57 protein-coding genes and 4 tRNA genes (1 of these 61 only partly in view) are annotated in these 55,173 nt (G+C 71.5%); 16 read left to right on the forward strand and 45 right to left on the reverse strand.

Annotated elements, in window-relative coordinates:
• Nucleotides 1–70 precede the first annotated feature (70 nt).
• The 26 genes from JT721_RS12410 to JT721_RS12535 form a co-directional block, all read right to left on the reverse strand.
• A complete protein-coding gene (locus JT721_RS12410) occupies nucleotides 71–2,299 on the reverse strand; it encodes a bifunctional (p)ppGpp synthetase/guanosine-3',5'-bis(diphosphate) 3'-pyrophosphohydrolase (protein ID WP_205473513.1) in 2,229 nt (742 codons plus the stop codon).
• Nucleotides 2,300–2,421: 122 nt separating this feature from the next.
• Nucleotides 2,422–2,985, reverse strand: coding sequence for an adenine phosphoribosyltransferase (locus JT721_RS12415; protein ID WP_205473459.1), 564 nt, complete (start codon nucleotides 2,983–2,985; stop codon nucleotides 2,422–2,424).
• Nucleotides 2,982–4,226: a protein translocase subunit SecF gene (gene secF, locus JT721_RS12420; RefSeq protein ID WP_205473460.1), complete on the reverse strand. Its 1,245-nt coding sequence runs from the start codon at nucleotides 4,224–4,226 to the stop codon at nucleotides 2,982–2,984. Before secF ends, JT721_RS12415 begins: the two co-directional genes overlap by 4 nt.
• The gene (gene secD, locus JT721_RS12425) at nucleotides 4,226–6,091 is read right to left on the reverse strand and encodes a protein translocase subunit SecD (protein ID WP_205473461.1); all 1,866 of its coding nucleotides are present in this window, start codon (nucleotides 6,089–6,091) and stop codon (nucleotides 4,226–4,228) included. Before secD ends, secF begins: the two co-directional genes overlap by 1 nt.
• A gap of 4 nt (nucleotides 6,092–6,095) precedes the next feature.
• Nucleotides 6,096–6,407, reverse strand: a complete 312-nt coding sequence (gene yajC / locus JT721_RS12430) for a preprotein translocase subunit YajC (protein ID WP_205473462.1) — start codon at nucleotides 6,405–6,407, stop codon at nucleotides 6,096–6,098.
• Between the two features lie 195 nt (nucleotides 6,408–6,602).
• On the reverse strand, nucleotides 6,603–7,649 hold the full coding sequence (gene ruvB / locus JT721_RS12435) for a Holliday junction branch migration DNA helicase RuvB (RefSeq protein WP_374220886.1): 1,047 nt from the start codon (nucleotides 7,647–7,649) through the stop codon (nucleotides 6,603–6,605).
• Between the two features lie 40 nt (nucleotides 7,650–7,689).
• Complete coding sequence (gene ruvA / locus JT721_RS12440) at nucleotides 7,690–8,286, reverse strand: Holliday junction branch migration protein RuvA (RefSeq protein WP_205473464.1); 597 nt, start codon at nucleotides 8,284–8,286, stop codon at nucleotides 7,690–7,692.
• On the reverse strand, nucleotides 8,283–8,807 hold the full coding sequence (gene ruvC, locus JT721_RS12445) for a crossover junction endodeoxyribonuclease RuvC (protein ID WP_205473465.1): 525 nt from the start codon (nucleotides 8,805–8,807) through the stop codon (nucleotides 8,283–8,285). Before ruvC ends, ruvA begins: the two co-directional genes overlap by 4 nt.
• Nucleotides 8,808–8,921: 114 nt before the next feature.
• Nucleotides 8,922–9,686 (reverse strand): YebC/PmpR family DNA-binding transcriptional regulator, encoded by a 765-nt coding sequence (locus tag JT721_RS12450; RefSeq protein WP_205473466.1) that lies wholly within the window; start codon nucleotides 9,684–9,686, stop codon nucleotides 8,922–8,924.
• Between the two features lie 137 nt (nucleotides 9,687–9,823).
• Nucleotides 9,824–10,417, reverse strand: a complete 594-nt coding sequence (gene pdxT, locus JT721_RS12455; protein ID WP_205473467.1) for a pyridoxal 5'-phosphate synthase glutaminase subunit PdxT — start codon at nucleotides 10,415–10,417, stop codon at nucleotides 9,824–9,826.
• A 72-nt stretch (nucleotides 10,418–10,489) separates the two neighbouring features.
• Nucleotides 10,490–11,185, reverse strand: coding sequence for a hypothetical protein (locus tag JT721_RS12460; protein ID WP_205473468.1), 696 nt, complete (start codon nucleotides 11,183–11,185; stop codon nucleotides 10,490–10,492).
• Nucleotides 11,182–12,183, reverse strand: coding sequence for a signal peptidase I (locus JT721_RS12465; protein ID WP_205473469.1), 1,002 nt, complete (start codon nucleotides 12,181–12,183; stop codon nucleotides 11,182–11,184). The genes JT721_RS12460 and JT721_RS12465 overlap by 4 nt, the downstream gene beginning before the upstream one ends.
• Nucleotides 12,184–12,187: 4 nt before the next feature.
• Entirely contained in the window at nucleotides 12,188–12,853 is a 666-nt protein-coding gene (locus tag JT721_RS12470) for a TasA family protein (protein ID WP_205473470.1), read from the reverse strand.
• Nucleotides 12,850–13,605 (reverse strand): hypothetical protein, encoded by a 756-nt coding sequence (locus JT721_RS12475; protein ID WP_205473471.1) that lies wholly within the window; start codon nucleotides 13,603–13,605, stop codon nucleotides 12,850–12,852. The genes JT721_RS12470 and JT721_RS12475 overlap by 4 nt, the downstream gene beginning before the upstream one ends.
• Complete coding sequence (locus tag JT721_RS12480; protein ID WP_240340671.1) at nucleotides 13,602–14,195, reverse strand: signal peptidase I; 594 nt, start codon at nucleotides 14,193–14,195, stop codon at nucleotides 13,602–13,604. The genes JT721_RS12475 and JT721_RS12480 overlap by 4 nt, the downstream gene beginning before the upstream one ends.
• 16 nt (nucleotides 14,196–14,211) lie before the next feature.
• Nucleotides 14,212–14,796 (reverse strand): alternate-type signal peptide domain-containing protein, encoded by a 585-nt coding sequence (locus JT721_RS12485; protein WP_205473472.1) that lies wholly within the window; start codon nucleotides 14,794–14,796, stop codon nucleotides 14,212–14,214.
• 210 nt (nucleotides 14,797–15,006) lie between these two features.
• Complete coding sequence (gene pdxS / locus JT721_RS12490; RefSeq protein WP_205473473.1) at nucleotides 15,007–15,909, reverse strand: pyridoxal 5'-phosphate synthase lyase subunit PdxS; 903 nt, start codon at nucleotides 15,907–15,909, stop codon at nucleotides 15,007–15,009.
• Nucleotides 15,910–15,976: 67 nt separating this feature from the next.
• Complete coding sequence (gene pgsA, locus JT721_RS12495) at nucleotides 15,977–16,600, reverse strand: phosphatidylinositol phosphate synthase (protein ID WP_205473474.1); 624 nt, start codon at nucleotides 16,598–16,600, stop codon at nucleotides 15,977–15,979.
• 137 nt (nucleotides 16,601–16,737) lie between these two features.
• Nucleotides 16,738–17,298 carry an HIT domain-containing protein gene (locus JT721_RS12500; RefSeq protein WP_205473475.1) on the reverse strand — a complete coding sequence of 187 codons (561 nt, stop codon included), beginning with the start codon at nucleotides 17,296–17,298 and terminating at the stop codon, nucleotides 16,738–16,740.
• Complete coding sequence (locus JT721_RS12505) at nucleotides 17,295–17,969, reverse strand: TetR/AcrR family transcriptional regulator (RefSeq protein ID WP_307828028.1); 675 nt, start codon at nucleotides 17,967–17,969, stop codon at nucleotides 17,295–17,297. Before JT721_RS12505 ends, JT721_RS12500 begins: the two co-directional genes overlap by 4 nt.
• A gap of 42 nt (nucleotides 17,970–18,011) precedes the next feature.
• Entirely contained in the window at nucleotides 18,012–19,703 is a 1,692-nt protein-coding gene (locus JT721_RS12510) for an FAD-dependent oxidoreductase (protein ID WP_205473477.1), read from the reverse strand.
• Complete coding sequence (locus JT721_RS12515) at nucleotides 19,703–20,674, reverse strand: diiron oxygenase (protein ID WP_205473478.1); 972 nt, start codon at nucleotides 20,672–20,674, stop codon at nucleotides 19,703–19,705. Before JT721_RS12515 ends, JT721_RS12510 begins: the two co-directional genes overlap by 1 nt.
• Nucleotides 20,675–21,365: 691 nt before the next feature.
• Entirely contained in the window at nucleotides 21,366–22,334 is a 969-nt protein-coding gene (locus JT721_RS12520) for a hypothetical protein (protein WP_205473479.1), read from the reverse strand.
• 1 nt (nucleotide 22,335) lies between these two features.
• Nucleotides 22,336–24,318: a threonine--tRNA ligase gene (gene thrS / locus JT721_RS12525; protein ID WP_205473480.1), complete on the reverse strand. Its 1,983-nt coding sequence runs from the start codon at nucleotides 24,316–24,318 to the stop codon at nucleotides 22,336–22,338.
• 221 nt (nucleotides 24,319–24,539) lie between these two features.
• A tRNA-Val gene (locus JT721_RS12530) sits at nucleotides 24,540–24,611 on the reverse strand.
• Nucleotides 24,612–24,670: 59 nt separating this feature from the next.
• Nucleotides 24,671–25,501 carry an aminotransferase class IV gene (locus JT721_RS12535; RefSeq protein ID WP_205473481.1) on the reverse strand — a complete coding sequence of 277 codons (831 nt, stop codon included), beginning with the start codon at nucleotides 25,499–25,501 and terminating at the stop codon, nucleotides 24,671–24,673.
• Between the two features lie 116 nt (nucleotides 25,502–25,617).
• On the opposite strand from JT721_RS12535, the gene JT721_RS12540 reads away from it, so the two are divergent.
• From JT721_RS12540 to JT721_RS12550, 3 genes are all read left to right on the forward strand, one after another.
• Nucleotides 25,618–25,690, forward strand: a tRNA-Gly gene (locus tag JT721_RS12540).
• A 34-nt stretch (nucleotides 25,691–25,724) separates the two neighbouring features.
• Nucleotides 25,725–25,795, forward strand: a tRNA-Cys gene (locus JT721_RS12545).
• Between the two features lie 23 nt (nucleotides 25,796–25,818).
• Nucleotides 25,819–25,893: transfer RNA gene (locus JT721_RS12550), tRNA-Val, on the forward strand.
• 109 nt (nucleotides 25,894–26,002) lie between these two features.
• Here the strand turns inward: JT721_RS12550 and JT721_RS12555 are convergent.
• On the reverse strand, nucleotides 26,003–26,413 hold the full coding sequence (locus JT721_RS12555; RefSeq protein ID WP_205473482.1) for a DUF2750 domain-containing protein: 411 nt from the start codon (nucleotides 26,411–26,413) through the stop codon (nucleotides 26,003–26,005).
• A complete protein-coding gene (locus JT721_RS12560) occupies nucleotides 26,410–26,607 on the reverse strand; it encodes a helix-turn-helix domain-containing protein (protein ID WP_205473483.1) in 198 nt (65 codons plus the stop codon). Before JT721_RS12560 ends, JT721_RS12555 begins: the two co-directional genes overlap by 4 nt.
• 111 nt (nucleotides 26,608–26,718) lie before the next feature.
• Between JT721_RS12560 and JT721_RS12565 the strand changes: the two genes are divergently transcribed.
• Nucleotides 26,719–27,504 (forward strand): hypothetical protein, encoded by a 786-nt coding sequence (locus tag JT721_RS12565; RefSeq protein ID WP_205473484.1) that lies wholly within the window; start codon nucleotides 26,719–26,721, stop codon nucleotides 27,502–27,504.
• A gap of 169 nt (nucleotides 27,505–27,673) precedes the next feature.
• On the opposite strand, the gene JT721_RS12570 is transcribed toward JT721_RS12565, so the two are convergent.
• Both JT721_RS12570 and JT721_RS12575 read right to left on the reverse strand, forming a co-directional pair.
• A complete protein-coding gene (locus tag JT721_RS12570; RefSeq protein ID WP_205473485.1) occupies nucleotides 27,674–27,898 on the reverse strand; it encodes a hypothetical protein in 225 nt (74 codons plus the stop codon).
• A gap of 101 nt (nucleotides 27,899–27,999) precedes the next feature.
• Nucleotides 28,000–28,827: a hypothetical protein gene (locus tag JT721_RS12575; protein WP_205473486.1), complete on the reverse strand. Its 828-nt coding sequence runs from the start codon at nucleotides 28,825–28,827 to the stop codon at nucleotides 28,000–28,002.
• A gap of 206 nt (nucleotides 28,828–29,033) precedes the next feature.
• Between JT721_RS12575 and mobF the strand changes: the two genes are divergently transcribed.
• Together mobF and JT721_RS12585 are read left to right on the forward strand one after the other, a co-directional pair.
• Nucleotides 29,034–31,601 carry a MobF family relaxase gene (gene mobF, locus JT721_RS12580; RefSeq protein ID WP_205473487.1) on the forward strand — a complete coding sequence of 856 codons (2,568 nt, stop codon included), beginning with the start codon at nucleotides 29,034–29,036 and terminating at the stop codon, nucleotides 31,599–31,601.
• Entirely contained in the window at nucleotides 31,588–32,613 is a 1,026-nt protein-coding gene (locus tag JT721_RS12585) for a helicase C-terminal domain-containing protein (RefSeq protein ID WP_205473488.1), read from the forward strand. Before mobF ends, JT721_RS12585 begins: the two co-directional genes overlap by 14 nt.
• A 71-nt stretch (nucleotides 32,614–32,684) precedes the next feature.
• On the opposite strand, the gene JT721_RS12590 is transcribed toward JT721_RS12585, so the two are convergent.
• A complete protein-coding gene (locus JT721_RS12590) occupies nucleotides 32,685–33,095 on the reverse strand; it encodes a DUF6188 family protein (RefSeq protein ID WP_205473489.1) in 411 nt (136 codons plus the stop codon).
• Between the two features lie 118 nt (nucleotides 33,096–33,213).
• On the opposite strand from JT721_RS12590, the gene JT721_RS12595 reads away from it, so the two are divergent.
• Nucleotides 33,214–33,483, forward strand: a complete 270-nt coding sequence (locus tag JT721_RS12595; RefSeq protein ID WP_205473490.1) for a hypothetical protein — start codon at nucleotides 33,214–33,216, stop codon at nucleotides 33,481–33,483.
• A 40-nt stretch (nucleotides 33,484–33,523) separates the two neighbouring features.
• On the opposite strand, the gene JT721_RS12600 is transcribed toward JT721_RS12595, so the two are convergent.
• Entirely contained in the window at nucleotides 33,524–34,438 is a 915-nt protein-coding gene (locus JT721_RS12600; protein WP_205473491.1) for a hypothetical protein, read from the reverse strand.
• A gap of 183 nt (nucleotides 34,439–34,621) precedes the next feature.
• On the opposite strand from JT721_RS12600, the gene JT721_RS12605 reads away from it, so the two are divergent.
• Both JT721_RS12605 and JT721_RS12610 read left to right on the forward strand, forming a co-directional pair.
• On the forward strand, nucleotides 34,622–35,191 hold the full coding sequence (locus JT721_RS12605; RefSeq protein WP_205473492.1) for a helix-turn-helix domain-containing protein: 570 nt from the start codon (nucleotides 34,622–34,624) through the stop codon (nucleotides 35,189–35,191).
• Between the two features lie 14 nt (nucleotides 35,192–35,205).
• Nucleotides 35,206–35,925 carry a hypothetical protein gene (locus tag JT721_RS12610; protein WP_205473493.1) on the forward strand — a complete coding sequence of 240 codons (720 nt, stop codon included), beginning with the start codon at nucleotides 35,206–35,208 and terminating at the stop codon, nucleotides 35,923–35,925.
• A gap of 34 nt (nucleotides 35,926–35,959) precedes the next feature.
• Here the strand turns inward: JT721_RS12610 and JT721_RS12615 are convergent, their stop codons facing one another.
• From JT721_RS12615 to JT721_RS12630, 4 genes are all read right to left on the reverse strand, one after another.
• Complete coding sequence (locus JT721_RS12615; RefSeq protein WP_205473494.1) at nucleotides 35,960–36,307, reverse strand: helix-turn-helix domain-containing protein; 348 nt, start codon at nucleotides 36,305–36,307, stop codon at nucleotides 35,960–35,962.
• A 57-nt stretch (nucleotides 36,308–36,364) separates the two neighbouring features.
• Nucleotides 36,365–36,835: a hypothetical protein gene (locus JT721_RS12620; RefSeq protein WP_205473495.1), complete on the reverse strand. Its 471-nt coding sequence runs from the start codon at nucleotides 36,833–36,835 to the stop codon at nucleotides 36,365–36,367.
• On the reverse strand, nucleotides 36,832–38,004 hold the full coding sequence (locus JT721_RS12625) for a site-specific integrase (RefSeq protein WP_205473496.1): 1,173 nt from the start codon (nucleotides 38,002–38,004) through the stop codon (nucleotides 36,832–36,834). Before JT721_RS12625 ends, JT721_RS12620 begins: the two co-directional genes overlap by 4 nt.
• A 211-nt stretch (nucleotides 38,005–38,215) precedes the next feature.
• The gene (locus JT721_RS12630; protein ID WP_205473497.1) at nucleotides 38,216–38,683 is read right to left on the reverse strand and encodes a hypothetical protein; all 468 of its coding nucleotides are present in this window, start codon (nucleotides 38,681–38,683) and stop codon (nucleotides 38,216–38,218) included.
• A 158-nt stretch (nucleotides 38,684–38,841) separates the two neighbouring features.
• Here JT721_RS12630 and JT721_RS12635 point away from each other — a divergent pair, with 158 nt between their 5' ends.
• On the forward strand, nucleotides 38,842–39,159 hold the full coding sequence (locus JT721_RS12635) for an STAS domain-containing protein (protein ID WP_205473498.1): 318 nt from the start codon (nucleotides 38,842–38,844) through the stop codon (nucleotides 39,157–39,159).
• Between the two features lie 105 nt (nucleotides 39,160–39,264).
• Here the strand turns inward: JT721_RS12635 and JT721_RS12640 are convergent, their stop codons facing one another.
• The 4 genes from JT721_RS12640 to JT721_RS12655 form a co-directional block, all read right to left on the reverse strand.
• On the reverse strand, nucleotides 39,265–39,951 hold the full coding sequence (locus JT721_RS12640; RefSeq protein WP_205473499.1) for a thermonuclease family protein: 687 nt from the start codon (nucleotides 39,949–39,951) through the stop codon (nucleotides 39,265–39,267).
• A 114-nt stretch (nucleotides 39,952–40,065) separates the two neighbouring features.
• Nucleotides 40,066–40,467 (reverse strand): low affinity iron permease family protein, encoded by a 402-nt coding sequence (locus JT721_RS12645; RefSeq protein ID WP_205473500.1) that lies wholly within the window; start codon nucleotides 40,465–40,467, stop codon nucleotides 40,066–40,068.
• A gap of 27 nt (nucleotides 40,468–40,494) precedes the next feature.
• A complete protein-coding gene (locus JT721_RS12650) occupies nucleotides 40,495–41,331 on the reverse strand; it encodes a glycosyltransferase family 2 protein (RefSeq protein WP_240340666.1) in 837 nt (278 codons plus the stop codon).
• Nucleotides 41,332–41,543: 212 nt separating this feature from the next.
• On the reverse strand, nucleotides 41,544–43,112 hold the full coding sequence (locus JT721_RS12655) for a metallophosphoesterase (RefSeq protein ID WP_205473501.1): 1,569 nt from the start codon (nucleotides 43,110–43,112) through the stop codon (nucleotides 41,544–41,546).
• A gap of 136 nt (nucleotides 43,113–43,248) precedes the next feature.
• On the opposite strand from JT721_RS12655, the gene JT721_RS12660 reads away from it, so the two are divergent.
• A complete protein-coding gene (locus tag JT721_RS12660; protein ID WP_205473502.1) occupies nucleotides 43,249–43,524 on the forward strand; it encodes a DUF3263 domain-containing protein in 276 nt (91 codons plus the stop codon).
• A 201-nt stretch (nucleotides 43,525–43,725) separates the two neighbouring features.
• Here the strand turns inward: JT721_RS12660 and JT721_RS12665 are convergent, their stop codons facing one another.
• From JT721_RS12665 to JT721_RS12680, 4 genes are all read right to left on the reverse strand, one after another.
• Nucleotides 43,726–43,998: a hypothetical protein gene (locus JT721_RS12665; RefSeq protein WP_205473503.1), complete on the reverse strand. Its 273-nt coding sequence runs from the start codon at nucleotides 43,996–43,998 to the stop codon at nucleotides 43,726–43,728.
• A gap of 98 nt (nucleotides 43,999–44,096) precedes the next feature.
• Nucleotides 44,097–45,200 (reverse strand): potassium channel family protein, encoded by a 1,104-nt coding sequence (locus JT721_RS12670; protein WP_307828029.1) that lies wholly within the window; start codon nucleotides 45,198–45,200, stop codon nucleotides 44,097–44,099.
• Nucleotides 45,201–45,209: 9 nt separating this feature from the next.
• Nucleotides 45,210–46,118 carry a YihY/virulence factor BrkB family protein gene (locus JT721_RS12675; RefSeq protein WP_205473504.1) on the reverse strand — a complete coding sequence of 303 codons (909 nt, stop codon included), beginning with the start codon at nucleotides 46,116–46,118 and terminating at the stop codon, nucleotides 45,210–45,212.
• A gap of 747 nt (nucleotides 46,119–46,865) precedes the next feature.
• Nucleotides 46,866–48,227 carry a cation:dicarboxylate symporter family transporter gene (locus JT721_RS12680; protein ID WP_205473505.1) on the reverse strand — a complete coding sequence of 454 codons (1,362 nt, stop codon included), beginning with the start codon at nucleotides 48,225–48,227 and terminating at the stop codon, nucleotides 46,866–46,868.
• Between the two features lie 108 nt (nucleotides 48,228–48,335).
• Here JT721_RS12680 and JT721_RS12685 point away from each other — a divergent pair, with 108 nt between their 5' ends.
• Together JT721_RS12685 and JT721_RS12690 are read left to right on the forward strand one after the other, a co-directional pair.
• Entirely contained in the window at nucleotides 48,336–49,970 is a 1,635-nt protein-coding gene (locus JT721_RS12685; protein ID WP_205473506.1) for a sensor histidine kinase, read from the forward strand.
• On the forward strand, nucleotides 49,967–50,647 hold the full coding sequence (locus JT721_RS12690; RefSeq protein WP_205473507.1) for a response regulator: 681 nt from the start codon (nucleotides 49,967–49,969) through the stop codon (nucleotides 50,645–50,647). Before JT721_RS12685 ends, JT721_RS12690 begins: the two co-directional genes overlap by 4 nt.
• Nucleotides 50,648–51,039: 392 nt before the next feature.
• Here the strand turns inward: JT721_RS12690 and JT721_RS12695 are convergent, their stop codons facing one another.
• Nucleotides 51,040–52,497, reverse strand: coding sequence for a glycine hydroxymethyltransferase (locus JT721_RS12695; RefSeq protein WP_205473508.1), 1,458 nt, complete (start codon nucleotides 52,495–52,497; stop codon nucleotides 51,040–51,042).
• 400 nt (nucleotides 52,498–52,897) lie between these two features.
• Here JT721_RS12695 and JT721_RS12700 point away from each other — a divergent pair, with 400 nt between their 5' ends.
• The 3 genes in view from JT721_RS12700 to JT721_RS12710 are tightly spaced (each overlapping or abutting the next) and all read left to right on the forward strand, a layout consistent with a single transcriptional unit that may run on beyond the window.
• Entirely contained in the window at nucleotides 52,898–54,631 is a 1,734-nt protein-coding gene (locus tag JT721_RS12700; RefSeq protein ID WP_205473509.1) for a nitrite/sulfite reductase, read from the forward strand.
• Nucleotides 54,628–54,822: a hypothetical protein gene (locus JT721_RS12705; RefSeq protein WP_205473510.1), complete on the forward strand. Its 195-nt coding sequence runs from the start codon at nucleotides 54,628–54,630 to the stop codon at nucleotides 54,820–54,822. The genes JT721_RS12700 and JT721_RS12705 overlap by 4 nt, the downstream gene beginning before the upstream one ends.
• Nucleotides 54,819–55,173, forward strand: the beginning of a protein-coding gene (locus tag JT721_RS12710; protein ID WP_205473511.1) for a phosphoadenylyl-sulfate reductase. It continues 392 nt past the right edge of the window; the window shows 355 of its 747 coding nt (coding positions 1–355); the start codon lies at nucleotides 54,819–54,821; its stop codon lies beyond the right edge, outside the window. Before JT721_RS12705 ends, JT721_RS12710 begins: the two co-directional genes overlap by 4 nt.

Here is a 55,173-nt window from a genome sequence, read left to right on the forward strand (position 1 = left end):
ACCCCTTGGTCGTCCCCCTGGGTCGCGTGGGGGTCTCTCCGCCCCGCCACACCCCCCGACTCGGCGGGGATCAGCTGGTGACGCGGTAGGCGTCGAAGACGCCGGGGACGCTGCGGACGGCCTTGAGGACGGTGTCGAGGTGCTTGCTCTCGGCCATCTCGAAGCTGAACCGGCTCTTGGCGACCCGGTCGCGGGAGGTGGAGAGCTGGGCGCTGAGGATGTTCACGTGGGTGTCGGAGAGCGCCATGGTGATGTCGGAGAGGAGCCGGGCCCGGTCGAGGGCCTCGACCTGGATGTTGACCAGGAACGACGACGAACCGGTCGGGGCCCACTCGACCTCGAGCAGCTTCTCCGGCTGGTTCTTCAGCTCCGCGGCGTTGGTGCAGTCGGTGCGGTGCACCGAGACGCCGCCGCCCTTGGTCACGAAGCCCAGGATCTCGTCGGGCGGCACCGGCGTGCAGCACTTCGCCAGCTTGACCCACACGTCGGGCGCACCCTTGACGATCACGCCCGCGTCGCCGCCCGACGGCGCCTTGGGCCGGCCGCGGCGGGTGATGGTGACCGCCTCGGCCAGGTCCTCCTGGGCGCCCATGTCGCCGCCGTGCACCTCGATCACCCGGCGGACGACGGCCTGCGCGCTCAGGTTGCCCTCGCCGACGGCGGCGTAGAGCGCGGACACGTCGGCGATCTTGAAGTGCTCGGCGGCCAGGGTGAGCGACTCGTGCGACATCAGCCGCTTGAGCGGCAGCCCCTCCTTGCGCATCAGCCGGGCGATCTGCTCCTTGCCCTGCTCGATCGCCTCCTCGCGGCGCTCCTTGGTGAACCACTGACGGATCTTGGAGCGGGCCCGCGGCGACTTGACGAAGCCCAGCCAGTCGCGCGACGGACCGGCGTTCTGGGCCTTGGAGGTGAAGACCTCCACAACGTCGCCGTTCTCGAGCGTCGACTCCAGCGGCACCAGCCGCCCGTTGACCCGGGCGCCGATCGTGTGGTGGCCGACCTCGGTGTGCACGGCGTAGGCGAAGTCGACGGGGGTCGCGCCGGCGGGCAGCGCGATCACGTCGCCGCGCGGCGTGAACACGTAGGTCTCGGCGCGGTTGATCTCGAAGCGCAGCGACTCCAGGAACTCGCCCGGGTCCTCGACGTCGCTCTGCCAGTCGAGCAGCTGGCGCACCCAGGTCATGTCGTCGAGGTCGCCGCGGCGCTCGGTGTCGACGCCGGCCCGGCCGTCCTCCTTGTACTTCCAGTGCGCCGCGACGCCGTACTCGGCGCGGCGGTGCATGGCGAAGGTCCGGATCTGCATCTCCACCGGTTTGCCCTGCGGCCCGATCACCGTGGTGTGCAGCGACTGGTAGAGGTTGAACTTCGGCATCGCGACGTAGTCCTTGAACCGGCCGAGCACCGGGTTCCAGCGCGAGTGCAGCACGCCGAGGACGGAGTAGCAGTCGCGGTCCTCGGCCACGAGGATCCGGATGCCGACCAGGTCGTAGATGTCGCTGAACTCGCGGCCGCCGACGATCATCTTCTGGTAGATGGAGTAGTAGTGCTTGGGCCGGCCGGTGACGGTCGCCTTGACCTTGGCCTCGCGCAGGTCGCCCTCGACCTGGCTGATCACCTCGGCGAGGAACTGGTCGCGCGAGGGCGCGCGCTCGGCCACCATCCGCACGATCTCGTCGTAGATCTTGGGGTGCAGGGTCGCGAACGCGAGGTCCTCGAGCTCCCACTTGATGGTGTTCATGCCGAGCCGGTGGGCCAGCGGCGCGTAGATGTCGAGCGTCTCGCGCGCGACCCGCTCCTGGGTCTCGGGCTTGACGTAGCGCAGGGTGCGCATGTTGTGGAGCCGGTCGGCGAGCTTGATCACCAGCACCCGGATGTCGCGCGACATCGCGACGATCATCTTGCGGATGGTCTCGGCCTGCGCCGAGTCGCCGTACTTGACCTTGTCGAGCTTGGTCACGCCGTCGACGAGCCGGGCCACCTCGTCGCCGAAGTCGGTGCGCACCTGGTCGAGGGTGTACGGCGTGTCCTCGACCGTGTCGTGCAGCAGCGCCGCCACCAGCGTCGGCTCGGTCATGCCGATGTCGGCGAGGATCGTGGTCACCGCGAGCGGGTGGGTGATGTAGGGGTCGCCGCTCTTGCGCAGCTGGGTGGCGTGCAGCTTCTCAGCGGTCGTGTAGGCGCGCTCGATCAGGCCCAGGTCGGCCTTCGGGTGGTTGGCGCGTACGACGCGGAACAGCGGCTCGAGCACTGGGTTGCCGCTCTGCGGCCGGGTGCCGACCCGGGCCAGCCGGGCGCGCATCCCGCGGGCCGACGGGGGCCCCTCGCCGCGGTCACCGGGGCGGGGCGCCGCGCGCTCCTGCCGGGGCGGGGCGGCGCGGTCCTCGGTCACCCGACCAGTCTAGGCGTCGACCCGCGAGCGGATCAGATGGTCTGGAGCGAGACGACCGGGAGGTCGCCGAGCGCCGCCCGGCCGTCGAGGAAGCCCAGCTCGAGCAGCACGCTGAACGCGACGACCTCTCCCCCGCACTGCTCCACCAGCTCGCGGGTCGCCCGCACGGTGCCGCCGGTGGCGAGCACGTCGTCGACCAGGAGCACCCGGTCGCCGGGGGCGATGGCGTCGGTGTGCAGCTCGAGGGTGGCGCTGCCGTACTCGAGGTCGTAGGACACCGCGTGCGTGGCCCGGGGCAGCTTGCCGGCCTTGCGCACCGGCACGAAGCCGGTGCCGAGCGCGAGCGCGACCGGCGCGGCCAGGATGAAGCCGCGCGCCTCCATGCCGATCACCTTGTCGACGACCACGCGCCCGTCGGCGTCGCGGCCCGCCTCGGCCAGCGCGGCCACGACTGCGGTGAAGCCGTCGTGGTCGGCCAGCAGCGGGGTGATGTCCTTGAACACGATCCCGGGCTCCGGGTAGTCGGGAACGTCGACGACCAGGCGCTGGAGCGCCTCGACGGCGGCGGTCCGCGGCTCCCCGGAGCCCTGGGTCACTTCTTGCCCCGCTTGGAGCGCGGCTGGCGGGTCGGCTGCTGGCGGCCCGACGACTGCGACTGGCGCACCGGCCGGGTCTGCTCGGGCACCACCCGGCCGCGGCCCAGCGCCTCCGACGCCCGCTGCGGCGCCACCCGCGGCTGGTCGAGCGGCTCGTCGTCGCCGAGGAGGTCGTCGTCGTCGTCGGCACCGTCGGGGTCGGAGCCCACCGGGAGGTCCTCGGTGAACGCCGGCACCGCGGCGTAGCGGTCGGCCGCGGCGCGGGCCCGGGCCTTGGCACGGCGCTCGGCGAGCACCACCTCGGTCTCGTTGGCCTTGAGGTGCACCAGCACCCGCGGGGCCAGGAAGATCGAGGAGTAGACGCCGACCGCCATGCCGACGAACTGCGAGAGCGCCAGGTCCTGCAGCGAGCTCGCGCCCAGCAGCACCGCGCTGGTGAACAGGATCGCGCCGATCGGGATCAGCGCCACGATGCCGGTGTTGATCGAGCGCACCAGCGTCTGGTTGACCGCGAGGTTGGCGGCCTCGGCGTAGGTCTGTCGGTTCTCGCGCATGGCCGAGGTGTTCTCCTTGACCTTGTCGAACACCACGACCGTGTCGTAGAGCGAGAAGCCGAGGATCGCGAGCAGGCCGGTGACCGCAGACGGGGTGACCTGGAAGCCCGAGAGCGAGTAGACGCCCACGGTGATGATCACGTCGTGCGCCAGCGCCACGAAGCTGGCCACCGACATCTTCCACTCGCGGAAGTACAGCGCGATGAAGATGAGCACCAGCACCAGGAAGACGATCACGCCGAGGATGGCCCGCTCGGCCACCTGCTCACCCCAGCTGGCGCTGATCTCGTCCTGGGAGATCTCGCCGGTGGTGGGGACGGTCGCCTCGATCGCCTCCACGAGCTGGTCGCTCTCGTCCTGGGTGAGCTCCTCGACCTGCACCAGCAGGCTGTCGTCGCCGGCGGTCGTCACGGTCGGCGCCTCGGCGTTCTCGATGCCGACGTCCGCGACCGCCTCGCGCAGCTCGTCGGCGCGCTCCTGGGTGGCGTCGGCGGCGGCCACCGGCACGCGGTACTGCGTGCCGCCGGTGAACTCGATGCCGAAGTTGAGCCCCTTGATCACGAGGATGCCGATCGCGGCGGCGACCAGCACCGTCGAGACGAGGTACCACAGCACCCGCCCGTGGACGAAGTCGATCGACTTGCGGCCTCCGTAGAGGTCGTTGCCGAGACGTGAGAACTTGCCCATCAGGCGCGACCTCCCTGCGGAACGGTGGGAGCGGCGTCCATGCCGAGCGTCCCCTTGCTGAGGCCCGAGAGCCGGTGCCCGCTGTTGAAGAAGTGGAACTGGCCGAGCCACGAGACCATCGGCTTGGTGAACCAGAACAGGATCGCGAGGTCGACGATCGTGCTCAGGCCCAGCGCGAAGCCGAAGCCCTTCACCGCGCCGGTGGCGAAGATGTAGAGCACCGCCGCCGAGAGCAGCGAGACGACCTGGGCCGCGAGGCGGGTGACCTTGGCCCGCTTCCAGCCGGTCTCGACCGCGACCCGCATCGACTTGCCCTCACGCATCTCATCTCGGATGCGCTCGAAGAAGATGATGAAGGAGTCGGCGGTGACACCGACCGCGATGATCAGGCCGGCGATGCCGGGCAGGGTGAGCGTGAAGCCCGCGGTCTTGCTGAGCAGCAGCACCAGGGCGTACGTCGCCGCGGCGGCGACGAGCAGCGAGGCGACCACGACCAGGCCGAGGCCGCGGTAGTAGAGCATGCAGTAGATCAGCACCAGGCCGAGGCCGAAGCCGCCCGCGACCAGACCGGCGCTGAGCTGGTCACCGGCCAGCGAGGGGCCGATGGTCTCGGTCGAGGGGTCCTCGAACGCGACCGGCAGGGCGCCGAACTTCAGGCTGGTCGCCAGGCTCTCGGCGGAGGCCTGGGTGAAGTCACCGGAGATCTGGGCCTCGCCGTTGGTGATCAGGCCCTCCATGGTGGGCGCCGAGAGCACCTGGCCGTCGAGGACGATCGCGAACAGGTCCTCGGTGCCGAACAGCTTCTCGGAGATCTCGGCGAACTTCTCGGTGCCGGGGCCGTCGAACTTGAGGGTCACGACGTACTGCACCGACTGCTGCGGGATCTCGGCCGCGGCGTCCTTGAGCGCCGTGCCCTCGATCATCGAGGCCGACATGAGGTACTTGGCACCGGTCTCGGTGTCGCAGCTGATCAGCGGCTTGGCCGGGTCGTCCTCGACGTTCGCGGGGGTGCCGGGCGGGGGGCACTCGAACGCGTTGTAGGCGTCGATGGCCTCCTGGTTGGGGGCCTTGTACCACTCCAGCGGCTTGCCGACGTTGGGTCCGCCCTCGGGGGCCGGGATCACCTGGGCGCCCTCGGTGCCGCCGGCGGCCGGGCCCTCGGAGGCGTCGGGGGTCGGGGCGTCGCTGGGTGCGTCACTGGGCGCGTCCGTAGGCGCGTCGGTAGCGCTGGGCGCGTCGCTCGGGGTCTCGCCCTGGGCGTACGACGTCGCCGCGCGGTTGGCGCTGCCCTCCGGCGCGCCGTCGCCGGCACCTTCGCCGGCACCCTCGCCGGCACCGTCACCCTGGCCGGCGTCCTGGCCCTGGCCGTTCCCCTGGCCGCCGCCCTGGCCCTCGGGGGCCGGGTCGGCCGGAGCCGTGACGCCCGCGCCGGGCTCGGGCTGGCCGGTGCCGGGGTCGCCGGGCACGCCGGTGCCGGTGCCGGCGCCGGTGCTGCAGACGCCGCCGAACGGCGAGCACGCCACCAGCCGGAACCGCAGCTGGGCCTGGCGCTGCACGGTCTCCACCAGGTCGCGCCGGGTCTCGCCGGGGATCTCGACCACGATGATGCGACCGCTCTCGGTCACCACCTCGGCCTCGGTGACACCCGAGCCGTTGACGCGCTGGTCGACGATCTGGCGGGCCTCCTCCATGCTCTCGTCGGTCGGGTCACCCTTCGCGATCAGGGTGATCCGGGTGCCGCCCTGGAGGTCCAGGCCGAGCTCGGGGGTCCACTGCTTGCCCAGGGCCACGGCCCCGTAGGCGATCGCCAGCCCGAGGAAGAACACCACCAGGGTGCGACCGGGCCGGGCGGTCTTGCGTGCCATCTTCTCAGCTCTCCTCAGGCTCGCCCTGGTGACCAGGGTCGGGCTCGGTGGTGGTGCGGTCGGTCAGGATGGAGCCGATCGCCCCACGGGCGACCTTGATGCTGACCCCGTCGGCGATCTCGACGCGGAGGAAGTCGTCATGGGTCTCGCGGAGGGTGCCGGCGATGCCCGACGTCAGCATCACCTCGTCCCCGACTGACAACGCCGACTGCATGCGCTGGAGTTCCCGCTGTCGCCTCATCTGCGGCCGGATGACCAGCAACCAGAAGAGGAGGACGATGCCGACGAGCGGCAGGATCTGGGCGAACTGTTGCACGACAAACGACCTCTTGGATGCCTCTGGGGAGTGCGGGACGGGGATGCCCCGGGATGGCCACACCGTCGTGGGGGGCCGACCGACGGGTCAGTGTAGCCCCGGCGCTCCCCCGCCGTCGCATCCGCCCGCGATCGTCCGGACGGTCCCTCCGACGACGCCGTCCGCGGCGCCCACGAGGCCCGCCACGACGCCCGCTCACTCCTCGAACAGGGTGGCCTCGCCGGGGCCCGGGGCGCCCGGCAGCGAGCCCGCGGGGGCGCTCAGGCCGAGGTGGGCCCACGCCGCGGCGGTGGCGACCCGGCCCCGCGGCGTGCGCGCGAGGAAGCCGCTGCGCACCAGGAACGGCTCGGCGACCTCCTCGACGGTCTCGCGCTCCTCCCCCACCGCGACCGCCAGCGTGGAGATGCCGACCGGGCCGCCGCCGAACCGGCGGCAGAGCACGTCGAGCACCGCGGCGTCGAGCCGATCGAGCCCCAGCTCGTCGACCTCGTAGAGCTCGAGGGCGGCGCGGGCGACCCCGAGGGTGACGACGCCGTCGGCGCGCACCTGGGCGAAGTCGCGCACCCGGCGCAGCAGCCGGTTGGCGATCCGGGGGGTGCCCCGCGACCGCGAGGCGATCTCGGCGGCGCCGTCGTCGGTGAGCTCGACGCCGAGCAGGCCGGCCGAGCGCCGGACGATGAGGTCGAGCTCGCCGGGCTCGTAGAACTCCAGGTGGCCGGTGAACCCGAACCGGTCGCGCAGCGGGCCGGGGAGCAGCCCGGCGCGGGTGGTGGCGCCGACCAGCGTGAACGGCGGGATCTCGAGCGGGATGGCGGTGGCGCCGGGGCCCTTGCCGATGACGACGTCGACCCGGAAGTCCTCCATCGCCATGTAGAGCATCTCCTCGGCCGGGCGCGACATCCGGTGGATCTCGTCGACGAAGAGGACGTCGCCCTCGTTCATGCCCGACAGGATGGCGGCGAGGTCGCCGGCGTGGGTGATGGCCGGGCCGCTGGTCAGCCGCAGCGGGGTGGACATCTCGTGGGCGATGATCATCGCCAGGGTGGTCTTGCCGAGACCGGGAGGCCCCGAGAGCAGCACGTGGTCGGGCGCGCGGCCGCGCTGGCGGGCCGCCTCGAGCACCAGGCCGAGCTGGGCCCGCACCCGGCCCTGCCCCACCACCTCGTCGAGCGAGCGCGGGCGCAGCGCGGCCTCGACGGCGCGCTCGTCGCCCTCGGCCTCGGCGGCCGTGAGCGAGCCCAGGTGTCGTTCCTCGGCCGCGGCCAGGTCGTCCTCGTGCACGTCAGGCCCGGCTCAGCGTCTGCAGCGCCGCGCGCAGCAGCAACGGCACGTCGGGGGCGTCGCCTGCCTGGTCGGAGACCGCCTCAACCGCCTTCTCGGCGTCACGGGCGGACCAGCCGAGCCCGACCAGGCCCTGGTGCACCTGGTCTCGCCACGGCGCCGCGGCCGCGACCGTGCCGACGGGCCGCGCACCGGTCGGGGCGCCGATCCGGTCCTTGAGCTCGAGGATGATCCGCTGCGCGCCCTTCTGGCCGATGCCCGGCACCTTGGTCAGCGTCTTGACGTCGTCGGAGGCGATCGCGCGGCGCAGGTCGTCGGGGGCCAGCACGGCGGTGATCGCCTGGGCCACCTTCGGCCCGACGCCGGAGGCGGTCTGCACGAGCTCGAAGACCTGCTTCTCGTCCTCGTCGGCGAAGCCGAACAGGGTCAGCGAGTCCTCGCGCACCACCATGCTGGTCGGCAGGGTCGCGGTGTGGCCGGGGCGCAGCGTGGCCAGGGTGCCGGGCGTGCACATCACCTCGAGCCCGACGCCGCCGACCTCGACGACGGCGCTCGACAGGGTCACGGCGGCCACCTGGCCGCGGACGAAGGCGATCAACGGATCCTCCTGCCGGCCGCGGCGAGCGCGGCGTCGATCCTGGCCTGGGCACCGCCCCGCCAGATGTGGGTGATGGCGAGCGCCAGCGCGTCGGAGGCGTCGGCCGGGCGGGGCATCGCGTCGAGGCGCAGGATGCGGGTCACCATCGCACCGACCTGCGCCTTGTCGGCCCGGCCGTTGCCCGACACCGCGGCCTTGACCTCGCTCGGGGTGTGCAGCGCGAGCGGCAGGCCGCGCCGGGCAGCGCAGACCATGGCGATACCGCTGGCCTGGGCGGTCCCCATCACGGTACTGACGTCGCTGCGGGCGAAGACCCGCTCGACCGCGACGGCGTCGGGCCGGTGCTCGTCGAGCCAGGCGTCGACGCCCTTCTCGATCGTCACCAGCCGCTCGGCCACCGGCAGCGACGACGACGTGCGCAGCACGTTGACGTCGACCAGCGTGAGGGGACGCCCCACGTCCCCGTCGACCACGCCCATACCGCAGCGGGTCAGCCCGGGGTCGATCCCCAGCACGCGCATCGGTGGCCTCTCGTCGTCCGAACAGGTGTTCGGAGACCACGCTAGCCGCCGGTCCGCGCCACCGGCGGACCGACACGCCCGGCCCGGGCGACCCCGACGACCCGGACGACCGGCTCAGGCGTCGAGCTCGGCCATGACCTCGTCGGCGACGTCGAAGTTGGCGAAGATGTTCTGCACGTCGTCGAGGTCCTCGAGGACGTCGACGAGCCGGAACAGCTTGGCCGCGGCCTCCTTGTCGAGCGCCACCTTGTTGTCGGGCACGAACGACGCCTCGGCGGAGTCGTAGTCGATGCCGGCCGCCTGTAGGGCGGTGCGGACGCCGACCAGGTCGCCGGGCTCCGAGACGACCTCGAACGCCCCGCCGAGGTCGTTGACCTCGTCGGCGCCGGCCTCGAGCGTCGCCTCCAGCACGTCGTCCTCGGAGACCTCGCGGCCCTCCTGCTCGGCGGGCACGATCACCACGCCCTTGCGGTTGAACAGGAACGACACCGACCCCGGGTCGGCCAGCGAGCCGCCGTTGCGGGTCATCGCGGTGCGGACCTCCATCGCGGCCCGGTTGCGGTTGTCGGTGAGGCACTCGATGAGCATCGCGACGCCGCTGGGGCCGTAGCCCTCGTACATGATCGTCTGGTAGTCGGCGCCGCCGGTCTCGAGGCCCGCCCCGCGTTTGACCGCGCGGTCGATGTTGTCGTTGGGGACCGAGGACTTCTTGGCCTTCTGGATGGCGTCGTAGAGCGTGGGGTTGCCCGCCGGGTCGCCGCCGCCCATCCGGGCCGCGACCTCGACGTTCTTGATCAGCTTGGCGAACATCTTGCCGCGCTTGGCGTCGATGACCGCCTTCTTGTGCTTGGTGGTCGCCCACTTGGAGTGGCCGGACATGGCGCCCCTCTTCTCCTGCCGGCCGTCTCCACGCGGCGCGCGGCGGCTCGGTCGTCTGCGTTCGTCTTCGAGGTCCTCGGCCGCACCGGCGTGCCGGGCGGCCGTCCGATCCTACCGACCCCGGGGCGGCGGGTGGCTCAGCCGCCCACCAGGTCCAGGAACAGCCGGTGCAGCCGGCTGTCGTCGCCCACCTCGGGGTGGAACGACGTCGCGAGCAGCCGGCCCTGGCGCACGGCGACCGGGTGCTCGCCGTCGTCGGTGGCCACCCGGGCCAGCACCTCGACGCCCGCACCGACCTGCTCGACCCAGGGCGCCCGGATGAAGACCCCGTGCACCGGCTCGTCGAGGCCGCGCACCGCCACCGGTCCCTCGAAGGAGTCGACCTGGCGGCCGAAGGCGTTGCGGCGCACGGTGATGTCGAGCCCGCCGAGCGTCTCCTGGCCGGCGGCGCCGTCGACGATGCGGTCGGCGAGCAGGATCATGCCGGCGCAGGTGCCGAACGCCGGGAGCCCGGTGGCCAGCCGCTCCCGCAGCGGCTCGAGGAGCCCGAAGGCGCGCGCCAGCTTGACCATCGTGGTCGACTCGCCGCCGGGCAGCACCAGCGCGTCGACGGCGGCGAGCTCGTCGGGCCGGCGCACGGTGGTGGCCCGCGCGCCGAGCGCGGTCAGCGCGGCGACGTGCTCGCGGACGTCGCCCTGCAGCGCGAGGACGCCGATCGTGGGTGGGGGCACGAGGCAACGCTAGAACTCCTCACCACCGCCCCGTGCGCCGGTCCCATCGCCGTCCGGTCCGCGCCGTCTCGCTCAGACCAGGTAGGAGTCGGACCCGTCGACGGGGCGGTGCCGCCAGCGGCGGGTGGTCCACCAGGTGACGGCCAGCAGCAGCAGCGCGGCCGTGAGGAAGACGGGGATCAGCTCGAGGTTGGCGTTGTCGCGGCCGACCGGCTCGCCCACCCGGCGGGTGTCGGGGGCGACCAGCTCGGCGGTGAAGGTCAGCTGGTCGACCGGCACCACCGCGGGAGCGCTCTGCGGTCCGAGCCACCCCCGCAGGGTGACCTCGGCCGTGGCCGACGGCGCCAGGTCGCGCACCGGCACCACGACCACGTCGTCCTGCGCGGTGAACACCGTCCACTCCCCGCGCCCGGCGCGGGCCGCGAGCGACAGCTGACCCTCCGCGAGGGGTGTGGGTGCGGCGGTGCGCGCGATCACCACGTCGACGTCCGTGGTGCTGGTGCCGGTGTTGCGCACCCACCAGGTCACCGAGCGCTCGTCGCCGGCCCACCACTCCAGGTCGGGCGAGAGCAGCGGCTCGGGCTCCAGCGAGGTGCCCCACGACACCCGGTCGCGGCTGAGCTCGGCCGAGCCCACGTCGGCGTTGGCCCGGGCGTCGGTCGCCGGCCAGGCCAGCACCGCGACCAGCACCGCGACCAGTCCCACCGCCACCCCCGCTGCCGCCAGCGCGGCGGCCCGCGGTGGTCGGACGGCGAGCAGGGTGGTCACGCAGGACAACTGTAGGTAGTCACCACCACGGTGACCGCCCGGATCCGGGCCGGGCCGGTCTCGGCGCTGACCCAGCTGGTGCCGTAGCGGGTCGCCACGGTCACCGAGAAGGTGGTGTCGCCCAGCAGGAACCCCGGTGGCGGCTGGGCGGTCCGCTCCGCCGGCCCGGGGTAGGTGTACCCCACGACGGTGCCGTTGACGATCCAGGTCAGCCGGTAGCCGGTGGGCGCCGGCACCTGGCTGGTGGGCGGCGTCCACTCGATCCTGGCCGCACCGGCCGCCGGGCTGAAGCACCGGATGGTCGCCGGGGGGCGGAGCGTCTGCGCCGAGAACGCACCGGTCGTGACCGTGGCCTGGTCGGTGAACCGGGCGAGTGTCGCGTCGACCCTCGCGCCGAGCAGCGTGGCGCCGAGCGCCCCGACCAGCACCACCGTTCCGCCGACCAGCAGGGGCCGACGCCGCCGGGCGGCCGCGTGACGGGGCGGGCCCCGACGCAGCCGGGGCCGTCGCGGACGGCGGTCGCGGGTCCCGGCCGGTGCACCCCAGCCGACCACGACCAGCATCAGCGAGAGGCAGGCGGCGGCCAGCAGCCCGGGCGGGGTCAGCGCGTGGGCGACGACGTAGCCGCCCCACGGCACCGAGGCCCAGACCCGCTCGACCTCGGTGACGCGGTAGACCTCGTCGTCCGGCGCGGAGTTGGCGTCGCCCTGCAGCACCAGCGTGGCCTCGTCGCCGCGCAGGGTGCTCGAGACGACCCTGTGGGTCACCCGGTCGCCGGTCGAGGAGAGCACCGAGACGACGTCTCCGGCGCGCAGGTCGGCCGCCGGCACGGTGCGCGCCAGCGCGAGCGCGCCGGTCTCGATCTCCGGCGACATCGAGCCGGACCGGAAGACCAGGAAGCTGAAGCCCAACCAGGCCACCGCGACGCCCGCGAGCACCGCGAGGAGGCCGAGGGCCGCCCCGGCCCACAGCACCAGCTCACGCAGTCGTCGTCTCATCGGGTCAGGGTGCCCCGACCTGCTTGGCGTTGAAGGTCAGGCTGCCGTTGACGGTCTTGCCCTGCGCGTTGTTGTCGGCGGCGGCCGGCAGTGCCACGACGACGCAGACGTTCTCGGAGGCGCCCTGGGCGAGGGTGCGGCCGGTCGACGTCAGCGGCGCGAGCACCGGCGCGGCGGGCGGCGTCGTGGGCGCCGGCAGCACCTGCGTCGTGCCGAGTGCGGCGCCGGAGCAGGTGCCGGAGCGGTTGCCGGCGGCCGCGGTACCGGAGTTGGCGGCGGTGCCGGAGAAGAGGTGGAAGGTGAAGTGCGGCTGACCGCTGCCGGTGGCGGTGCCCCCGGCGGTCCACACCAGCGGCACGCTCCCGGCGTTGCCGACCGGGAAGCTGGCCGCGATGCTCTCGCCCGGCACCATCGCGCTCAACGTGAACGACGGCAGCGAGGTGGTGCCGCCCTCGCCGGTGAGCAGGTTGTTGAGCGTGATGTCGAGGGTGCCCGAGGAGAACGACCCCGTGGTGATGGTCGCCGAGTCGGTCCAGAACGCGAAGGTGCCCTTCACGCTGAGGCCGGCCGACAGCGCCGCGACGACCCCCAGCGAGAGCAGGGCGCGGGCGCGGCCCGAGCGGCGGGGTCGCTCGGCTCGTCGACGGGCGGGGGGGCGGTGCTTGGTCATCTGCGGGACTCCGAAGGGGTGGGGACGGCCGGGGAGGTGGCCGGGGTGGGGTCTGGGGAGGGATGTTGCTCGGCGGCGCCGCCGTCACGTCGGCGGCGTCCGGCCAGGACCAGCGCGGCTCCGAGCAGGGCCAGGGCGACGGCGAGCGGGGGCAGCCAGCGCGGGACGACGCTTCCGGTGTCGGGCAGCAGGCCATCGAGTCCGGCGAGGTCCGGGCCGGCACCGGGGCCGTCGGGCCCGCCGGGGCCGTCCGGGCCGTCGCCGCCCGACATCGACTGGGTCAGGGTCACCCGCAGGTCGAGGTCGCTGCCCAGCAGCATCGTCGCGTTGGGTGCCTCCCAGTCGAGGTCGGCGCGGAGCTCGACCGGCACCACCGTGCCCGCCTCGACCTCGTCGGCCTGGACGAGCAGGTGGGTGCCTGCGCTGCTGACGTCGGTCCAGCTCCCGCCGGAGGCGCGGGCCGAGATCGTCAGCCACCCGGTCTCGATCAGCGCGTCGCGGGCCACCTTCTCCACCGAGACGGTGAGGTCGGCGGCCTGCTCGGCCTGGTTGCGCACGAGGAACCGGGCGCTGCGCACGTCGCCCGGCACCCAGCGGACCGCGGGGTCGAAGAGCGGCTGGCGCAGCGAGCCGCTCCAGGTCCGGCCGTCGAGGCTGAGCCCGAGCTGTTCGCCCTCCGCGCGTGCCGTCCCGGCCGGGACGACGACGACCGCGGACAGCAGGGCGACCAGGGCCCCGAGCGCCCGGATCACCGCGGCACCGCCGTACGCCGGCGCCGGACGTCGTGCCCGGCCCGAGCGAACATCAGCACCGCGTAGCCCAGCAACCCGAGGCCGACGACGTAGACCGCCACCCCGCGCTGGTGGGAGGTGAGCCAGTGGGTGGGGCGGCCGACCCACGGCAGGGCGTACCACAGCTCGCCGCGGACCTGCTCGGAACGGACCCAGCCGCGGTCCGGTGCGCTGTTGGCGTCGCCCCGGGTGCGCCAGGACAGCTCGCCGGACAGGTCGCTGCGGACCTCGACGACCCGGTGGGTCACCGTCTGCGGCTGCCCCGAGCGCAGCTGGTAGGTGATGACCGAGCCGATGCCGATCTCGCCGGGCTCGACCGGCCGCGACACCACGAGGGTGCCGGGCGGCAGGTCGGGCCGCATCGAGCCCGTGAGGACGGTGTACGGCGTCGCGCCGGCCACGCGCGGGACGAGCACGGCAGCGGTCAGCACGGCCAGGCACCCGAGGATGACCAGCCACATGACCACGCTGCCGCACCACCGCAGCCACTCCGGCAGCACGCGCGAGCGCGGCTGCGGGAGGGCGCGGTGGTGCCGCTCGGCCTCCACCATCGTCACGAGCGGGACCTCAGGCGTTCGGGTTGAGCCCGGTCGTGGTCTGGGTCAGCGTCACCGTGAGGTCGTCCAGGGTCGCGGTGATGTTCTGCGTGTCGTTGACGTTGATCTCGTCGGCCGAACCCTCGGCGTTGCCGAACGGGAAGGTGACGGTGATCGACGCGGTCAGGGTGTCGCCGTTGTTGTCCTCGGTGATCACCGAGGCCCCGGTCAGGGGCGCGCCGTCGACGGCGTAGCTCGCGCCGACGGTCAGCTCGAGCGACTCGGCGGTGTTGCCGGTGACGTCCGCGACCTCGACCTCGTCGGGGACGGTCGGCGTGGCGGTGAGGTGGTCGCCCTCGGCCGCGATCGTGAACGTGCAGTCCTTGGTGATCGCGTCGCCCGGGACGATCTCGCCGACCTCCTCGCCAGCGTCCGTGCCGTTGGCGTAGGTCCACTCGGTGTCGCAGGTGCCGGCGGTCAGGCTCAGCAGGCCGGCGTCGACGGAGCCGCCGTTGACCGTGGCGTCGTCGCTCCAGAAGGCGAGGGTGCCGGCTCCGCCGAGCATCAGGACGGCGGCCGCGCCGGCGGCCAGGGCGCCCTTGGTGGTCTTGCGCATGGGTGTTTCTCCCGTTCGTGGTGAGGTAGATGTGTCCGCCCCATGGAACGACGGCACTCACTCCACAACACCCGATTGCAAAGAAACCAACCCCGGTCACGACAGTTATGACCGGCCGACGATCGGCGTAGTCCGAACGGGCTATCTGGACCAGTCCGTTCGGCTGAATCTCGGAGCCCTCTCAGGGCCCTCGACGTGCGAGCCGAGCGGCTACCAGCCGCGCTCGGCCAGCCGGTGCGGCTGGGGCAGCTCCTCGACGTTGATGCCGACCATCGCCTCGCCGAGGCCGCGCGAGACCTTGGCGACGACGTCGGGGTCGTCGTGGAAGGTGGTGGCCCGGACGATCGCCTCGGCGCGCTGGGCGGGGTTGCCGGACTTGAAGATGCCGGAGCCGACGAAGACGCCCTCGGCGCCGAGCTGCATCATCATGGCGGCGTCGGCGGGGGTCGCGATGCCGCCCGCGGTGAACAGCACGACGGGCAGCTTGCCGTCGGTCGCCACCTCGCGCACGAGCTCGTAGGGCGCCTGGAGCTCCTTCGCCGCGACGTAGAGCTCGTCCGCGGTGAGCGCCGCCAGCCGCCGGATCTCGCGGCGGATGGTGCGCATGTGGGTCACGGCGTTGGAGACGTCGCCGGTGCCGGCCTCGCCCTTGGAGCGGATCATCGCCGCGCCCTCGGTGATCCGGCGCAGCGCCTCGCCGAGGTTGGTGGCGCCGCAGACGAACGGCACGGTGAACGCCCACTTGTCGATGTGGTTGGCGTAGTCGGCCGGGGTCAGGACCTCGGACTCGTCGACGTAGTCGACGCCGAGCGACTGCAGCACCTGGGCCTCGGCGAAGTGCCCGATCCGGGCCTTGGCCATCACCGGGATCGAGACGGCCTCGATGATCCCGTCGATCATGTCGGGGTCGCTCATCCGGGAGACCCCGCCCTGGGCCCGGATGTCGGCGGGCACCCGCTCCAGCGCCATCACGGCCACCGCGCCGGCGTCCTCGGCGATCTTGGCCTGGTCGGGGGTGACGACGTCCATGATCACGCCGCCCTTGAGCATCTCGGCCATGCCGCGCTTGACGCGGGAGGTGCCGGTGACGGGGTTCTCCTGGGTGTCGGCCATGGCCGCATCGTACGACCGGGTGAACCCGTCGGGGTGACCGGCCGCCGTCGGCGAGACCCGGGCCGGGTCAGGCCGGCTCGGCCGCCTCCGCGACTGCCTGCCGGTGCACCTTGCGCACCCGGTGGACGACGGTGGCGGTGTTGGCGAGGGCCAGCGCCCAGAGGGTGACGTGCATGAGGATCGGCAGGTCGAAGATCGCGCCCAGCCCGGTCATCACCAGGATCGAGACCAGCCGGTCGGCGCGCTCGGCGATGCCGCCCCGCGCGTCCATGCCCAGCGACTCGGCGCGGGCCCGGGCGTAGGAGGTGACCGCGCCCATCACCAGGCAGTAGAGGGTGAGGCAGAGGTAGAGGTAGGAGTCGCCGGGGCCGGCGAAGTAGAGCGCGAGGCCGCCGAAGATCGCCCCGTCGCCGATCCGGTCGAGCGTGGAGTCCCAGAACGCCCCGAACTTCGAGGTGCGCCCCGAGAGCCGCGCCATCTGCCCGTCGACGAGGTCGCTGAAGACGAACGCGGTGATGAACAGGACGCCGACGAGCAGGTGGCCGCGCGGGAAGAACGCCAGCGCCCCGACGCACACCCCGACCGTGCCGACGAACGTCACGGTGTCGGGGCTGATGCCGAGCCTGAGGAACAGCTTGACGAACGGCGCGAGCACGACGTTCTGCCAGAAGCCCTTGAACCTGTCCAACATGGTGGCAGCAGGCTACCGGCCGGTGGGGGTGGACCCTCGGCTGGGACGGTAGTCCGTGACGTTCGGGCCCCGGGGGCGCGGTGGTCCGTGACGTTGGGGCCCTCTGGATCGCAGGATCGGGGCCGAAACGTCACGGACTACCGCGGCGCTCGGCCCGGCCAGGCCCCCGCGAGCAGGTCGCGGGTGTCGCCGAGCAGCTCGGGCAGGGTCTTGGTGCGCCCGATCACCGGCATGAAGTTCTGGTCGCCCGGCCAGCGGGGTACGACGTGCTGGTGCAGGTGGGCGGCGATACCGGCGCCCGCGACGTCGCCCTGGTTCATGCCGATGTTGAACCCCTGGGCGTTGGAGACCTGGCGCACCACCCGCATCGCCGTGCGGGTGAGGTCGGCGATCTCGGCCGCCTCCGCGTCGGTGGTCTCGGTGTAGTCGGCGATGTGGCGGTAGGGGCAGACCATCACGTGGCCGGGTGCGTAGGGGTAGAGGTTCATCACCACGAACGACAGGTCGCCGCGGTGGACCACCAGGCCGTCGGTGTCGGCGAGCCGCGGGATCCGGCAGAACGGGCACTCCCCCGACGACGCGTCGGCCGGCTTGTTCTCGCCGCGGATGTAGGCCAGCCGGTGCGGGGTCCAGAGCCGCTCGAGCGCGTCGGGCTCGCCGATCCCGTCCTGGTCGACGCGGGAGGGGTCGTGGGTCATGCGCCCGCCAGCGCCGAGGCGAGCAGGTCCTCGACCGGCTGCTCGCGGTCGAGCCGGAGCCCCAGGGTGCGGGCGTGGCCCTGGATGATGAACCACACCGAGTCGGTCACCAGCCCCACCAGCACCTCGGCCCGGGGCTCGCGCTCCGGCCGGGCCAGCCAGCGTCGTACGGCGCCGAACACGGCGCCGACCAGGCCGTGCACCAGCGGGTCGATCGCGGCGCGGTGGTCGCGGCCGAGCTCGAGGCCTAGCCCGTCGACGGCGGTGGTGATGATCTCGACGACCGTGTCGGAGATCCGCTCCAGCCCGAGCCGCAGCGGCCCGGTGCCGTCGGCGCCGTCGGCCTCGGCGAGCCGGTGCAGCGCGGGGTGGGCCACCGCCCACTCGACGTAGGTGCCGACGATCCTCTCGACGATGTCGGGCACGGTGCCGTCGAGGGTGACGTGGGGCAGCAGGGCGCCGGCGACCCCGTCGAGGACGTCCTGCTGGACGGCGCGGTCGAGGTCGGCGCGGTCGGTGAAGTGGCGGTAGACGACCGTGCGGCCGACGCCGGCGCGCTCGGCGATCTGCTGCACGTGGACCTCGGCGCCGGGCTCGTTCTCCTCGATCACCGCGATCGCGGCGTCGATGATCTGCTGACGGCGCTCCTGGTTGTGGCGGTCCCAGCGCACCTGACGTCCGTCAGGCCGCTGCTGGCCACCGGTCCCCATCGTTCAGCTCCGACTCCGGACCCTCCGGGCCCTGCTCGTCCGTGCGCTACGCCGCGAAGCGTACCCGCGCGCGGCCCGCGCCTCCTCGACCACCCGCAGCATCTCGGCGACGTCGACGATCTTGGTGCGCTGCCGCCCGGCGGCCGCGCCGCGGCGCCGCTCCTCGGCGTCGAGGGCCGCCCACCCGGCGGCGTCGACCACCCGGACGCCGCGCTCGCGCAGGGTCGCGTCGAGCTGGTCGCGGGTACGCAGCGGTCGCGGCGCGAGCCCGGCGTCGAGGTCGTCGAGCAGGGTCTGCACCGTCTCCTGGGCGCACGACTTGTTGGTGCCGATGAAGCCGGTCGGGCCGCGCTTGATCCAGCCGGCGACGTAGACCCCCGGCCGCACCCGGCCCCGCTCGGAGGGCACGGTGCCGGTGGCGGCGTCGTAGGGCAGGTCGGCGACGGGGCGCCCGTGGTAGCCCACAGAGCGCAGCACCAGTCCGGCCTCGAGCACCTCGGTCTCGCCGGTGGCGACCGCGCGCGGTACGCCGGCGGCGTCCTCCTCCAGCACCGTGCGGGCCACCTCGAGCCCCGTGACCCGTCCGGCGTCGCCCAGCACCCGCAGCGGCGCGGCCTGGAACCGCAGCCGGACCGTGCGCAGCTCGGGGTCCACCGGCCGGGTGGCCAGCTCGGCGAGCAGGCGGCTGCGGGGGTCGTCGCCGTCGAGGCCCGCTCCCCCGTCGTCGACGACGACGTTGACGCCCGGCACACCGAGCAGGCCCACCAGCTCGGGCACCGAGAACGCCGCCTGGGCCGGACCGCGGCGGCCGACGACCACGACCTCGCGCACCTGGCTGCGCGCCAGCTGGGCCCACGGCAGGCGGGCCAGGTCGGTGGGCTCGAGGGTGGCGGGGTCGACGGCCAGGATCCGGGCGACGTCGAGCGCGACGTTGCCGTTGCCGACCACCACGACCCGCTCGGTGTCGAGGTCGACGGCGAGGTCCTGCTTGTCGGGGTGGCCGTTGTACCAGCCGACGACGTCGGTGGCCGACAGGACGCCGGGCAGCTCCTCGCCGGGGATGCCGAGCACCCGGTCGTCGGCGGCGCCGACCGTGTAGACGACGGAGTCGTAGTGGGCGGCGAGCTCGTCGTGGGTGAGGTCGCGACCGACGTCGACGTGGAGCAGGTAGTCGAAGCCGGGCTGGCGCTCGATCGCGGCGAACAGGTCGGCGGCCCGCTTGGTCTCGGGGTGGTCGGGCGCGACCCCGGCCCGCACCAGGCCGTACGGCGTCGGCAGCCGGTCGAGCACGTCGACGCTCACCTCGGGGTGGCGCAGCAGCTCGTCGGCGACGTACATGCCCGCGGGCCCGGCACCCACCACCGCGACCCGCACCGGCCGCGGGTCGGCCAGCCGGCGCTGCGGGGGCACCACTGCGACCGGCGTCCGGTCGGCATGGGGGTGGCTCTCGAAGTAGGCGGCGTTGAGCGCGACGAACGGCTGCTGCTCGGGCACCAGGCTGGTGTGGGGCAGGATCGCGCCGACCGGGCAGGCGGTGACGCAGGCGCCGCAGTCGACGCAGGCAGCCGCGTCGACGTAGAGCATCTCGGCCTCGGCGAAGCCCGGCTCACCCGGCGCGGGGTGGATGCAGTTGACCGGGCAGGCGACGACGCAGGAGGCGTCGCTGCAGCACGACTGCGTGACGACGTGGGGCATCAGGCGGCCGCGGAGGCGACCTCGCTGCGGAAGCGCGAGGAGCGGCCGTCGATCTTCAGCAGCCGCCACAGCCGGCGGGAGACGGGGTTCATCATCCCGGTCTCCTCGGCGAGCATCCGCACGTCGGCGAACAGGTCACGCAGGAACTTGCGCGACTCCGGCGCCCGCCAGAACAGGTCGCGAGCCACCGCGCGGGGCAGCCCCATGTCGCGGCGGGCCTTGCGGCTCGGCACCAGGATCTCGTCGCACAGCCAGCGCATCACGACGGGCACGATGACCGACAGCACGGCCCGCTCGAGGCGGCTCAGCTTCGGCGCCTGGTGCTCGAGGTACTGGTGGGCGAAGCCGATGTGGCGGGCCTCCTCGGCCACGTGGATCTGCATGATCCGCTCCAGCAGCGGGTGCATCTCGTGGCCGGCGCGCAGCACCGCCTTCTGCACGTGGTCGATCGGCTCCTCGCCTGCGAGCACGCCGTAGAAGAAGCCGAACGGCACCCACTTCGCGAACAGCGGCAGGAACGGCGCGGCGTGCCGCAGGAACCAGCGCCCGCCCGAGACGTCCTGGCCGGAGCGGTTGACGAACTCCTGGAACATCTGGGTGTGGTGGCACTCCTCGGTCGCCTCGTGGGTGGCGTAGCGGAACTCCGGGGAGCCGTTGGGCACGTTGAAGGCAAAGTTCATCAGCCCGGCGATCAGGATCTGCTCGAACTGGAGCCCGACCTTGGTGACGTTGGCCTGCCGGTAGAGCCCGATGCGGACCTGCTCCTCCTTCGGCAGCCCCTGGTACCACGGGTGCCGGCCGACCACGTCCGCCTCCGGCAGGATCCAGCGCTCGTCGGTGGGGTCGACGGCGTACGCCGGGTCGTCCCACGCGATGTCGGCGAACGCGTCGAAGTGCTGGTGCACCGACGCCTCCGACAGGGTGCGCAGGCGCTCGGCGTAGGTCTGGATCGGCTCGGTGGTGGCGGTCACGGGTCACCTCGTCGTGAGCAGTCGGTCGCTGGCCCGACCGACGTTAGTGCGACACCGTGTCCCATGTAAAGGGTACGCGCGACATCGTGTCGCGCTTACTTGCCGGTAACCGCATCCGACAAGCCCACGCCGTCCCCACCGGAGGGCGTTCGTGGCACGGGGTCTCGACGACGCTCGCTGGCGCTAGCTGCTCGACCATCGCGCACCGGTGGTTGAGGAAGTTGCGCTAGCAACTGTCTCGAAACCCCCGACGGCCGAACGCCCTCCCGTCCCCACCGAAGGGCCTTTCGTTCACCGGGCAACGAGTGAGGGACTTCGTCCCTCCTCAACCAGCGGTCCGCCGCTGGTTGAGGTGCGAGCGAAGCGAGCCTCGAAACCCCCGCACCCGAACGGCGACCGTCCCCACCGGAGGGCGTTCGTCGTACGACGTCTCGAGGCTCGTCGCCAGGGCTCCTCGCACCTCGACCAGCGCACCACCCCACCGCTGGTCGAGGACGACGAAGCCCTGTCTCGAGACCCAGACGGCCGACCGCCCCCAGTGCCCTGCGCTGGTTGAGGTGCGAGCGAAGCGAGCCTCGAAACCCTCGCACTCGAACGGCGACCGTCCCCACCGGAGACCTCTCGTCTCACCGGGTCTCGAGGCTCGTCGCCGGGGCTCCTCGCACCTCGACCAGCGTCGGCGCCGGTGGGCTCAGAACTGGTGGAACAGCCCGCTCAGGTCGCCCGAGGTCCCGGGGCAGGTGGTGTTGAGGTCGCGGTCGTCCTCGACCCACTGGCCCAGCACCCCCGGCCCGCCCTGGATCGACCAGTCGTCGCCGCACCGCTCCAGCGCCTCGGCCAACCCGGTCGGCCCGGCGGCGCGCCACTCGGGCACCCCGAACGAGAGGTCGCCGACGATGCCGGCCCAGATCGCGGGGGTGGAGTAGACGCCCACCGAGTAACCGGCGTCGCGGTAGCCCTGGAACGCGCCCTGCACCACGGCGGCGTTCGCCTGCCGGTCGCCGGTCCAGTCGAAGCCCGGCACCGACTCGACGTCGAGCCAGACCATCGGCGTCAGCAGCCCGGCCCGCTCCATGTTCCTGACGTTGAACCTCGCCTGCTGGTAGCCCACGTTCTTCAGCGCCCCGAGCCGGTCGCCGCCGTCGAACGGCCCGGTGCCGCCGTGGCGGCGGAGCGTGGCGGCGTTGGGGTGGCTGAGCACCGAGTACGCCGAGACCATCAGCCCCCGCTGGCGCACCCACGCGACCTGGTCGGCCAGGCACGGGTTGGGGAAGAACGCCGGACCGTTGGTGAGGCCGATGATCACGTAGCGGGCCTCGGGCTTGGGCATCGGCAGCCCCATCGTCGGCCGCTCGGGGATCCCCATCCCCTCGGGGCACTGCGGCCAGCTGATGTCGCCGCCGAGCACCAGGTCGCCCGACTCCGCGGCCGCGCTCGCCGCGGCCTCGGCGGCGTCGGCGAGCGGGTCGCGCTCGGTGGGCACGTCGCTCGGCACGTCGGCGCGCGGGTCGGGCAGCTCGGGAGCGGCCGGCGGGGGCGTCGGGGTCGCCGCCGGCGGGCTGCTCGACGCGGGCGGGCCGGCGTCCGGCGTACCCCCTCCCCCGCACCCGGCCGCAGCCAGCACGGAGACGAGGGCGAGGCCGACCGCCGCCCGGCGCACGTCAGACCTGGACGCGGCTGTCGACGGCCTCGACCACGCGGGCGATCGCGTCGGCGACGGGGATGCCGTTGTCCTGGCGGCCGTCGCGGTAGCGGAACGACACCGCGCCCGCCTCGACGTCGTCGCCGCCGGCGATCATCATGAACGGCACCTTCTGCAGCTGGGCGTTGCGGATCTTCTTCTGCATCCGGTCGTCGGAGTCGTCGACCTCGACCCGCACCCCGGCCTTCCGCAGCTGCCGCGCGACGTCGTGGAGGTAGTCGGCGTGCGCCTCGGCCACCGGGATCGCCTGCACCTGCACCGGCGCCAGCCAGGGCGGGAACGCGCCCGCGTAGTGCTCGACCAGCACGCCGACGAACCGCTCGATGGAGCCGAACTTCGCGGAGTGGATCATCACCGGCTGCTGGCGGCTGCCGTCGGCGGCCTGGTACTGCAGGTCGAAGCCCTGCGGCTGGTTGAAGTCGTACTGGATCGTCGACATCTGCCAGGTGCGGCCGATCGCGTCGCGCGCCTGCACCGACACCTTGGGGCCGTAGAACGCCGCGCCTCCGGGGTCGGGCACCAGCTCGAGCCCGGACTCCTCGCACACCGAGCGCAGCACCTCGGTCGCGCTGTCCCACTGCTCCTGGGAGCCGACGAACTTGTCGGGCTTGGAGTCGTCGCGCGTCGAGAGCTCGAGGTAGAAGTCGTCGAGCCCGAAGTCGCGCAGCAGGCCGAGGACGAAGTCGAGCAGGTGCTTGATCTCGCCGGGCGCCTGCTCGGGGGTGACGTAGGAGTGGCTGTCGTCCTGGGCGAAGCCGCGCACCCGGGTGAGGCCGTGGATGACGCCGGACTTCTCGTAGCGGTAGACGTGCCCGAACTCGAAGAGCCGCAGCGGCAGCTCGCGGTAGGAGCGCCCGCGCGACCTGAAGATCAGGTTGTGCATCGGGCAGTTCATCGCCTTGAGGTAGTAGTTCGCGCCCTCGAACTCCATGGGCGGGAACATGCCGTCGGCGTAGTAGGGCAGGTGCCCCGACAGGTGGAAGGTCTGCTCCTTGGAGATGTGCGGCGTGCCGACGTACTCGAAGCCCTCCTCGATGTGCCGCTGGCGGACGTAGTCCTCCATCACCCGCTTGATCACGCCGCCCTTGGGGTGGAAGACGGGCAGGCCGGAGCCGATCTCGTCGGGGAAGCTGAACAGGTCGAGGTCGCGGCCGAGCTTGCGGTGGTCGCGCTTCTCGGCCTCCTCGATGCGGTGCAGGTGGGCCTCGAGGGCCTCCTTGCTCTCCCAGGCGGTGCCGTAGATGCGCTGGAGCTGCTTGTTCTTCTCGTCGCCGCGCCAGTACGCCGCCGCCGAGCGCATCAGCTTGAACGCCGGGATCCGCTTGGTGGTGGGCAGGTGGGGGCCGCGGCACAGGTCGCTCCAGGCGACGTCGCCGTTGCGGCGGACGTTGTCGTAGATGGTGAGCTCGCCGGCGCCGACCTCGACGCCCGCACCCTCGGCGGCGTCGGAGGCCCCGCCCTTGAGACCGATCAGCTCGACCTTGTAGGGCTCGTCCTTGAGCTCGACCAGCGCGTCCTCGTCGGAGGTCACCCGGCGCTCGAACCGCTGCCCCTCCTTGATGATCTTGCGCATCGCGGTCTCGATCTTGGCGAGGTCCTCGGGCACGAACGGGGTCTCGACGTCGAAGTCGTAGTAGAAGCCGTTCTCGATCGGCGGGCCGATCCCGAGCTTGGCGTCGGGGAACAGCTGCTGCACGGCCTGCGCCATCACGTGCGCGGTGGAGTGGCGCAGGATGTCGTGGCCGTCGGCGCTGCCGATCGCCACGCCCTCGACCTCGTCGCCCTCGGCCAGCTCGTAGGAGAGGTCCTTGAGCTCGCCGTTGACGCGCGCCGCGATGATGCTCGGCTCGTCGGCCCACAGCTCCCAGGCCTTGGTGCCCGTCGTGACCGCCTTGTCCTTACGCTCTCCGGCGTGGACGAGGGCGACCTTGATGTCGGGCACGACTGCTCCTGGGGGTTGGCGGCGCCGCCTCTCGGCGCACCCGTCGATCGTATCGACCGCCGCACCCGCTTTTCCCCGCGGTGCTCCCGCGCTGGTCGAGAGGACCCCCGCTGGTCGAGGAAGGACGAAGTCCTGTCTCGAGACCCCCGCACCCGACCGCCCACCCCACGCCGGTGAACGCCACGAGGCCGGCCCCGACGGGACCGGCCTCGTGACCTGGGTGGGCGATACTGGGTTCGAACCAGTGACCTCTTCGGTGTGAACGAAGCGCGCTACCACTGCGCCAATCGCCCGTTGCTGCGGTCGCAGACTCTAACGCACGACGAGCCCGGACTCACATTCGAGGGTGCCCTCAGGTGCCGGGCTCCTCGAGCAGCTCGCGCTCCCGCTTGCGCCAGGTCTCCTGCGCGGCCTGGGTGACCGGGCCCGGCGCGGGCAGCTCGACGTCGTCCCAGTGCGACACCGCCTGCACGTCGCGGGTGGTCGACACGAGGAACACCTCGCTCGCCTCCCGCACGACCTCCAGCGGCTCGTCGACCTCCCGCCCGCCGTACCACTCCAGCACCAGCGCGCGGGTCACCCCCGCCAGGCAGCCGCTGCCCAGCGTCGGCGTGCGGAGCTCGTCGTCGACGACGTAGAAGACGTTGGTGCCGGTGCCCTCGCAGAGGTTGCCGGCGGTGTTGGCGAAGACCGCCTCGCTCGCGCCGGCCCGCTGGGCGTGGGCGAGCGCGACGACGTTCTCGGCGTACGACGTGGTCTTGAGTCCCGCCAGCGCGCCCTTCTCGTTGCGCCGCCACGGCACCGTCGCCACCCGCGTCGTGCGCGGCCACGGGCTCATCGCGTCGCACGCGACCACCAGGGTCGGCTCCGAGTCGCCGCGGCTCGACCCCATCGGCGCCGGGCCACCGGTGTAGGTGATCCGCAGCCGCGCCAGCGGCCGCGCCTGCCCCTCGAGCACCGCCTCGACCCCGGCCCGCACCGCCTTGCCGTCGATCCGCGGCAGACCGAGCCCGTCGGCGGACTTCGCGAGCCGCTCGATGTGACGGGTGAGGGCGAAGGGACGACCGTCGACCACCTTGACGGCCTCGAACACCCCGTCCCCCACGGTCAACCCGTGGTCGTCGACGCGCACCGCCGGGGCCCTCGGGTCGCTCAGCACCTGGCCGTTGATCCACACACGCACGCGGCCACTCTAGGAGCCGTTCCCCGGCCCGCCACGCTGCGGCTACCCCGATTTTGCGGCCCCGAGGGCATCGGCTACTGTTCTGACGCACGCCGGGCCCCAAGCCCGGAGCGCAAGCGGACGTAGCTCAGTTGGTAGAGCGCAACCTTGCCAAGGTTGAGGTCGCGAGTTCGAGCCTCGTCGTCCGCTCGGAGAGGTCGCATTTGCATGGCCAGGCCTCCACGGTGGGTTGGCCGAGAGGCGAGGCAACGGACTGCAAATCCGTGTACACGGGTTCAAATCCCGTACCCACCTCGGACCACCACAACTCAAGACCCGGGCGATTGGCGCAGTGGTAGCGCGCTTCCTTGACACGGAAGAGGTCACTGGTTCAAACCCAGTATCGCCCACCACGTTTCCGCAGGTCAGAGCAGGGTTTTCGGATCCGGACCTGAAATCGGGAACATACGGGGAACAAGGAGCGGCCAGGTTTGGCCGCTCCTGTCCTTGTTTTCGGGGCCGTCAATCCTCATCGCGCGCCGCGCCCAAACCACGCCGTGCCTCGAGGTTGCGAAGTAGGTCGGACGGTGAGAGGTCGTATCCGACTGCCCCTTCGCCACTCCAGTTCAGTCCGATCAGCAGTCCGTCGCGCTCGAGGCCAGGCACCCACTTCTCCAGCCAGTCCGACAAGGTGAACTCGACGACGGTCATCCCGCTGTATGCCTCGACGTTGTCGATGATCCGTTGCGCGCGCGAGCGCTTCGACCAGAACGGCATGGCGCGCACGCCGCTGGACGTCATCGGGGCCGGGAATCTTCCATCGTCACGGACTCCATAGACAAGCTCGCTGGCTATCAGTTCGCGGTAGAAGGCATCGGCCTGGGCTGCTGCAACACTCACGTCCATGATCTTGGCATTGACGCCGCACGTCACCGCCAGTTGCCAACCGGCTTCGCGTCGATGAATCGCTCGATCGAGTCGGCCTTGATCCGGAGTGTCTTGCGGCCGAGGCGTACGGCTTCGAGCTGCCCGTCGGCGATGTAGCGGCGGACGGTGCGGGTCGACACGGCGAGCGCGTCTGCGGCGTCGGCGAGGGTAACGAGGCGTCGGGTGAGGGTTGCAGGCATGGCGGGCTCCGAGGGTCGAGCGGGCGCGAGTTCGTCCGCTCCTGTCCCTCAAGGCCGTGGATCGCCGGCGAGTGGCCACTAGCGACATGCGGGAGATGTCAGGATCGGCGCATGGGATCTTGGGGGCCAGCGATCTTCTCCGATGACACGGCGTCGGACATCCGTGGCGAGTACCGCGAGTTGCTCGAAGACCAAGTGCCAGACGACGAAGCAACCACCCGCATCATCGAGGCCTTCCGGGATCTCGCTGCAGACGAAGAGCACGTCCTTTGGCTCGCCCTCGCAGCTGCCCAGTCACAGTGGGGACGGTTGGACGAACGCGTCAGGTCCGAGGCCCTCGCCGTTATCGACTCCGGCCGCGGCCTGGAACTCTGGGAAGAGGCCGGCCCGAAGGAGCTTGCACGGCGCAAGGCGGTGCTGGCCAAGTTGCGGGAACAGATCACTGGTCCACAGCCGTCGCGCAAGACCCTCCGACGGCCCTGGAGGCACGTCACTGACCTCAATCCGGGTGACGTCTTGGCATGCCAGACAGAGAGCGGCGCCCTGGCACTGTTCCGAGTGGCCAGGATCGATGACGACCGGGTCGGAGCTGCTCCGATCGTCGAGTGGCTCGACTGGGACCGTTCATCACTTCCGTCCGAGCGCAAGCTCCGTCGTCTGAAGGTTCGTGTCGGCGCGGCCGGCGCACTCGACCGCCCGCCTCGCTCGCGCACGTTCCGAGTCGCACGCCATCGCAGGAAGGATGAGGACTGGGCGGATGCCGGATTTGAGCTGGTGAGCAACGCCGGGACACGGAAGGGTGACGACCAGGTTCAAGCGTGGACTTACCTCCAGTGGCGCGCACTCCGCTCCGAGGTCGATCGAGAACTCAGCACGCAATCGACGCCGAACGTCTGAGATACTTCGCCGTCTCGCTCGGGCCAAGGGATGCCCACGGGGCGGATGATGTAGGGCGATGTCTGCCGCCTCAGCTTCTGGATCCGCGAGGCGGACCTGCGAGATCGCAACCGGAACGCGGCGTGGCTCCTTCTGCAGTGCGGGTAGCCCCAATTGCTCAGCCGAGACGTCAGCGCTCGGCGTATCCGAACTCCTCACGAATGCGCTCGATCCCTGTCGCGAGGGTGCGCGCCATCGCCTCATCGATGGGGCCGAGCACTTCGATGACACGTTCTGCCGTCACCGGCACGCGCCACTTCAGCAGCTCTGAGATGTACGCCTCGTATTCGTCGTCCGGCGCGCCGTAGTCACGGATGTGACCCCACGGATCGACGTCGGCGAAGAGTCGCGTCATCGCCCATCGGTAGTCCCCATAGTCCTTCCGTAGTGCCACAGCGGGAGTATCTCTCAGACCACGAGCCCGAACCCCTGTATCAACGAGCCCGAACGCCTGTATCAAGCAGCACCTTCACGAGTCGCCATTGGCCGGGAGCGCAACTCAGGAACCCGGGCGACCTGCTCGGGGAACGCGAGCCCGTCGCGCACGGACAGGAGTGTCAGGAGCCTGATGGGCCTGCCACCGTTGGCGGCCGCCTCCATCTTGTGATGGCCGTCGATGAGGAAGTGGGTGAGAGCCCAGTGAGCGTGGTAGTCGGGTCCGAGATCGCTCGCTGGCTGACACACGTCGAGGATTGAGACCGCGACCGCTGTCGCCTGGCTGCCAGCATCCAGCAGATGCTCGAACTCTCGCACGCGGCTGCGCTCGTTCCAGGACGGCGGCACCATCGGCACGACGAACTCGTACATGTGGGCATCGGCGTCGACACGGGTCTCGAACGTTCGGTAGTACGGCGTCTGCGGGTAGACGGGCAGCCCCCAGAAACTCTCTAGTCCCCATGTGTCGACCTGCTCGTGGGCGAAGTAGTCCTCGGGCTGGGCAGGCGAGACGAGGCGTGGCGCCACCTCCAACAAGATTGGTAGGTAGTCGCCGAGCGGCAGCGCCGAACCGAACTGCTGGACTACATCGTCGTCCAGGTCATCGAGGCCTTGCGTGAGTCGCTCCTGCAGGGCCTCGAGCGAACCGCCCTCGTTGGCTCCCTCCAGGCGCCGGAACACGAACTGGCAAGTGCCGCACCAGAAGCTGAGCTCGAAGGCGGGCTTGTCGGCTGCGAACAACAGACGCCTCCCCGCCCATGCCCCAGGCGCCTTGGCCTCCTCGCCGAAGCGCAACCATGTGTCGCCGTCGCTCCCGAGTGACCGAGCCTGACCTGCCTCGATGATCATGACCGGACCCTATTTGGTCCTGCCCACCCCTCGCCTCCCACTTCCTGCCCGTCCCCATCGCTTCTGCCCCCACATCGCCCTTATTGCCTCATCCGCCCCTACCCTCGGCCCCCTGCCTTCCTCCTGCCTTCTTCACCACACACCTCTTCCATTCAGGTATGCCCCTGGCCACTCGCGGCTGGCTCGCGGCCTTGAGGGGCGTGACGATGACGCTGCAGAAGCTGTCCGCCGGTTCGGGGTACGAGTACCTCACCCGGCAGGTCGCCGCGCTCGACTCCACGGAGAAGCGCCTCCCGCTGGCCGACTACTACTCGGCGAAGGGCGAGGCGCCTGGTCGATGGATCGGCTCGGGCCTCGACGGCGTTGATGCTCTGGCGATCGGGGACATCGTCACGGCCGAGCAGATGAAGAACCTGTTCGGCAGCGGTTGCGACCCGATCACCGGGCGTCCACTTGGCGCGGGGTACAAGGTCTACGCCAATGAGACGGTCGATGCCTTCAACGCCCGGGTCGACGAACTGCTCGTCCACTCGCCCACGCCAACGCCGGCCGAGCGGGCGACGGCTCGATCGACCGCAGCGCGTGAGTTCTTCGTCGCGGAGAACGGACGAGAACCTGCGTTCGCCCGCGAGCTGTCCGCCGCGCTCGCGAGGTACTCGCGGCCGCGGCAGACGGCCGTTGCCGGGTTCGACCTGACGTTCAGTCCGGCGAAGTCCGTCTCCGCGCTCTGGGCGGTCGCGCCGCCGGAGATCGCGGCGAAGATCGAGCAGGCCCACCAGGCGGCAGTCGCCGACGCTCTCGCCTTCATCGAACAGCACGCCCTGTTCAGTCGCGAGGGCAAGGACGGCGCCCGCCAGGTCGAGACCCGCGGACTCATCGCCGCCGCCTTCACCCACCGCGACTCCCGCGCCGGCGACCCCGACCTGCATACACACGTGGCGGTCGCGAACAAGGTGCAGACCAAGCAAGGCAAGTGGCTGTCGATCTACGGGCGCGTGTTGCACCAGCACGTGGTCGCCGCGTCGGAGACCTACAACACCGCCCTGGAGCGACACCTCGTCGAGGAACTCGGCGTGCAGTTCGCCGAGCGGCCGGGTGTCGATCGAGAGAAGCGGCCGATCCGCGAGATCGTCGGCGTCGAGCGCGAACTCTGCGAGGCGTGGTCCCGTCGACGAGCCGACATCGTGGCCCGCCAGCGTGAGCTCACCCGTGACTTCCGCGACGCGCACGGCCGTACGCCGGCGCCAGTCGAGGCCGTTGCACTGGCCCAGCAGGCGAACCTGGAGACGCGCGAGGCCAAGCACGAGCCGCGATCACTCGACGAGCAGCGAACGACCTGGCGAAGTCAGGCCGTCGACGTACTCGGTTCTCCGGACGCCGTCGATCGGATGGCGCAGGCCGCGCTCCACCCGACCGACGTGCGGACGGAGGCGACCGTGTCGACCTGGTGGGTCCGGGAGACGGCCGAGCGCGTGCTCGGCGAACTCGAGGCGCACCGGGCGACCTGGCAGTCCTGGCACGTGCACGCAGAGGCTCATCGCCAGATCCGCGGCGCTGGGCTCCCAGCCGAGCTGGTCCCCGAGGCCGTCAGCTGGGTCGTCAACGAGGTCACGGAGTTGTCGGTCAACCTCACGCCGGACCGCGACCCGATCAGCGAACCACCCGGCCTGTGCCGCTCGGACGGCACGAGCGTCTACCGCCACACCGGCCGGGACCACTTCACCACCGCGCGCGTGCTCGACGCCGAGGCCCGCATCGTCGCCGCAGCCGCGAGCACCGACGCAGTGGCATGGTCCACCGACGACGTCGAGCTGGCGATCCTCGCCGCTCGCCTCGACGGCACCGAGCTCAACGCCGGCCAGGAGCAGCTGGTCCGTGCGATGGTCACCAGCGGCCGACGCGTACAGCTCGCGCTCGCGCCAGCGGGAGCCGGCAAGACGACCGCGATGCGGGTACTCGCCGGCGTGTGGACGGAGGCAGGCGCCGACGTGCTCGGGCTCGCCCCATCTGCGGCCGCCGCGGCGGCCCTCCGCGACGCCACCGGCATGCCGTGCGAGACCCTCGCCAAGCTCGTCCACGACCTCGACACGCAGCCCGACTCGCCGCTCGCGTCTGTGGTTGGGCCGGGCACCTTGCTCGTCATCGACGAGGCGGGAATGGCGGACACCCCCAGCCTCGACCGGGTCATCAGCTTCGCCACCGAGCGCGGCGCGGTCGTCCGGCTGATCGGCGACAACCAGCAGCTCGCCGCGATCGGCGCCGGCGGAGTTCTCCGCGACATCGCCCGTACCCACGGCGCCGTACGCCTCGATGAGGTTGTGAGGTTCGACGACCCGATCGAGTCGGAGGCATCGCTGGCACTGCGGGACGGCGACCGCAAGTCGCTTGGCTACTACCTGGACCACGAGCGCATCCACGTCGGCGACCAGGAGACCGTCCTCAACGCGGTCTTCGACGCCTGGCAGCGCGAACAGGGCGCGGGCCGCGATTGCCTGATGCTGGCTCCGACCCAGGAGTTCGTGCGTGAGCTCAACGACCGCGCACGAGCCGCACGACTGGGCGACGCCGCTCCCGACGTCCAGGTGCAGTTGCGCGATGGCACCTACGCGTCGGTCGGCGACGTCGTACTCACCCGACGCAACGACCGCCGGCTCGTGGTGAGCAGCACGGACTGGGTCAAGAACGGTGACCGCTGGACCCGTCACCGACATCAGGAACGGCCGCCTCACCGTGCGCCACCGAGACTCCGGCCTGACGACAGTGCTGCCTGCTGAGTACGTCGCGACCCACGTCGAGCTCGGCTACGCCTCCACCGTCCACACCGCCCAGGGCCTGACCGCCGACGTCATGCACGGCGTCGTCACCGGCGAGGAGACCCGACAGCTGCTCTACACGATGCTGACCCGCGGCCGCGCCGAGAACCACCTCCACGTCATCACGGACAACCTGAGCGACGGCCGCGAGTTCGAACTGCCCGGCATCACCGAGCAACTCACCGCAGCCGAGATCCTCGCGCGCGTGCTCGCCCGCGACGGCGCATCGGTTTCGGCGACGTCGACTCGGCAGCAGGCCGCGACGCCAGAGGCGCGTCTCCAAGACGCAGCGACGCGGTACGCCGATGTCCTGGCGTACGCCACCCACGTGGTCCTCGGGGCTGACGACGACCAGGCCGTCCAGTCCGGCCCGCTCCCGTGGCTCTCGGGCATTCCAACTGAGGTGGCCGAGCATCCGCGATGGGGTCCGTATCTGTCCGCGCGTGCCCGGCTGGTCGAAGACCTCGCTGGCGCAGTCCGGGAACGAGCGGACGAGACGCTGCCCGCCTGGCTCGACGACTACGACGACGTCCTCTCCATGGAACTCCGCTCGGACCTCGCCGTCTGGAGGGCCGCGCAGGGCATCACGCCCGACGAACGCAGCATCGCGGGGCAAGTGCCCACGGACGATCGAGCAGCGTGGCATCACCGCAACCTGATCCGCACCATTAACAGCAGGTACGACGAAGCCGTTCACTCGTGGGAGCGCCGGATCGTCGCCTACGTCGGCCTGGCCGATGAGCACACGCTCGACCTCGCCCGCGAGCTGGACCGGCTCAAGCGCCAGGGCCGCGATCCCGAGCAACTGTTGGCGAGAGCGGCTCGTCGGCCGTTCCCGTCCGAGCTCCCGACGGCGGCGCTGCGCTACCGGATCCGCAAGATGGTGGCGCCGCCGCGCCGTCGCCCTGACCCCGTCGGCCTGGAGCAAAGTCGACCGGCACCGTCGAGCACAGCACCCGGCATCGGCATGTGAGTCACGGGAGCACCGCGAACGTGCTCAGGGTGCCTGTCCGCCTCATCGCACTTGGTGGGCCGGTGACTTGGCTAGTCCGGGCCGGGGACCTTGGCGACGCCGCCGCCCGGCAACGAGATGAGCATCGAGCCGTCGACATCCGAGAGCTGCCACGCCTCGTAGTGATCGTCCGCGGGAACGCGTACGCAAGTGCCGGAGCTCAGGACGAGGCGGAGGGCCCCGGTCTTGAACACCACTGCGGATAGCACCCTCTGGCCCACGAGATGCGCGAGCGTATCTTCCTCTCCTTCTTGGGCGTCCCAGACGTCCGTCCTCGGTTCAGTTGTGTCGAGGGTTCCGAGAGTCGCAGCTCCCTCGATGGTCAGCGTCCTGCCGTCAGCGAGGACGATCAGGATTCGGAACTCTTCCCGATCGACGGACTCGACGATGACGTCGCGTAGACCGAGAATCCATCGATCGTCGAGTTCGGTGTCGGCCGTCATGACCGGAGTGTCGCATTAGGAAGACCGTCGCCTTCGTGCGTCAGGCGATCAGAGCCTGGTTCGTGCCCGCGGCAAGAACGGGCGGGCTGCCGGGCGCCGATATTCCTAGACTCGCATCATGAAGCGGTCGAGCGCTCTCCGCGCGTTCCTCATCACCGACTTCGAGGCGACAGGATGCCGGATGCCCTTCGCGTGCGCCGTCTCGGCCTACGACGTCGACGATGCCCTCGAGTTCGTTCGTGAGGTGTATGCGCCAGATGGCGCTCTTCCGCGCCCGGGAAGCGTCGAGGAACTGTCACCCGAGGCGATCCAACAGCGCATTGGCAACTTTGACTTCGGCGTTCCTGTCGTTCGCGGCATCTGGTATCCGCACCTGAGCAATCCCTAGGTCCGGCGAGGTCCGGAAGGCCCGGGCGCGACATTCTGGATCACGCGGACTCGTCGAGCTCGCGGTGTATCTCGTCGACGTACTCCTCGATGTGCTGCCACAGGTAATCCTCGAGGACGTCATCGAGGGTCATCGGCGGGACTTCGTGCGCCGCGACGAAGGCGCGAAGCTCCTCGACGAGTCGCTCGTCCTCGGCGTACCGGCGGAGCCGGTCCAAAAGCATCGACGCACGTCGCCGGATCGATCGCACCGACTGGGGCCGATAGCGGGCGACGTGCTCGACTACAGCGGGCGAAGTAAGCCCGGCGCGTCCTCGTCGCCCCGGAGCGGATCTCTCGTCCGCCGCAGTCGCAAGCGCCTCCAGGAGCGACGCATCAGGCAGGCTGACCAAGCCGCTCAAGAGCGCAGACTGCACGAGGAGGCTCGTTTCGAAGATCGCATCGGCGTGAACTTCGGGAACACCCGCGAGGAGGTCGAGGTCCTCGGGGTTGTCGCGCAGAGTGGTGTTCGCCCAAGTGCGATCGTGCCGCCGAGCCGCCTCGGCGTGGCCCAGTTCGGCGAGCAGGGAGCGGCGCACGGCGCGGAGGATGGTCGCAGCCACGCAACGGTCCACCGGTCGCGTTCGGATGTGCAGCCACAGCTCGCCAGCTGTCAGCGCGTCGATGTCCGGCGATAGGTCACGCAGCTTGTCGGCCAGCCGGGTCGCGCCTGGCAGCAGGAGCCAGGCCAGAACCGTCGCGGCCTCGGCGTCGTCCTGCGCCAGCCTGTGCAGACGGGCCTGCAGGGCGTCCTTGGCCGCGGTTGTGGCCCGGCGCGTCCAGCCGGGAAGGTCGAGCAGTTCGTCAACGACCGCCAGTTCTGGATCCTGATGGCACCAGCGCTGCCACGCCACTGCTGCAGCCACCATCGCGGGGCCGTCGACCTCGTCGAGGCCGAGGCACTTCGCCACGCTCATCGTCGCTCCTCCTGTCTCAGGGCAGACCCCTGTCCAGAGGTAGGTGTGTAGGCCTGTCCCGATTTGGCCGCGACACGCCGCCCCCGAACGACCGGCTACTTCGGCCGTTGTCCGCATTCGGGCAGGTCAGACAGGGAAACTCGGTTCGATCCGTGATCAGATCCGGTCGGATATGCTCGAAGTGTGTCCGGGCACGCCCTGCTCGTGTACGCCCGCCGTGCGGCCGGGCTGACCCAGGACGCCCTTGCGCGGCTCGCCGGTACGTCGCAGCCAACGCTCTCGGCGTACGAACGTGGCACCAAGTCGCCCTCGCTGGCGGTCGCCGAGCGGATCATCGAGGCCGCTCACCACCGGCTCGAGGTCAGGCCCGCCGTCGAGTTCGTGGAGGTGCCCGGGCAGTACGGGCTGCATCCGTTCTGGCTCGCCCACCAGCTGTGGCAGCTGGACCCCCAGCGAGCGTTCGCCTCTGTCCTGCTCCCTGGGCCGCGCCACCCCTGGCCCGCACCGCGCCAGCAATATCATCTCGCCGACCGCGCCGAACGGGCGCGCGCCTATGAGCTCATCCTCCGCGAGGGCGGACCGACGGACATGCTCGACTTCATCGACGGCGCGCTGCTGGTCGACATCTGGGAGGACCTTGAGCTGCCCGACCCGATCCGCCGAGCTTGGCAGCCGCTCATCCGCAAGACCCTTCCCGAGCAACGCGCCGCCACCCTTGCGTCGGGCGAGTGGCAATACCAACCGCGCGCGTAGGGCATCCTTCTGCCGTGATCACACCGCGCGCCCTGCTGCCGCTCCTCATCTGCGCGCTCATGGTGGTTTCGGCATGCTCCGCCGTAACCACCGATAACGGGGCCGAGCCGCATACGCCAGAGGGGTCTGAGTTCACGACTACGTTCACGCGCATCGCGGAAAGCGGCTACATCGACATGGGCCTCGACTTCGAGAACCCGACGAGCGCCGCGGTGACTGTCGATGGTCGACTTGTCGCGCGCGATGCCAACGGTGCTGTCCTTCCCGATGTTCGGGTCACGACCGCGTTTGGGACCGAGTCCGGGCGCGCCGTCGTTTTGCCCGGTGCGAACGTTGACTTAGTGCAACTCGAAGGTCGCGGTGAGCAGCAGGTCCGCGAGATCACGCTGGAGACCGCCGACGTGACTGTTCTCGACGTCTCGCCTGAGACGCAGTACGTCGAACTGAAGTCGCTCGATGGGGACGGACGCGAGCTCGATTACGACATCGATGCTCAGAAGGTCAGTTTCGAGAACCCGAATCCGTTCCCCGTCCGGATCCGGGTGGTTCTGATGATCTTGGCCGCCCCCAGACAGGGTGTCCCGCAGGAGGCAGCCCTCGTTCAGGATGTGACCACCGTGGAGGCAAAGGGGTCGGGGTCCACGGTCGTGGCGCTGGACGCGGGAACCCGGCGCCTACTGCGCCAACATGGATCTACAAGCTTCGTGACCTTGCGTCCCGTGCTCGCGCCGTAGCAATCGCCAGCGCGCCCCTGGCATTCGCGTCGAACTATGCGCCGACGCTCAGCGCGAACACCTCGTGCTCGGTCCCCGAGTCCGCGGCGTTGTCGTCGGCAGGAGGCAGTACGAACTGGATCTGAGCGCCGAGCGCGTCGGCGAGCTTGATGAGCGTCGGGACGGTCGGCGCGATCATGCCGCGTTCGATCCGGCTGATGTCAGCCTGCGCGACGCCGCTGAGGTCGGCGAGATCCGACTGGCGGAGGTTGCGAGCCTTGCGAGCGGAGTAGATGACGCGGCCGAAGGCGTAGGCAGCACGGAAGACGCGCTCGGCCTCGCGCCCCTCGGCGCTCTGGTCGGCACGGCGCTCGCGTGCGTACTCGGAGAACTTCTTGGCCATGGTCACTCCTCTCGTCGACCATTGTATGGGTGATAACCCATACGAACAATGTTTGAGTCAGCGTCTCCTTCGTGACTTGCTCCGCGGCTGCTTCTTCGACTTGCTCGCCTGCGCAAGCCGCCAGGCGCGGAGACGCTTCCGCGCTTCCTCGATCTCCTTGTTCTGGCGGCGCGGGCTGTCGTCGGTGCCCTTGTCGTAGCCGTGGAGCAGGAGGATGACCTTCTGGCCGTGGAAGTGCACGAACAGCCGGAGCAGGATCTTCGCGGGCTTCGTCGGCTTGCTCGCGCCGGAGTCGGCGTACAGAGCCTTGATCGTCGCCGCATCGTGTCGGACCCGGAACTCGTGGAGTCCTTCACCGAGGGCCTTCAACCAGGGCGTGCCGGCGAGTGCGATGCCGTCCTTCTCGAGGATCTCCTCGATCGCAGTCGCCAGCGCCTCGAACTCCACCTGGCCGAGATCACCCATCCAGACCTCAACGGGACGCCGACCATCGGCGTCTTCGTAGAACTCGGCGGTCCACGTGCTCACTCGGCCACCGTGCCACTCGGCTCCGACACCAACGCAGAGAGCCGTCGCGCGATCTCGGCGTCGCGGTCGGCGGCGGCGTGCTGGTAGCGCATAGCCGCGCCGGGCGTGGAGTGGCCGAGCCGTCCCATCAGCTCGGCGAGAGTCGCGCCAGTCTGGGCGGCGAGGACGGCGCCGGTGTGGCGGAGGTCGTGCCAGCGGAGATCCGGGCGTCCGGCCTTCTTCCGAGCCGGGTAGTAGACCTTGTAGAGCGTCGACGGCGCCATGTGGGCGTTGCCGTCGGCCGCGGCCGGGAAGAGGAGCGCGTCCTTCCCCGTGGCGACGTGGTTCTTCAGGTGCGCCTTGACGACTGGGATCAGGTGCGGCGGGATCGCGACGTCGCGGACGCCCGCGTCCGACTTGGGCGAGCCGACGATGAACTTCCCGCTGGCACGGACCACGGCACGACGGATGTTGACCCGGTTGTTGCGCAGATCGATGTCGCCGCGGCGCAGCTCGGCCAGCTCGCCGAACCGCATCGCGCACCATGCCGCGAGCAGCGCCATCAGTTGGTAGCGGTCGGGCAGCTCCTCGACGATCTTCGCCAGCTCGTCGAGCGTGGCCGGCCGGACCTGGTGGACGCGCTTCACGTTGCCGGCCCCACGGATGTGCGCCGGGTTGTACGGGATCAGCGGCTTCGGCCGTTCCGATGCCGCCGAGCCGAGGATCGTGCGCAGCAGGCTGTACGCCTGGGCGCGGACGGTCTCCTTGCCGGGCGCGAGCGCGTCGTACCACTTGGTGACGTCCTCGGCGGTGATCCGGTCGAGGCGCTCGTCACCGAAGGTCGGGTAGATGTAGGTGTCGAGCAGCATCCGGTACTGCTGGCGGGTGGTGGGGCGCAGTTCGCGGCCGCGGGTCTTGCGACCCTCGAGCCACAAGTCGCCGTAGTCGCGCAGGAGCGGGACCGATGCGCGGGAGGCACCGCGGGCAGCGGCGTCTGGCGCCCAGACCTCCATCTGGATCTCGGCGCGCCGAGCGGCCAGCCAGGCGACGGCGTCGTCCTTGGCGCCGAAGGTGACCGGAGCGCGGTAGAGCTGGCCGTCGGGACCGGTGTACGCCGCGCGGTAGCGGCCGGACTCGCGCCGCTCGATCCGGCCGAAGCCGCGGCGGGCGCTACTGGTTGCCCGAGCCATCTTGTGTCCTCCCAGTGTCGCCTTTCGGGGAACATACGGGGAACATAGACGTCTGAATCTGTCCGAAGATGGCTTCATCTGTCAGGCGTCAGAAAATCCCGAAAGTGCCCTCTGACCTGCGAGTTTACGCTCAGAACAGTGTCGCCGCGAGGACCAGTGGAGCACCGCTTCTCAAAGGTTCAAACCCAGTATCGCCCACCAGGAAGCAGATTCAGGCCCCATCGCCCCCACCGGGGACGGTGGGGTCTTTTCGTCGCGAGCCGATCGCGGCGAGCTGATGGGCGGAAATGAACGACGGATTGCTTCCGGCGGGCATCCGCAGCACCTCGATCCGCGACAGGACCGGGTGGGCGAGCAACTCGGTCCGGAAGATCGGCGGGTCGAGGGGCTCGAGCTCGACGGGCATGACCAGCTGGGACTCGTCGTGGGAGACCGGGCCGGTCGTGCGGCCGTGCGCGTAGATGCCGGCGGGAGTGACGGCTGAGCTGCCGCTGACCCAGAGCAGCAACGGCTGGTCGAGGGCCACCAGGTCGGTGCGGTACGACGGGCGGACGCAGCGGGTGGTGACCGTGCGGAAGCCGGTGCGGAGGAGGTGGGGTACGTCGGTGGCCGCCGGGTCGACCTTGAGCAGCCAGGCGCCGAAGTTGTCGGCGGTGACGGCGCGGGTCTGGGCGGGCACGGCCCGAGCGTGGCACAGCCCACGATGGGGATGTGCGGCTGTCACCCTGCAGGGTGGGCCGGAGGGCGAGCAGGCCGCGTACCGTCATGAGCACCGAGAGTGTCCGTGCTGCGTCGTCAGGGCCGCCGTTCCCGGCCCACCGTCACTCGGGAGCAGACATGAACCAGACCATCACGTACGACCACCGCGCCGACGTCGCCGTCGACGGCGACTTCGACCTCGCCGAGGTGCTCGGCATCCGCAGCAAGCTGGGGCGCCTGCTCGACGAGGGGCAGGTCGCGATCGACGTCGACCTCTCCGGCGTGAGCTTCATGGACTGCGCCGCCCTCAACGTGCTGCTGTGGGCGCACGCCGCCACCGGCCACGTGGGTGGGGAGCTGCGGATCGTCAAGGTCAGCGACACCGCCCGCCGGTTCCTCGACCTGGGGGCCGGCGTGAAGCCGTACCCGGCCGGGGCGCTCGCGCTGCCCGCCTGAGGCTGGTTGCGGCCGACCTTCGGCTCGCGGGGTTTCGAGACGGGACTTCGTCCCTCCCCAACCAGCGGCGACGGGACTTCGTCCCTCCTCAACCAGCGGCGCGGGTCACCAGCAGGTCTTCCAGCTGCCCCGGTTCGTACGACGCGCCGTCGACTCCGTCGACCGGTACGACGCCCGACGCTCGAAGCTGCGGCCGACCACCAGGACCCGGGCCATGCCGCGGCGCAGCTGGGCCAGGCCGACGTCCTTGCCGCCGTTCTTGAGCACGTAGCGCAGCAGCCGGCCGTGCTTGTCCTTGTCGGGCTGGGGACCGTCGACGACGAGCACGACCCGGGTGCCGACGGGGAGCACCTTGCGCAGCAGGCGGCTGGCCGCGACGGCGCCGCACTCGGGGCCACGCAGCTCCGGGGTGTCGACCCCGACGAGCCGGACGGTGGCGCGGCGTCCGGTGGCGAACCGCACCACCACGGTGTCGCCGTCGAGCACGCTGACGATCCGGGCCGGCTGGCGCCGCGGCGGGGTCGCCGGGGCCGGCTGTCCGCCGCCACCCTGGTTGGTCGAGCACGGACACGGCAGCGTCTCGCAGGCCAGCCCGTCGCCCTCGGAGTCGAGGTTGTGGGGGTCGGAGTGCGGGCCGCCGTTGGCGACGTAGAACTGCTGGGCCGCGGCCTGGTTGGCGAAGTCGCCGCAGTCGCGGTCGGCCGCCTGCGCGGGCGCGGCGGCGAACGCGACGAGCGCTCCCGAGACGGCGAGGAGCGCGGTGAGGGCGCGCACGGCCAGGGTCTGCAGCATGAGGGGTCCCTCCCAGGACGACGAGAGACCGCGAGGCTAGGTGGTCACCGCTCCCGCGCGACACCCGTTCGGAGCCGAACCACCCGAAGACGTCAGCGCAACCATCGGGAGTGACTAGTGCCGCTCCTCCAGGCCCACGGCGTCGCGCAGCCGGCGCACCGACTCCGCCAGCGACTCGTCGTCACGCGCCCGCGACTCCATCAGGTCCGAGAGCGCCTCGGCGATCACGTTGAGCTTCTCCTGCGCGGCCTCCTCGGCGCGCCGCCCGGAGTTCTCCAGCAGCACCAGCAGCAGCAGCGAGACCACGCTCGAGACGGTGTGGATCGCGACCTGCCACGCCTTGAGGTCGACCCACAGCGGCAGGCTGACCAGCCACACCAGCACGATCGCCAGGCAGACGAAGAAGAACGGCGCTGCGCTGACGTGGCCGTAGACCGCCTCGACGAACCGGTCGAACGGCGACCGCCCGTCGGCTCGGGCCCGGTCCTCTGCGGCGTCGCTGCGCGGCTGCTCCATCGCCGGAGCGTACGCCGCGCAGGCGACTCAGGCGGCGACCGGCTCGCGCTCGGCGGCCGACTGGTGCACGGACATCCCGGCGGCGGCCTGCGAGCGGCGCAACCGGCGGGCCCGGCGGCGCTCGGTGAGCAGGGTGCGCAGCACCCGGAAGCCGTCGGAGATGGCGCGCAGGTTGGACTCGCCGAAGATCCGCAGCCGCTCCATCGAGGCGACCTCGGTGGTGCGGGCACCAGCGGCGGCGAACCGGCAGGCGATGACGGTCTCGATCTCGAAGCCGTCGCCCCACAGCATCGAGCCGTCGGCCGGCGCGGGCAGCGTGTGGTCGGGCAGGTCGAGCACGGCGACCTGGTCGGCCCAGAAAGCGTTGTAGCCGTAGCAGAGGTCGGTCCAGCTGCTGCGGAACATCCGGTTGAAGATCCGGTTGAGGAACCAGTTGCCGGCCGAGCGGAACGGCGTGATGTCGGCGCTGCCCCCGCCGGGGGCGAACCGCGACCCCTTGGCGAAGTCGGCGCCGGCGACCAGGGCAGCGACGAACCTCTCGATCTCGGCCGGGTCGGCTGAGCCGTCGGCGTCGTACATCACCACGATGTCGCCGGTGACCGCGGCGAAGCCGGCGGCCAGCGCGTTGCCCTTGCCCTTGCGGGTCTGGTGGACCACCCGGATGTCGGGCATCGCCCTGCGGGCGGCCTCGACCGTGCCGTCGACGGAACCGCCGTCGACCAGGATGACCTCGTGGACCGGCGGCAGCTCGGGCAGGACCACGGCGAGGTTGAGCGCCTCGTTGCGGGCCGGCACGACGATGCTGATGGCCGGGTTGTCGGTGTTGCGCGGCGCGCGTACGGCGCCGTCGACGACGGTGTTCATGTTGTTGTATCCCCCAGTGGTCGGCACCGACCCCCCATTGATCGGCGGTGCCTCCTGAGGCCAACGTAGTGCCCCCGAGGGCATGCTCCCAACTCCCCCCGGGTATGTGGCGACGGCCACAGGGGCCGCGAACTCGCAGGTCAGAGCGGGCGCGCAGGGAGGCACACCGAGCCGCTCGCCGCCCGGATTGTTGGTCGAGTGTTGATGGTCTGTTACCGACCTGTGGGCGGGAGCAGCACGCCGCTGCTGTCGGCGAGGCCGCCCGGGGTGACGACCGCCGTGCCGATCGTGTGCGGGTCGGGCGCGACCTTGAGCTTCTTCGGCATCCCGGGTCCGCGGGTCTCCCACAGCCGGCTGCCGTCGGCGGCGTCGGAGAACTGCGCGCGGAAGTCGCGCAGCGCCAGCTCGAGGCGGTCGTCGTAGACGTCGACGAGCAGGTAGTTGGTCAGCCCGAACTGGAACAGGCCGCCGTGCGAGACCTGGGTGACCCCGCCGTGCTCCTTGAGGGTGATGTCGTGGACCTCGCCGGAGAGGTACAGGTCGACGCCGTAGCGCTCGAAGAGCCGCCACAGGTCCGAGCCCGCGCCGCCGGGGTAGTGCAGGGCACTCGAGCCGCGGGTGCGTACCGGCCACAGCACCGGCGTGTGCCCCTGCACGATCGTCCACCGCACGCCGTCGGCCTGGGCCTGGGCGAGCACGCCCTGCAGCCAGCGGCGCTGGGCCGGGTCGAGCCCGATCCGCACCCGCGCCTTGGTGATGTCGAAGGGGTTGATCGTCACGACCTGCACGTCCGGGTGCGGCCGGAAGGCGTACGCCGACGCGGCGTGCGGCCCGCTGGGATGGTCGGCGTAGCGCAGGTGGCCGCTGCGGGTGCGGCCGATCCAGCGGCCGTAGGCCTTCTCGAAGGACTTCGCGAGCGCGCGGCGCTCGGCCGGCCAGGGGTTGTCGCCGTACTCGTGGTCGCCGGCGGCGGTGTGCACCGGCAGCCCGCGCTGGGTGAACCGCTCGAGCCACTGCGGGTAGTAGGTCGCCGCGGCCCGCTTGAGCGCGCGCTTGCGCTCCCGGAGGGTGCGCACCGGCCCGAAGTTGCCGGTGCCGGCGGCGTCGGCGCCCCAGCGCCCGTCGACGAGGTCGCCGGCCACGAGCACGCCGTCGGGGTCGGCCGCCTGCCAGTCGTCGAGCACGACGTCGAGGGCCTTGCGGTAGGCGGGGTTGACGGAGTTCTCCGAGCGGCCGGGGCGCCAGCTGCTCGGGCCACGACGGAGGTCGGCGATGTCGGCGTTGGTGAAGTCGGGGCTGGAGAGCAGCCGCAGCCGGCGCTCCGCGGTGCCGGGGCCGACGCCGACGACGTGCCAGGGCGAGACGTCCTCGCGGCCGGCGAACCGGGCCGTGACCCGCAGCTGCACCCCGCGGGTGCTGCCGACCTCGACCACGAACGGCACCACGCGGTCGGTGCCGGCACGCACCTCGCAGCGCAGCGTGGTCTGGGGCTGGTCGAGGCTGGAGCGCTCGGCGATCACCGAGCTCGCGACGCACGGCGTCGGCACCCGCAGGAACCGGCCGCCGGTCACGACCAGGCCGAGCCGACCGGAGGGTCCGCTGCCCAGCCGCACGTGCCCGGTCTCCACCGAGCCCGCGGGCGAGGAGGTGCCACCGGCGTCCCAGCGGACCTCGAGGTCGCCGGGCGCGGCGTCGGCACCGCCCACCAGGGGCAGGGCGACGGCGACGGCCGCCACGAGGGCGGCCGCGACCGACCGACGGACGCCGTTGACGCGCGCCATGGAGGACTCACTTCCGATCGAGCAGGGTGGACTGGCCACCCTTCCGAGTGAAAGTGGACCATATCAGTAGACTTATATCAGGACCGGGTGGCGAGCCGATTGGCGACCCGGCCCCGACGTTTGACAGGATCAGATCATGGATCAGGACCGGACGCAGGGCGAAACGCTCGGCCAGCGTGAGCGCGACATCCTCGCCTTCGAGCGGGACTGGTGGCGCGGCGGCGACACCAAGGACGCCGCCGTGCGGGAGCGCTTCGACCTGTCCCCCACCGACTACTACCGCACCCTCAACGCGATCATCGACCACCCCGAGGCCCTCGAGCAGGACCCGCTGCTGGTCCGGCGGTTGCGCCGGCTGCGGCTGACCCGGCAGCGGCAGCGCTCGGCGCGCCGCCTCGGCCTGCCGTCCTGATGCGCGTCCTGAGCGCCGTGGCCCCGGCATGGCCCACCCGGTGGTTCGCCTGACCCGTCCGGGCCATTTGCGGCGCGACGGGTTCCGCCCGTCACCGGGACTCCCGTAGAGTTCGTGGTGTCGAACCGCTGGTGACCCGAGACGCCAGCGGTTCGACTCATTTCCGGACGTTCCTCCGGAACGCGTGGCTCGGCCCACGCCTCAGCACGGCGTGAGCAGCTCCGCCGGCAGCCACTCCTCCACCAGCACCCAGTCGTCGACGCGCGCCCGCGCGGCGTACACGACCCGGCCCTGCCAGCCACCCGGACCCTGGCGCCACTCCACCAGCAGGCCCGGCCGCTTCACACCGTCGCCGTCCAGGGCGTCGGCCACCCAGCAGTGCCGGGCCGGGCACGGCACCAGCTCCGGCTCGCCGGCCGGCGCTGCCACGGGCTCGGCCGGCACGGCCGCGCCGGAGCGCACCCGTTCCGCCATCGGCACCCCCCTGCCGCGCCTGCCTGCCATCCCACCGGCCATGGCCCATGGTGACACAGCATCGAACAGATGTTCGAACGCCCCTCGTGGGGGCAGCGTCAGGCGTCGTCGCTGGCGGAGTCCTCCCCGTGGGTGCCGGGGCGGGGCGCCCACGGCAGCTCCTTGGCCGGGCGTACGACGACCAGGCGGTCGCCTCGCGCCAGCACGGTGACGTTGGGGTCGAAGTAGCGGTAGACCTTCTCGTCGCGCACCACCGCGATCACCTGGTCGGGCAGCGACTGGGGCTGCTTGCCGACCTCGGAGACGAGCAGGTCGCGCTCGGCGACCTCGAGGCCCTCGCCGTAGGTCAGCAGGTCCTCCATCACCGAGCCCAGGGTGGGCGAGAGCGACGACAGCCCGAGCAGGCGGCCCACGGCGTCGGAGCTGGTGATCACCGAGTTGGCGCCCGATTGCTTCATCAGCGGCGCGTTCTCCTGCTCGCGGGCGGCGACGACGATCCAGGCGTCGGGGTTGAGCTGGCGCACGGTGAGCGTGGCGAGCACGTTGGAGTCGTCGCGGTCGGTGGTGATGATGACCTGGTCGGCCTCCGCGACCCCGGCCCGGCGCAGCACCTCGCGGCGGGTGGCGTCGCCGGTGACGACCGCCAGCCCGTCGGCGTGGGCGTCGCTGAGCGCGATCGAGCTGGGGTCGACGACGACGACCGACTCGCGGTCGAGCCCGTTGTTGACCAGCGTCTCGACCGCGCTGCGCCCCTTGGTGCCGTAGCCGACGACGACGACGTGGTGTCCCATGTTCTTCCTCCAGCGGGCGACCCGGAACATCTCGCGGCCCTGCGAGGCGAGCACCTCGAGGGTGGTGCCGATCAGCAGGACCAGGAAGCCGATCCGGGCGGGGGTGATGACGAACGCGTTGATCAGGCGCGCGCCGGTGGCGTCGGGCGCGATGTCGCCGTACCCGGTCGTGCTGAGCGTGACGGTCGTGTAGTAGATCGCGTCGACGAGGTCGACGTCGTAGTCGGGCGGGTCGTTGTTGTCGCGGTAGCCGTCGCGGTCGAACCAGACCAGCAGCACGGTGCCGACCAGGATCCCGACGGCCAGCAGCAACCGCCGGGCCAGCTGCCACCACGGCGAGCGGACTCGGTCGGGGAGGGAGACCTGCTCGTAGGACCGGGCCGCGCTCGGTGGGTTCGACGGCTCGGGCACGCGTCGAATCTAGTCCACGGTCTCCCCGCGGGCGCGCCGCGTCGCCCGCTGGGGGAAGACCGTGTCGAACGCCGCGTTGACCGCCGCGCCGATCAGCACCGCGATCGCGACCAGGTAGAGCCAGAACAGCACCGCGATCGGGGCCGCCAGCGGGCCGTAGATCGACCTGCTGTCGGCGGCGGTGACGGTCAGCACCCAGCGCAGCGCGTAGGACCCGAAGATCCAGGCGAACAGCGAGAAGACCGCCCCCGGCAGGTTGAAGCTCCAGTTAGTCTTCACCGGCACCGACACGTGGTAGAGCGTGGCCAGGAAGCAGATGCAGACGATGCCGACCACCGGCCAGTAGAAGGTCAGCAGGAAGTCGAGGTCGTCGGGCAGCGAGCGGCGGATCAGGCTCGGCCCGGCGAGCATCAGCGGCAGGGCGGCGACGCCGGTGACCAGGGCCAGGACGTAGAGGCCGAACGACAGCGCGCGGGTCTTGACGATCCCGCGGTGCCCGCCGAGGCCGTGCATGATCGTGATGGTGTCGACGAAGACGTTGAGCGCCCGCGAGCCCGACCACAGGGCCAGCACGAAGCCCAGCGAGATCACGTCGAACCGGCCGCCGCGCAGCACGTCGTTGAGGGTCGGCCGGATCACCTCGTCGACCGCGCGGTCGGTGAGCAGCCGCGCGGAGAAGTCGGCGATCGCGTTGCGCATCTGGTCGACCTCGTCGGGGTTGAACTGCGCGGTGACGTAGCCGATCGCCCCGGCCAGGGCGAACAGCAGCGGCGGCACCGACAGCACGGCGAAGAACGCGCCCTCGGCCGCCAGCCCGGTCACCCGGTGGCGCAGGCAGCTCGACACGGTCGAGACCACCAGCCGCCACGCCACATCGGCCGCCCCGGCCGCGGACCTGCGCCCGGGCTCCGCGACCATGCGGCCTACGGTATCGACCCGCGACCCCCCGGCCGGGTCGGCGCGCGCGCCCGTCGCTGGTCGAGGTGCGAGGAGCCCTGGCGACGAGCCTCGAGACCCGGCGAGACAACAGGCCTCTCGTGCCCACCGCGAGCGGGCCGAGTTCCGCCGAGCCGTCGTCAATTGACGCCGGGTCGGCGCACCCGGGTGACAACTAGCGCCGGGTCGGCGCACCCGGCCCGCAGCCATGGGACTGTCAGCGTTCGGGTGCGCGGGTTTCGAGGCTCGCTCCGCTCGCACCTCAACCAGCGCCCGCCCACCGCTGGTCGAGCAGCGAGCGCCAGCGAGCGTCGTCGAGACCCGGTGCGACGAAAGCCCTCCGCAGGGCGTTCGGGTGCGCCCACCGCTGGTTGAGGAGGGACGAAGTCCCGTCTCGAAACCCGGTGAGCCGAGAGCCCTGTCCTTCCCACCGGAGGGCGGTCGGGTGCGCGGGTTTCGAGGCTCGCTCCGCTCGCACCTCAACCAGCGCCCGCCCACCGCTGGTCGAGCAGCGAGCGCCAGCGAGCGTCGTCGAGACCCGGTGCGACGAAAGCCCTCCCGTTCCCACCGGAGGGCGTTCGGCCGGCTGGGGTCTCGACGGACGCTCCTCGCTGGCGCTCGTCGCTGCTCGACCACCGGTGCCTCGAACCCGGTGAGCCGAGAGCTTCCCGTCCCCACCGGAGGGCGTTCGAGTGCGGGGGTTTCGAGACAGTCGCCGACGCAGCTTCCTCAACCGGCGACGAGTGAGGGCTCCTTCGTCTCCTCGGGGGTCTCCTCCTCGTCGTCGAGCATGGTGTCCTCGTCGAACGGGTCGTCGCCGGCGAGGACGGTGTCGAGGCGGCCGCGGTCGAGGCCGCCGGTCCAGTGGCCGATCAGCACGGTCGCGACGGCGTTGCCGGCGAAGTTGGTGACCGCGCGAGCCTCCGACATGAAGCGGTCGATGCCGACGATCAGGCCGACGCCGTCGACCAGCTCCGGCCGGTGCGAGCTGAGCCCACCGGCCAGGGTGGCCATGCCGGCGCCGGTGACCCCGGCGGCGCCCTTGGAGGCGATGATCATGAACACCAGCAGGGAGATCTGCTCGCCGATCGACAGCGGGTCGCCCAGCGCCTCGGCGATGAACAGCGAGGCCATCGTGAGGTAGATGGCGGTGCCGTCGAGGTTGAAGGAGTAGCCGGTCGGCACGACGACGCCCACCGTGGGCTTGTCGACACCGGCGTGCTCCATCTTGGCGATCAGCCGCGGCAGCGCCGACTCCGAGGAGGAGGTGGAGACGATGAGCAGGAACTCGCGGGCGAGGTACTTCAGCAGGGTGAAGATGTTGACCCCGGTCGCGAGCTTGAGGATCGCGCCCAGCACCAGGAACACGAAGAGGAAGCAGGTGACGTAGAAGCCGACCATCAGCACCGCCAGGCTCTTCAGCGCCTCGAGACCGGTCTCGCCGACCACCGCGGCGATCGCGCCGAACGCACCGATCGGCGCGGCCCACATGATCATCGCCAGCACCCGGAAGACCAGTCGCTGCACGTGCTCGACGCCGCGGAGCACCGGCTTGCCGCTCGCACCCATCTTCTGCAGCGCGAAGCCGACCAGGAGGGCCACCAGCAGCGTCTGCAGCACCTCGCCGCTGGTCAGCGCCGAGAGCATCGAGTCGGGGATGATCCCCAGGAGGAACTCACTGGTGCTGGAGTGGGAGTCGGCGGCCTGGGCCTGACCGGCACTGGCGACGTCGTCGTCGAGCCGGAGGCCCTCGCCAGGCTTGAGCAGGTTGCCGACCACCAGGCCGATGGCGAGCGCGACCGTCGACATGGTGATGAAGTAGCCGAGCGCGAGCCCGCCGACCTTGCCGACCCGGGCGGCGCTGGCCACCGAGCCGACTCCGATCACGATCGTGCAGAAGATGACCGGCTGGATCATCATCTTGATCAGGTTGACGAAGCCCTCGCCCAGCGGCTTGAGCTGCTTGGCGAAGTCGGGTGCCACCGCTCCGACCAGCACGCCGAGGCCGACCGCCACGATGACGGCGATGTAGAGGTAGTGGGTCCGGTTGCGGGGCGCGGTGGCGCGCCCTTCCGAGGTGCTGCTGGACATGGATCCTCCTTGGACGCCGGGGTCGTCCCGGTCGGTACCCACCCTTGGCGGCGGTGTGACCCCCGTCACCGTTCTGGTCGTTGAGTTCGCGGGTGCCACACTCCCCCCATGCGACGTCCGTCCCCCGAACGACGTCCCGGGCGACACCTCTCCGTCGCCCGGCAGGTGCTGCTGCTCCAGGTGCTGGTCGTCGTGGTGCTGGTCGTCGTCTCCGGCGCCCTGGCGGTCCACGACGCCCGCAGCGACGCGCGCACCAGCGCCACCGACCAGGCCGTCTCGGTGGCCGAGGCGGTGGCCGACTCCCCCACGGTGCTCGAGGCGCTGGCCACCGACGACCCCTCGACCGTGCTGCAGCCGTACGCCGAGGAGGTGCGGCGCGACACCGGGGTCGACTTCGTGGTCGTGATGGGGCTCGACCGCACCCGGTTCAGCCATCCCGACCCCGCCCAGCTGGGGCGCCCGTTCGTCGGCGACCTGGGTGGGGCGCCGTCGGGCCGGGTCTTCACCCAGCAGTACACCGGGACGCTCGGGCCCTCGATGCGCGCGGTCGTGCCGGTGCTCGACGACGCCGACACCGTCGTCGCGCTGGTCTCGGTGGGCATCACCGTGGCCGAGATCGACGAGCGGGTCCGCGACGACCTGGCGCTCGTCGGCGTCGCCGCAGCCCTGGTGCTGGCCGCCGGCCTGCTCGGCGCCTGGCTGGTCTCGCGACGGCTGCGACGCCAGACCCACGGGCTCGGCGAGCGCGAGATCACCCGGATGTACGAGTACTACTCGGCGGTGCTGCACGCGGTGCGCGAGGGCCTGCTCCTGCTGGACCTCGACGGCCGGGTGCAGCTGGTCAACGACGAGGCGCGGCGGCTGCTCGACCTGCCGGCCGACGTCGTGGGCCGCTCGATCGACGACCTCGGGCTCGCGCCCGCGCTGGTCGCGGCCGCGGTCGGCCGCACGGCCGGGGCCGACGACCTGTTCCTCGCCGGCGACCGGGTGCTGGTGGTCAGCACCTCCCCCGCGACCTGGCAGGGCCGCGAGGTCGGGGCGGTGGTGACGCTGCGCGACCACACCGAGCTGCGGTCGGTCACCGGCGAGCTCGACGTGGTGCGCGGCCTCACCGAGTCGCTGCGGGCCTCGCACCACGAGGCCGCCAACCGGCTGCACACCGTGGTGTCGCTGATCGAGCTCGGCCGGGCCGAGGAGGCCGTCGAGTTCGCGACCGAGGAGCTCCAGGTCGCCCAGCTGCTCACCGACCGCGTGGTGGCGGCGGTCGGGGACCCGGTGGTCGCGGCGCTGCTGCTCGGCAAGACCGCCGACGCCGCCGAGCGCGGCATCGAGCTCGAGCTCACCGGCGACGTCGAGGCCGGGCTCGACATCCCCTCGCGCGACCTGGTGACCGTGCTGGGCAACCTGGTCGACAACGCCTTCGACGCCGTTGCCGGCTCGGTCAGCCGGGTGGTGCGCGTGCACCTGGCCCATACCGCCGGCCGGCTCGAGGTGCGGGTCGGCGACAGCGGCCCGGGGCTCGAGCCCGTCGACGTCGCGCGGGTGCTGGAGCGGGGCTGGACCACCAAGGCGGCCGCGACCTCCGACGGCGCCGGGCGCGGACTGGGGCTGGCGCTGGTCCGCCAGGTCGCGCGCCGCCACGGCGGCGACGTGGAGGTCGGCCGGTCCGAGCTCGGCGGCGCGCAGTTCACCGTGTGGCTGGCCGCGCCCCGGGCGACCCCGGGGACGGGAGGTGACGCGTGAGCTTCCGGGTGCTGGTGGTCGAGGACGAGCGGCTGGCCGCCGAGGCGCACGCGTCGTACGTCGGGCGGGTGCCGGGCTTCGAGCTGGCCGGGGTGGCCCGGTCCGCCGGCGAGGCGGCCCGGTTCCTGGCGGCCGACCCCGGCGTCGACCTGGTGCTGCTCGACCTGCACCTGCCCGACGGCCACGGCCTCGGCCTGCTCCAGCGGCTGCGCTCGGCCGGTCACCTGTGCGACGTGATCGCGGTGACCTCGGCGCGCGACACCGACGTGGTGCGGCACGCCGTGGCCCACGGCGTGGTCGCCTACCTGCTCAAGCCGTTCGCGTTCCCGACGTTCCGCAGCAAGCTCGAGCAGTACGCCGCCTACCGCGCGCGGCTCGAGGCCGCGCCCGGCGAGGTCGCCCAGGACGAGGTGGACCGGATGATCGGCGCGCTGCGGCCGGCCCCGGCGGCCGCGACCCCGAAGGGCATGAGCGCCGAGACGCTGCGGGAGGTGACCGCCGCGCTGCGCGCCGCCGAGCCCGGGCTGTCGGCCACCGAGGCGGCCGAGCGGGTCGGCGCATCGCGGGTCACCGTGCGCCGCTACCTCGAGCACCTCGCTGACACCGGCCAGGCCCAGCGCCATCCACGTTACGGCGGCAGCGGCCGCCCGGAGGTCGAGTACCGCTGGCGCAGGTGAGCGGCGCAGGTGGTCGACTCCGTCCCCGCCGGAGGGCGCTCGGCCGCCGGGGTTTCGAGACAGTCGCTAGCGCGACTTCCTCAACCAGCGATGGGCGACCACCGCTGGTCGAGGAAGGACGAAGTCCTGTCTCGAGACCCGGCGAGACGACAGCCCTCCCGTCCCCACCGAATGGCGTTCGGCCGCCAGGGGTTTCGAGACAGTCGCTAGCGCGACTTCCTTAACCACCGGCAAGCCACCGCTGGTCGAGGAAGGACGAAGTCCTGTCTCGAGACCCGGCGAGCCGGCAGCCCTCCGGTGGGGACGGCCGGCGTACAGGTGCGCGGGTTTCGAGGCTCGCTTCGCTCGCACCACAACCAGCGCTGGTAACCGCCACCCGGAGCGGACGGAGCTCAGACCAGCTCGAGGCCGGGGTAGAGCGGGTGCTTGTCCAGAAGCTCGGCCGAGGCGTCCTTGACCCGGTCGGCGACGCCGTCGGCCAGCACGTACGACGCCTTCGAGGGCTTGCCGTCCTTGGTGGTGCCGGGCTGGGTGTTGCTCAGCACGTCGACCATCAGCTCGGCGACCCGGTCGAACTCGTCGTGGCCGAAGCCGCGGGTGGTCAGCGCCGGGGTGCCGAGGCGGATGCCGGAGGTGTACCAGGCGCCGTTGGGGTCGGCCGGCACCGAGTTGCGGTTGGTGACGACGCCCGCGTCGAGCAGCGCCGACTCGGCCTGCCGGCCGGTGAGGCCGAACGACGAGACGTCGAGCAGCACCAGGTGGTTGTCGGTGCCGCCGGTGACCAGGTCGGCGCCGCGCTTGACGAAGCCCTCGGCGAGGCTCTGGGCGTTGTCGGCGACCTGCTGGGCGTAGGTCTGGAACTCGGGGCGCCGGGCCTCGGCCAGCGCGACGGCCTTGGCGGCCATCACGTGGCTGAGCGGGCCGCCGAGCACCATCGGGCAGCCGCGGTCGACCGAGGGGGCGTACTCCTCGGTGGCCAGCACCAGCCCGCCGCGCGGGCCGCGCAGCGACTTGTGCGTGGTCGTGGTGACGATGTGCGCGTGGGGCACTGGGTCCTCGTCGCCGGTGAAGACCTTGCCCGCGACCAGGCCGGCGAAGTGGGCCATGTCGACCATCAGCGTGGCGCCGACCTCGTCGGCGATCTCGCGCATCTTCGCGAAGTTCACCCGCCGGGGGTACGCCGAGTAGCCGGCCACCAGCACCAGCGGCTTGAACTCGCGTGCCTTGGCCGCCAGCGCGTCGTAGTCGAGCAGGCCGGTGGTGGGGTCGGTGCCGTACTGCCGCTGGTGGAACATCTTGCCGCTGATGTTGGGGCGGAAGCCGTGGGTGAGGTGGCCGCCGGCGTCGAGGCTCATGCCGAGCAGCCGCTGGTCGCCGAGCTCGCGGCGCAGCGCCTCCCAGTCCGCGTCGGTGAGCTCGTTGACGTTCTTCTTCGCGGCCTTCTCCAGCCACGGGCCCTCGACGCGGTGGGCCAGGATCGACCAGAACGCCACCAGGTTGGCGTCGATGCCGGAGTGGGGCTGGGCGTAGGCGTACTCGGCGCCGAACAGCTCGCGCGCGTGCTCGGCGGCGAGCGCCTCGACGGTGTCGACGTTCTGGCAGCCGGCGTAGAAGCGGTGGCCGATCGTGCCCTCGGCGTACTTGTCGCTGAACCAGGTGCCCATCGTGAGCAGCACGGCCGGCGAAGCGTAGTTCTCGCTCGCGATCAGCTTGAGCGAGCCGCGCTGGTCGGCGAGCTCCTGCCGGGTCGCCTCGGCGATCCGCGGCTCGACCGACGCGATCACCTGGAGGGCGTCGGAGTAGGCGCTGCTGGCAACGCGGTTCAGGTCCTGGGCGTCGAGGTCGGCCATGCCGCTCAGCCTAGTGAGGCCCGCTGGGGCGGCCCAATCCCGACGCGCGGCGTGGACGCCGGTCGGCGGTCCGGGAACACGGCCGGGCGGTGGCGACGTTGGGCGGGTGTGACCTGTGCCGCAACCCGCACCGTCGTACGGCTGCCGTGGAGCCGCGCATCTCACATCGTGGAGCCTGATCTCACATCATGGGATTTCGCCTTGTGGGCAGCCGGTCCGAGGGCTGAGACTCCTTGACATGATCAGCCGCGCGACCCACGCCCACCTCGTGGTACGACGCCACGTGGACTTCGGGCGCACGCGCAGCTCGATGTGTCCGCCTCGCTGAGTCACCTCCCGGCAGACCACCCGGCCCGCGCCCCTCGCGCGGCGCGGCCCCCAGCGAAGGACCACCTCCCGCATGTCCGACCTGCGCTACCAGGCCAAGGCCCCCGTCCACACCGAGATCCCGCGCACCAAGCGCGGTGAGGGTCAGTGGGCGCTCGGCTACACCGAGCCGTTGAACAAGAACGAGCAGTCGAAGAAGGACGACGACCCGCTCAACGTCCGCGACCGGATCCTGCACATCTACTCCAAGCGCGGCTTCGACTCCATCGACCCCGCCGACCTGCGCGGCAGGTTCCGCTGGATGGGCCTCTACACCCAGCGTGCCCCGGGCTTCGACGGCGGCAAGACCGCGATGCTCGAGGAGGAGGAGCTCGACGACCGCTACTTCATGCTGCGGGTGCGCACCGACGGTCGCCTGCTCGCGCCGGCCGCCGTCCGCGCCCTGGGCACGATCGGCGTCGACTTCGCCCGCGACACCGCCGACGTCACCGACCGCGAGAACATCCAGTACCACTGGATCCGGGTCGAGGACGTGCCCACGATCTGGGAGCGGCTCGACGACGCCGGGCTGAGCAGCATCGAGGCGTGCGGCGACTCGCCGCGGCCGTTCCTGGGCTCCCCCGTCGCCGGCGTCGCGGTCGACGAGATCATCGACGGCTCCTCGGCGCTGGAGGAGATCCACCGGCGCTACCTCGGCAACCCCGACTTCTCGAACTTCCCGCGCAAGTTCAAGACCGCGCTGACCGGCCACCCCAGCCACGACGTCTCCCCCGAGACCAACGACGTGTCGTTCGTCGGCACCGTGCACCCCGAGCACGGGCCCGGCTTCGACCTCTGGGTCGGCGGCGGCCTCTCGACCAACCCGATGCTGGCCCAGAAGCTCGGCGTCTGGATCCCGCTCGACGAGGTGCCCGACGCCTGGGAGGCGGTCGCCTCGATCTTCCGCGACTACGGCTACCGCCGGCTCCGCTCGCGGGCCCGCCTGAAGTTCCTCGTCGCCGACTGGGGAGTCGAGAAGTTCCGCGAGGTGATGGAGAAGGAGTACCTCGGCCGCGCGCTGGTCTCCAACCCCTCTCCGCCGTCGCCGGTGGGCCACCGCGACCACGTGGGCGTGCACGAGCAGAAGGACGGCAAGCGCTACGTCGGCATCGCGCCGGTCGCCGGGCGGGTCTCCGGCACGCTGCTGGTGCAGCTCGCCGACCTGATGGAGCGCCACGGCGTCGAGGGCGCCCGGCTGACGCCCTACCAGAAGATCGTGCTGATCGGCGTCGAGCCGGCCGTGGTCGACGCGCTGCTCGACGACCTCGACGCGATCGGGCTGTCGGGCCGGCCGTCGGGCTGGCGGCGCAACACGATGGCCTGCACCGGCATCGAGTTCTGCAAGCTCGCGATCGTCGACACCAAGAACCGCGCCCGCGACCTGGTGGCCGAGCTCGAGCGCCGCTTCCCCGACCTCGACGCCGCGATCACCGTCAACGTCAACGGCTGCCCCAACGCCTGCGCCCGCACCCAGGTCGCCGACATCGGTCTCAAGGGCCAGCTGGTGCTGAACGACGCCGGCGAGCAGGTCGAGGGCTTCCAGGTGCACCTCGGCGGCGCCACCGGCCTGCAGGCCAACTTCGGTCGCAAGCTGCGCGCCCACAAGGTCACCAGCGCCGGGCTCGACGACTACGTCTCCGCGCTGGTCGTCAACTACCTCGCCGACCGCGTCGACGGCGAGTCGTTCACGACGTGGGTGGCGCGCGCCGACGAGGAGCTGCTGCGCGGCGAGAAGACCCTCGAGCCGCTGGGCGGGGTGTCGGCATGAGCGAGCGCGCGGTCCCCTTCCACTGCCCGTTCTGCGGCGAGCAGGACCTGCGCCCCCACGAGGTCGTCTCGGAGTCCGGCGAGGTCACCTCGCCCCACGGGAGCTGGGAGTGCCGCGGCTGCCTGCGCGCGTTCTCGCTGAAGATGCTCGGCCTGGTCCGGCCGCAGCGGGTGCCGGGGGCGACGTCGTGACCGCCGCGACCACCACCTCGGCCCGCAACTACCGCGGCACCGAGACCGAGGGCCGCTCCCCTGAAGAGCTGCGCGCACTGGTGTCGCACTGGGGCGCCGAGCTCGAGCTCGCCCCGGCCGAGCACATCATCGAGTGGGCCGCGGCGACGTTCGGCGACCGGTTCTGCGTGACCTCCTCGATGGGCGACGCCGTGCTCGCCCACCTCGCCTCGACCGTGGTGCCGGGCATCGACGTGGTCTTCCTCGACACCGGCTACCACTTCGTCGAGACGATCGGCACCCGCGACGCGGTGGCCGCCACGCTCGACGTCAACCTGCTCACGATCACGCCCGTGCAGAGCGTGGCCGAGC

It is taken from the genome of Nocardioides sp. SYSU D00038 (genome assembly GCF_016924665.1).
Taxonomy (GTDB): Bacteria; Actinomycetota; Actinomycetes; order Propionibacteriales; family Nocardioidaceae; genus Nocardioides.

Coding starts and splice junctions, on each gene's coding strand:
- JT721_RS12410 (WP_205473513.1), bottom strand. CDS start 2,299: ATGCGCGCCCGGCTGGCCCGGGTCGGCACCCGGCCGCAGAGCGGCAAC.
- secF (WP_205473460.1), bottom strand. CDS start 4,226: ATGGGCAAGTTCTCACGTCTCGGCAACGACCTCTACGGAGGCCGCAAG.
- secD (WP_205473461.1), bottom strand. CDS start 6,091: ATGGCACGCAAGACCGCCCGGCCCGGTCGCACCCTGGTGGTGTTCTTC.
- ruvC (WP_205473465.1), bottom strand. CDS start 8,807: ATGCGCGTGCTGGGGATCGACCCCGGGCTGACCCGCTGCGGTATGGGC.
- JT721_RS12450 (WP_205473466.1), bottom strand. CDS start 9,686: ATGTCCGGCCACTCCAAGTGGGCGACCACCAAGCACAAGAAGGCGGTC.
- JT721_RS12465 (WP_205473469.1), bottom strand. CDS start 12,183: ATGAGACGACGACTGCGTGAGCTGGTGCTGTGGGCCGGGGCGGCCCTC.
- JT721_RS12470 (WP_205473470.1), bottom strand. CDS start 12,853: ATGACCAAGCACCGCCCCCCCGCCCGTCGACGAGCCGAGCGACCCCGC.
- JT721_RS12480 (WP_240340671.1), bottom strand. CDS start 14,195: ATGGTGGAGGCCGAGCGGCACCACCGCGCCCTCCCGCAGCCGCGCTCG.
- JT721_RS12485 (WP_205473472.1), bottom strand. CDS start 14,796: ATGCGCAAGACCACCAAGGGCGCCCTGGCCGCCGGCGCGGCCGCCGTC.
- pdxS (WP_205473473.1), bottom strand. CDS start 15,909: ATGGCCGACACCCAGGAGAACCCCGTCACCGGCACCTCCCGCGTCAAG.
- pgsA (WP_205473474.1), bottom strand. CDS start 16,600: ATGTTGGACAGGTTCAAGGGCTTCTGGCAGAACGTCGTGCTCGCGCCG.
- JT721_RS12500 (WP_205473475.1), bottom strand. CDS start 17,298: ATGACCCACGACCCCTCCCGCGTCGACCAGGACGGGATCGGCGAGCCC.
- JT721_RS12510 (WP_205473477.1), bottom strand. CDS start 19,703: ATGCCCCACGTCGTCACGCAGTCGTGCTGCAGCGACGCCTCCTGCGTC.
- JT721_RS12560 (WP_205473483.1), bottom strand. CDS start 26,607: ATGCCTGCAACCCTCACCCGACGCCTCGTTACCCTCGCCGACGCCGCA.
- JT721_RS12565 (WP_205473484.1), top strand. CDS start 26,719: ATGGGATCTTGGGGGCCAGCGATCTTCTCCGATGACACGGCGTCGGAC.
- JT721_RS12570 (WP_205473485.1), bottom strand. CDS start 27,898: ATGACGCGACTCTTCGCCGACGTCGATCCGTGGGGTCACATCCGTGAC.
- JT721_RS12575 (WP_205473486.1), bottom strand. CDS start 28,827: ATGATCATCGAGGCAGGTCAGGCTCGGTCACTCGGGAGCGACGGCGAC.
- mobF (WP_205473487.1), top strand. CDS start 29,034: ATGACGCTGCAGAAGCTGTCCGCCGGTTCGGGGTACGAGTACCTCACC.
- JT721_RS12590 (WP_205473489.1), bottom strand. CDS start 33,095: ATGACGGCCGACACCGAACTCGACGATCGATGGATTCTCGGTCTACGC.
- JT721_RS12595 (WP_205473490.1), top strand. CDS start 33,214: ATGAAGCGGTCGAGCGCTCTCCGCGCGTTCCTCATCACCGACTTCGAG.
- JT721_RS12600 (WP_205473491.1), bottom strand. CDS start 34,438: ATGAGCGTGGCGAAGTGCCTCGGCCTCGACGAGGTCGACGGCCCCGCG.
- JT721_RS12615 (WP_205473494.1), bottom strand. CDS start 36,307: ATGGCCAAGAAGTTCTCCGAGTACGCACGCGAGCGCCGTGCCGACCAG.
- JT721_RS12625 (WP_205473496.1), bottom strand. CDS start 38,004: ATGGCTCGGGCAACCAGTAGCGCCCGCCGCGGCTTCGGCCGGATCGAG.
- JT721_RS12635 (WP_205473498.1), top strand. CDS start 38,842: ATGAACCAGACCATCACGTACGACCACCGCGCCGACGTCGCCGTCGAC.
- JT721_RS12640 (WP_205473499.1), bottom strand. CDS start 39,951: ATGCTGCAGACCCTGGCCGTGCGCGCCCTCACCGCGCTCCTCGCCGTC.
- JT721_RS12645 (WP_205473500.1), bottom strand. CDS start 40,467: ATGGAGCAGCCGCGCAGCGACGCCGCAGAGGACCGGGCCCGAGCCGAC.
- JT721_RS12650 (WP_240340666.1), bottom strand. CDS start 41,331: ATGAACACCGTCGTCGACGGCGCCGTACGCGCGCCGCGCAACACCGAC.
- JT721_RS12655 (WP_205473501.1), bottom strand. CDS start 43,112: ATGGCGCGCGTCAACGGCGTCCGTCGGTCGGTCGCGGCCGCCCTCGTG.
- JT721_RS12660 (WP_205473502.1), top strand. CDS start 43,249: ATGGATCAGGACCGGACGCAGGGCGAAACGCTCGGCCAGCGTGAGCGC.
- JT721_RS12665 (WP_205473503.1), bottom strand. CDS start 43,998: ATGGCGGAACGGGTGCGCTCCGGCGCGGCCGTGCCGGCCGAGCCCGTG.
- JT721_RS12675 (WP_205473504.1), bottom strand. CDS start 46,118: ATGGTCGCGGAGCCCGGGCGCAGGTCCGCGGCCGGGGCGGCCGATGTG.
- JT721_RS12680 (WP_205473505.1), bottom strand. CDS start 48,227: ATGTCCAGCAGCACCTCGGAAGGGCGCGCCACCGCGCCCCGCAACCGG.
- JT721_RS12685 (WP_205473506.1), top strand. CDS start 48,336: ATGCGACGTCCGTCCCCCGAACGACGTCCCGGGCGACACCTCTCCGTC.
- JT721_RS12695 (WP_205473508.1), bottom strand. CDS start 52,497: ATGGCCGACCTCGACGCCCAGGACCTGAACCGCGTTGCCAGCAGCGCC.
- JT721_RS12700 (WP_205473509.1), top strand. CDS start 52,898: ATGTCCGACCTGCGCTACCAGGCCAAGGCCCCCGTCCACACCGAGATC.
- JT721_RS12705 (WP_205473510.1), top strand. CDS start 54,628: ATGAGCGAGCGCGCGGTCCCCTTCCACTGCCCGTTCTGCGGCGAGCAG.